Below are 57,671 nucleotides of genomic sequence, written 5' to 3' on the forward strand. Positions count from 1 at the left end.
GGCGAGGAGCAAGCAGATGGTAACATTTTATCCGGTGTACGAAATCCATTCTTGAAAGCAAGTGACTGGGGATGGGAAATTGACCCAACAGGTTTAAGAATTGCTTTAAACCAGTTGCATGATCGTTATCGTGTACCACTTTTTGTTGTTGAAAATGGTCTTGGAGCGAAAGACAAAGTAGAAGAAGATGGATCTATCCATGATGATTATCGAATGGATTATTTACGTGATCATATTATCGCCATGGGAGAAGCAGTTGAGGATGGCGTTGATTTAATGGGCTATACGGCTTGGGGTTGTATTGACTTAGTGAGTGCGTCAACAGGTGAAATGTCCAAGCGCTATGGTTTCATATATGTCGATAAACAAGATGACGGCAGCGGAACAATGGAGCGGAGCAGAAAGAAATCATTTTTCTGGTATCAAAATGTGATTCAAACAAATGGGAAAGAGTTATAAAAGGTGATTAGAAGAAGAGTGTATATCTCTTCTTCTTTTTTATTAAATAAGAAAGTTTAAAATTTGCGCAGATGTCTCGCTCCGATCACCCTTATGCTCTTGGCGAAAATATAAATTGTCAGCCTAAAAAAATAAGTACCAAAATATCAAAGCACAAAATCAAAATAGTACTTAAACGACGATTAAGAACCAAAACCAAAAAGAAAACCATCATATATGGTACTTAAATCCGGTTTAAGTACCAAAATGAAACTCAATATCTTAAATTTGGAACTAAGATTTGTGTGAAAATAGTTATTATATACTATTAACAGATGAAATTAACGAAAATTTAATCATTCGAAATGATGATTTGTAGTAGAATGGTTGTAAGATAAAAAAAGGCGGTGTACTGTGAATAAATTATTGTTACATTTAGAAGGAGCGGCTGTTTTTGCATTAAGTCTTTATGCTTATTTTCATTTTTCGTTTGGCTGGCTGATGTTAGTACTATTATTATTGGCGCCAGATCTTGCGATGCTTGGATATCTAATTAATAATAAGATCGGTTCCATTATTTATAACCTTTTTCATACGTATGTTTTTTCGCTTTGTGGTGTACTTATCGGATTCCTATTTAATGATTTGTTATTGGCGATCAGTTTAATCTGGACAGCACATATTGGGATGGATCGAATGGTAGGCTACGGATTAAAGTATGCCACCGGGTTTAAGGACACGCATTTTGATCGAATTAAATAGCAGATATTTCGTTATACCTGCGTTATAATAAAAATGAAAGCGTTTAAAAGGAAGGGTGATTAAAATGACAAAAGTAGTGATGACTTTCCCAGAAGGCAAATTCAAGGTATTAACAATGAGCTATGATGATGGGAAAGCGGCGGACAGACGTTTAGTAGATATCTTTAATCGTTATGGAATCAAAGGGTCTTTTCACTTGAATTCAGGCTTACTTGGAGAAGGGGAAAGGATACCACCAGAAAAAATAGCGTCATTATATCAGGGACATGAACTTTCAGCACATACGGTCACACATCCTACCATTGCACGTTCTCCGAAAGAGCAGCTAATAGAAGAAGTAATGGAGGACCGTAAAAAGCTAGAAGAACTGGCAGGTTACCCAGTAAGAGGTCTATCCTACCCGAATGGTTCTTATAATTCTTTAATCAAAGAAGTATTACCTTATTTAGGGATTGAATATGCAAGAACCGTAAATAGTACAGACAATTTTGGTATGCCAGATGATTTTATCGAATGGAATCCAACTTGTCATCATAATCGAAACCTCTTACAATTGGCAGAGAGATTTACTTCATTACATAAGAAGCAATACTTATATATGTTCTATGTATGGGGCCATAGTTATGAATTTGATCATGATAATAATTGGGACTTAATCGAACAATTTTCTGAATTTATTGGTGGTAGAGAAGATATCTGGTATGCAACCAATATCGAAATAGTTGATTATATTAAGGCGTTTAGGAGATTGCATTTTTCAGCAAATAGCCAGTTTGTCTATAATCCATCAGCAAAATCCGTTTGGCTAAATGTTGATGGGCAGATTGTGGAAGTACCAGGAGGTCAACAAGTGAGTCTGATAAAGGAAGAGACATGGAAATGATAAGAGACAATATAATTTCATAAATAGTATCCAGTAATAACAGGCTGACCATAGGTGAGATGACTACGGTCAGCCTTTGAAAAAGTTAAACATTTGATTTTTCCTGAATCGAACCGTCTTTTTTATGGATTATGGTAGAAGTACCTTTATTGGCGGCAATTTCTTTTGCTCTGTCAATGGCTTCCTGTTTATTATCGAAAATATAAGAAGCTTGTTTGGCGTCTTGTACTTTTACAGCCCAGCCATTTTCATGTGGAATGACGTGCTCACCTTTTTCCAATAACTCGGGTCTGCTGGATTGAGCATCTTCATCACGACTACGTAAGTCTTCGTCACTCATTTGATTTACTTGTTGAATCTCATTATCAGATGCATTCTTATACCACTCCTTAGCCTGTTCAGTAGCAATAGGAATAGCTTGTCCTTCCTTATAGCCTTCATCAATCATCGCATTGACAATATCTATGGCCTTTTTTCTTACGGGAGTTTCTAAATTTTTCAATGAACTAGGATAATCATTTATATCCCAAGGCATGATTTGACTCCTCTCCAATTATAAATTACATTATTTCTTTGCAAACTTTTGCGCATTGGAAACAAGCATCCGCACATGATTGACAATGATTATGATGATGTTTGTTACATTCCTCCCCACATGTTTGACAAATTTCTGCACAAACAGCAGCTAATTGCTTGATAAATGGTGAATTTCTTGTAATAGCTGCCTGTAAATAACTACAAATTTCAGCGCATTCACGGTCAAGACGAATGCATTCGGCCATCATGTCGACATTTTCTTCTTTTAAACACGCATTAAAACAATGATTACACTTCGTCATACAAATGTGTAAATGGTCTAATAGTTTTTGGTGCTTTTGATCAATCATGATTCTAGCCTCCGATCGTAGTATAGTTGCTTACATAATCTACGATTCCCATATTTAGGACAAGTAAACTTAGATGTTGTTGGTTTTCGTTTCAGAAACGGTATGCTATCATAATTCGTATCCATCATTGATGAACGGGAGGATGACATGAGAAGTAGTAAATTAATGAATATTATACTTATTTTTTGCTTTATTATAGCTGTGAGCTTTTCGATATATTTTTATATACAGTCTAAAGGCTTTCAATCCAAAATAATGGATGCGACCTCAAAAGAAACAGTACCGACTTATCATTTTGTTTTAATCGGAGAAGAAATGGATCATGATTACTGGCGGTTAGTTGGTGAAGGGGCAAAAGATATGGAGGAAAAATACGATGTGTTTGTTGAATATGAAGGACCAAGGCGATCCAATCCAGAAGAACAATTGAAGCTTCTCGACATTGCGATGAAATCCAAAGTGGACGGCATCATTGTTCAAGCATTGAATGATGAGTTTTTGCCAGTGATTAATCAAGCGGTTGAGCAAGATATCCCTGTTATAACCATTGATACTGATGCTCCTGATAGTAAGCGATCTGCCTATATCGGTACGGATAATTATGAAGCTGGTAAACTCGCTGGTAAAGCATTGGTAGAAGATACTGCGGGTAAAGCTACTATTGGAGTCATCACGGGTAGTTTTGACAATGCTCATCACCAATTACGTGTGGAAGGGTTTAGAGATATTGTCGAGCAAGAACCTGGAATTGAAATTGTATCGATTGAGGAGTCGAATATTACAAGAGTGATTGCGGAAGAAAAGGCGCATAATATGTTAAGTGATTATCCTGACATTACAGCTTTATATGGCACGAGTGCATTAGATGGTATTGGTATGGTTGCTGCTGCTGAATCATTAGGATTGGAAGAATCCCTATATATGATCGGCTTCGATACACTGCCAGCAAATATGGCACTGCTTGAACAGGAAAAAATGGATGTATTAATTGGGCAAAAACCATATGAAATGGGATATCGCAGTGTAGAGTTAATGCTGGATTTGGTGAATAATAAAAAAGTACAAGATGTTTACCATACCAATGCATCCGTGGTAAGAAAAGAGGATATAGGTGATTTTGATGATTAGGATTAGATCAAAACTACTTATATACTTCGTTGCTATCCTTGTATTAGTGATTATTTTATTTTTCATTCGTGAACAAAGTGCACAAAGAATTGTAGAATTACATGATGAACGTTCCGATCATTATTTTTTGTTAAACGAAATAACGAATAATACTGACCAGACCTATCAATCACTACAAATTTATGTTCATGAGCCAACAGATGAAAACCTCCAATACTATAAGGAGGACAAGCAACAATTAAACGAACTACAAGAGCAGTTCGTAATGGCTGCAGAAGATAGTATAGATAAGAAAAACTATGTCCATTTATTAACAAGCTTTCTGGAATTAACAGATCAAACTGCAGAAGGTGTAGCGCAAGATAACATTGAGCAATATTCCAATTATTTAAATGAAGCAGATAATAGTGCAACCTATATTCATGAGAAAACATTAGAGTTAATAAATTCAGAGCTTACTGTTTATCAGAATTTAATAGAACTAGAAGACCAACGGGTGCAATCTTCCAAAAATATGGGGACCGCTATATTTATTTCTGTGATAATACTAAGTATCTTGTTTGCCTTGTGGTTTTCTAACGGGATTACAAGGGCGATTGAACGTCTAACAGGTGCAGCAAAAGAAATATCGCAAGGGAATTATACCGTGGAAGATGTCGTTGTGCCACAAAAAGATGAACTAAAAATCTTAACGGAAACGTTTAATCAAATGAAGTGGAATATTGTTGAGGCGATTCGGGAAATGAAGGAAAAAGCTCGGATGGCTCAATTGTTAAAGGAAATGGAATTAAAAAGCTTACAAAATCAAATTAATCCCCATTTTCTATTTAACACGTTAAATACGATTTCCAAAACATCCTATATTGAGGGAGCAGAACGAACCAGTGATTTAATTTCTTCTGTTTCTGCACTGCTTCGTTATAATATCGGTAGTCTTGACAGGGAAACTTATTTGAGAGATGAAGTAGAGATTGTGAAGGAATATTTTTTCATTCAAAAAACGAGGTTCGGTGACCGGGTAACATTCCATCAAGATATTGAGGAGGATTGTTTGCAAACATCAATACCTTGTTTGACATTACAGCCTATCATTGAGAATGCCTTTATGCATGGTATTGAAGAAATGGCAGATGGTGCAGAAATTACACTTGCCATTTATCAAAAGGAAGAAAAAGTGTGGATCGAAATTAGCGATAACGGTGTGGGTATGGATCAGGAAACGATTGATCGCTTACTAACAGCGGATGAGAATAGTGAAACGAACAGAAAGGGACATTCCACTGGCATCGGCATGCGAAATGTAATAGACCGTTTGAAGTTATTTGATAGAGAAAGTGATGTATCCATTCAATCAGAGCTTGGTAAAGGAACGAAAGTCACCATTAAGTTACGAAAGGAGTGATAAAATGATAAAAGTTATGCTTGTAGATGATGAAGCGATTGAGCGCGAAGGAATCCGGATGATTCTCAGTAGAAATCGATCAAATGCTGAAATCGTAGCAGAAGCAAAAAATGGTAATGAAGCGGTTGAGCTTGCTACGCTTCATCATCCTGACATTATTTTTATGGATATTAAAATGCCGGAATTTGATGGGTTGGTTGCGATTGAGAAGATTCTTCAAACATTACCTGAAACAAAATGTGTGATGGTATCCGCATTTGATACTTTTCAATATGCTAAACGAGCAATGAAATTCGGAATTAAAGAATATCTGTTAAAGCCAAGCAAGATATCAGAGATACTGGAAGCTTATGATCGGATGGTTGCAGAACTATCTGAACAAAATGATGTAAACGAACGGTTAGAACAGGCGAATTCATTAGTCGAAATGGACTTTATTTTAACGCTGATGATGGATCATGTACATGAGTTTAATACAGAAGATTGGACAAAATGGCTGGATGTCGAGGATACGAAAGGATTTGCAGCTGTATTTTCTTTTCAGGCAGAGATACTAAGGCCAGACCGTGAACAAAAAGGTAATTGGTATCGCACACTCAAAGATGGATTATCAAGGCTTCCTTACCATGCTTTCGTGGGGCCACTGACTGGCTATCAAGTTCCGATTTTAGTTAAATATGAAGCATATACCCTTGATCAGTTTGCTAGAGATGCTATTCAAGATGTTCAGCGTGATTTACACGATTGCCAGCTCTATGTTGGAATAGGAGCAATTATCACTGATTTACAGGACTTTTCTCGTTCATACCAAGAAGCACTATATGCTTTGGAACAAGTACAATCCCACCCTGGCGCTAAATATCAAGTTTTTAATGAACAAATGGCTGAAAAAAGAAAGGAACGGATCCATTTTGAAGAAGAGAAAGAATTGCTTCATGCCATTAAAAAAGGAGATAGTCAGCAAGGGACGTATTTATTTGGCCGGTATTTTCAATCGATTCAACAACATGCTAATTATCAAGTACCAATCATTCAAAAAACGGTCGAAAACTTTTTTATTGTATTAACGAGAATGACAAAAGAGCTTGGTCTTGATCAGGATATCCAAATGGGCTTTGATCAGTTCGAAACAGCGACACAGATCAAGGAAGCTGCTAAAGCTCACTTGCAAAGCGTTATTAAACAGATACGAGATTGGCGTTCGACCGGAGTCCATGGTCTGTTGATGCAAGCAAAGGATTATATAGAATCACATTATCAAAGAAATATAACACTGGAGGAAGTAGCAGAGGAAGTAGGACTGAGCTCTTACTATTTGAGCAAGCTGTTTAAAGAACATTTCGAGATTACCTTTATTGAATATGTTACACAAACCAGACTGACAAAGGCAAAAGACTTATTATTAGATGATCGCATATCACTGAAAGAAATTGCTTTAACAATCGGATATAAAGACCCCAATTATTTCAGTCGAGTATTTAAAAAAGAGACAGGTCTAAGCCCGAGTGAATATCGCAAGCAGTATTCTTAACAGCGGGTAGAGGAGCGCTTTTTGTCTGAGAATATAATCTTGACAGGGTGGAGGTCAATTGGGCTCATTGGCGAATAAGCGAACATGTAAAGCTTTAGAAACCTATAAACACTAACCATGATTTCGATGTGTTTTCATCAAAATGACTCGTAAAAATTGAAACAAAAGCTAGAATGAAAACTTATCCTAATCATCAGAAGATTTAAACCTATTTTTTTGTTTTTTTACGATAACCTGAAGGAGTAGTCCCTATAAATTTTTTAAACGTGCGATAAAAATGTGGTGTACTATCAAATCCACTTAGCTCGGCAATATGAGCAACAGGATAGTCCGTTTTCCACAATAGCTCTTTAGCTTTATAGGTTCTTTTTTTGTTCAAATACACAGTAAGCCCAATGCCAGTTACTTCTTTGAAGACTCTACTGAAATGAGCTGAACTAACGTGTGCTTTCTCAGCTAATAGGCTTAGGGATATATTACCTTGAAGGTTATGGTCAATAAACGCGAATATTTCATTCATCCAAAAGCGGTTAAAGTTTTCTTCCCTAAATGCTTGATCTATTTGCTCTATACTTAAGCGAGATAAATAAAGTAATATTTGATGGGTAATTAAGATAGCGGCATGAATAGAGCCCATTTGTTTTTCGCGTAATTCCTTATCTATATCATTAAGAAACTTTTCAAAAGTCACTTGTTTCCTTTCTGAAAGAGATATTTTATAGTGTTTGTGCTTCTTAATTTTTTCAACTATAAATATATAGGAAAAATTTTCATCAATCGGTATGGTTTGAATTAATGCAGGACTAAAAAAAACGACAGATGAAGTAACTAAATCATCCTGATAGGGTACAGCATGATGAATAGTGTCGTTGGGAACCAAGAATACATCCCCTTGGTTCATATAATAAAGCGTGTTATTAATAAAAAAAGTACCTGTACCTTTGTGAACATAAATAATCTCATGAAAATCATGCATATGGGTTGGTAATTCATTTTGGGGTTCCTTACTGCCTTTATAAACAAAGGAAAAAGGAAATGAGGAATTAGCATTTTTTTTAATAGCCTTCATAAGTATCACCTATCTCTAATTTATCACGGTGCTAACCGTCTGTAAGATCTCCGTTGATCATATTCTCACTTTATATCAAAAAACAGTATAAATAAAGCAATAACCGCAATTTTTATTTCAATTTATTTTTGTTAATCTATATTTATACAGTATATTTATTTCATTCTGAACACTCATGGGAGGCATATATAATTGAAGGCTATTGTTTGTGAAGAACCTAGAGTATTTAAGCCAATTAATAAGGAGATTCCTCAACTTGAAAAGGGTAAAGCGCTTGTTAACTTAAAACGAATAGGAGTATGTGGAACAGATTTGCATGCGTTTACAGGAAATCAACCATTTTTTGAGTATCCCCGAATATTAGGACATGAGCTTGCAGGGGCTATCGAATCAGTAGGAAAAAATCCTTATGGCTTAGAGCAAGGTGATCAAGTATCCGTTATTCCTTATATGGAATGTGGTGAATGTATTGCCTGTAGAAAAGGATTAAAAAATTGTTGTACAAATATGCAAGTTATGGGGGTCCACTTTGATGGAGGGATGACAGAACAAATCTCTGTTCCATGTGATCATCTAATTAAAACAAATGCATTAACGTTGGATCAAAGTGCTATCTTAGAGCCATTAAGTATTGGAGCCCATGCGGTGAGACGATCTGATATGCAAAAAGGTGATTTTGCCCTTGTGATTGGTGCGGGTCCGATTGGATTAGGAGTTATGCAGGCTACTAAGCAAAAAGGTGCTAAAGTAATTGCAATGGATATGAACGAAGAACGATTAGCTTTTTCCGCACAGTGGGCCAATGTAGACTATTCTATAAATGTATTAAACGATCCTGTTGAGCAACTTATGAATATTACAAATGGTGATATGCCAAGCATTGTTTATGATGCAACTGGAAACAGTAAATCCATGATGGATGCTTTCCAATATCCAGCCAATGGAGGGAAATTAGTATATGTAGGGTTAGTTAAATCGGAGATCACTTTTTCTGATCCGCTATTCCATTCTAAGGAACTAACATTAATGGCGAGTAGAAATGCTACTAAAGAAGATTTTGATTTTGTGATAAATTCTATTGAAAATGGTTTCATTGATGAAAAGAGTTTTATCACGCACCGATCGACATTTGATGACCTCCCAAATGAATTCGAAAATTGGTTAAAACCAGAGAATGGTGTAGTGAAAGCGATGATTGAGATATAATTATAAATTAAGCATTTTGAAATCTATATTAATTTGAAAAAGTGGTAAGGTGGTGAAGAGGTGCGAATTGATGCACATCAGCATTATTGGAAGATAAGCAGGGAGGATTATGGTTGGATTACTCCAGATATTCCTACACTATATCGTGATTTTCTCGAAGAGGATTTAATTGAACACCTGAAAAAGTCAGGGATAGACAAAACAATTGTTGTTCAGGCTGCTCCGACTATTGAGGAAACTGAATTCATTCTCTCACTAAGTAACCATTCAGAATCGATAGTTGGTGTAGTAGGCTGGATTGATATTGATCACCCGTCATATAAAGAACAACTCGAGATTTTCAGAAGGCATCCAAAATTCGTTGGAATTCGCATTATGATTCAAGATATGTCCAATGAAAAGGTAATTCTAAGTGGAAAATTCTTGGAAGCATTCTCTTATTTTGAGGAGATAGATCTGCCGGTAGATCTTTTAGTTACTTCTAGTCAGCTTCCAACAGTATGTGAATTATTAAAACGTGTAAAGATAAGAGGAGTAATCGATCATATTGCTAAACCAGAAATTGAAAAGAGGAAGTTAGAACCCTGGAAAACACAAATGGCTGAAATCGCCAGTTATCAGAATATCTATTGTAAGCTATCTGGAATGGTTACCGAAGCAAATCATGATAACTGGATAACTAAGGATATGATTCCTTATGTACATCATATTGTAGAGGTGTTTGGGATTCATCGCATTATGTATGGTAGTGATTGGCCTGTTTGTTTATTAGCAGCTAGCTATGACCTGGTATACCGATCATTGAACGATGCTCTCCCTCAAGATGTTACCAAAGTAGATAAGGAATTGATTTTTGGCCAAAACACAATCGACTTTTACAAATTAAATATTTAAAAGAGGAGGAATAATTTTGAAATATAGAAAACTGGGGCAAACCGGATTAGATGTTTCAGTACTTAGCTATGGAGCATCATCATTAGGATCTGTTTTTAGGGAAATCAATGAAACGGAAGGAATTAAGACTGTACATGCAGCCATTGATCAAGGTATAAATTTAATGGACGTTTCACCGTACTATGGTTTAACAAAAGCAGAAACGGTTTTAGGTAAGGCATTGGCTAATATTCCTCGTGACAAATATATCCTTTCTACAAAAGCTGGTAGATTTGGTGCAGATGATTTTGATTTCTCTAAGAAAACAATAGCTAAAAGTTTAGATGAGAGTCTACAAAGGCTAGGGACAGATTATGTAGATATCTTATATTTACATGATATAGAGTTTGGTTCATATGACCAAGTAATAGAGGAAGGTATCCCTGCTTTAGAAGAACTAAAAAAGCAAGGGAAAATTCGCTTCTTGGGTGTATCTGGATTGCCACTTATTATTTTTGAGAAAGTACTTGAAAAAGTAGATTTAGACGTGATCCTTTCCTATTGTCATTATTCTCTAAATGATACATCTCTTCTATCCCAACTACCTTTATTAGAAGAAAAACAGGTAGGATTAGTAAATGCTTCACCATTGTCTATGGGCTTGTTAAATTCACGTGACGTTGCTAGCTGGCATCCAGCGGATAAGGAAACACAGGAGCTATGTTTGAAAGCAGCCGAGTATTGTGAAGCACATGGTTACGATCTTGCTAAATTAGCGATTCAGTATTCAACTAGGAATGAATCAATTCCCACTACATTAGTTAGCACAGCAAGTGTAAAAAACATAACAAAAAATATAAATTGGACGGATGAACCAATAGATAAGGATATTTTAGCGGGAGTTCTTGATATTCTCCAACCTATTCATAATAAGACCTGGCAAAGTGGTAATGCAGAGTGGAATGAAAGGTAATAGTTATTTTTATAGTTTTACATTTAACCTAGCGATGAGTGAAATCCAAAAGAATATATGGTTTAAAAGTGGGAATATGATACTCCATAATGCTTTTATCTTTGCAATACCTGTTTGGAAAGAAAAAATGCTAGAACCGCTCTAGTTACGGAATATCGTAATAGTCTTTTTACTACGTTTTTCATAAATGTTACTAAACCTCCACAGTTTAAATTGATCGAAAGAAGATGCAGTAAAAGCTATCAACATTAACTTGCTGACCCCACTAAAGAAAACGATTACATTGAGATCGAACATATTTATAATGATGACGATAAAAAGGGAACAAAGTGAAATTCTTTTTCAAGTTAATATGATCAGATAAAGATTTCATGTCACAAAAATACGTCTTAATTGTAAAATTCCAACGTTAAATTAAGAAAGGAGATGTATCATGAAAAATTTAAACAGACACCTTTGGTATAAACAACCAGCAAAGGAATGGAATGAAGCTTTACCAATAGGAAATGGCAGATTAGGTGGAATGGTTTTTGGTCGGGTTCATAAGGAACGAGTGCAATTAAATGAGGATTCAGTTTGGTACGGGGGGCCGAGAGATCGAAATAATCCAGATGCACTAGCGCACTTACCTCAAATTAGAAAGTTATTATCTGATGGAAGATTAAAAGAAGCGGAAGATTTAGCAGCGTTGGCCTTTACAGGTACTCCGGAAACACAACGCCATTATGAGCCGCTAGGTGATCTTTTAATAAATATGAATCACAATGAAACAGAGACATCTAATTATTCTAGAGAGTTAGATTTGGATAATGCTATTACGAAGGTGCAATATACTATAGGCGATGTCGCGTTTAACCGAGAGACATTTTCCAGCTATCCAGACCAGGTGATGGTGATCCGTCTAACTGCCTCTGAAGAGAACTCTATTTCATTTCGTACCTTGCTAGATCGAGGAAACGCAAGAAACTACGATGAACTCGAATCTATATCAAACAATTCAATAGTCATGCGAGGAGAAACGGGTGGAAAAGATGGTATAGTTTTTCGATGTGCAATAAAGGCAATACTTGACAAAGGTTCAGTCAAAACTCTTGGAAATCATTTAATCGTTGAAAAAGCAGATGCAGTAACATTGATTTTAGCAGCAGCTACATCATACCGTTATGATGACCCGGAGCGTCAATGTTTAAAAAGTGTTGAGCATGTATCAGGAAAGGCGTACCAAGAGTTACGACAGAATCATGTGGAAGATTATCAGAAATTATTTAATAGAGTAAATTTAAACTTAGGTCACGATAATGGAGATAATTCAGATTTGGCTACAGATCAACGTTTAGATTTAGTGAAAGAAGGTAAAGAGGATCTATCATTAATTAGCACGTATTTTCAGTTTGGGCGTTATTTACTCATTTCTTCTAGTCGACCTAATTCGTTACCAGCTACATTGCAGGGGATTTGGAACGAGAAAATGCTGCCACCTTGGGACAGTAAGTTTACTATCAATATCAATGCTCAGATGAATTATTGGCCAGCAGAGGTCTGTAATCTATCTGAATGCCATGATCCGTTATTTGAACATATTGAAAAAATAAAGAAAAATGGTAAAAAAACTGCGGAAAGTATGTACGGATGTCGAGGATTTACTGCGCATCATAATACTGATATATGGGGAGACAGCGCACCTCAAGACATTTATATGCCAGCAACTATTTGGCCAATGGGTGCCGCATGGTTATGTTTACACTTGTGGGAGCACTTTGAATTTACACGTAATGTGAAATTCTTGGGGAAATCATACGATACTTTAAAAGAAGCAGCTTTATTTTTTGTTGATTTTTTAATAGAAAATGAAGATGGACTGTTAATAACAACTCCTTCTGTATCACCTGAGAATACGTACATTTTACCAAATGGTGAAAAGGGAACATTATGTGAAGGCCCATCAATGGATAGCCAAATCATATTTGCTCTCTTTACAAGCTGTATTGATGCTAGTGAAATTTTAGACGTGGATCAAAAGTTTCGACAGCAATTGCTCGAATTAAGAGAGAAATTACCAAAACCAAAAATCGGAAAACATGGTCAAATTCAAGAATGGCTAGAAGATTATGATGAAGAAGAGCCAGGTCACCGACATATTTCACATTTGTTTGCGTTGTATCCTGGAAAACAAATATCACCAAGCACTACACCGAATCTAGTAAAAGCAGCAAAAGTAACACTAGAAAGAAGGCTACAATCTGGTGGAGGTCATACTGGATGGAGTCGTGCCTGGATTATTAATATGTGGGCCCGTTTAGAAGAGGGTGAACTAGCTTACCAGCATATTCTTGAATTGCTTAAGTCATCTACCTTACCAAACTTATTTGATAACCATCCTCCGTTTCAAATCGATGGAAATTTTGGTGGAACAGCAGGTATTGCAGAACTGTTGCTTCAAAGTCACACTGGTGAGTTACATATACTCCCAGCACTACCTAATGAATGGACGACTGGGCAAGTAAGTGGACTAAAAGCAAGAGGTGGATTCGAAGTGGACTTATCTTGGGATAAGGGTGAATTGAAAGAAGCAGTTATTCATTCATTAGAAGGAGAAAAATGTGTAGTCTTATTTAATAATGAAAGAACAGAGTTTGAAACGAAGGTTGGCAACACCTATCCGTTAGTATTTAACAAAGAGTAATATACTTTATGAGTAAAAAGGTTAAAGGTTATTAAAAAAATATGATAGAAAATGGGGAATTAAGATGCAAACACTGAAAGAACAAGCAGTAAATCCATATCTACCATCGTGGGAGTATATACCAGATGCAGAACCTTATGTTTTCAATGATAGAGTCTATATTTATGGATCACATGATCGTTTTAATGGGCATGCTTATTGTTTAAATGATTATGTGTGCTGGTCTGCACCTGTAAATGATTTAACAGACTGGCGTTATGAAGGTGTGATATACAATAAAAACGATGATCCATTAAATCATGCAATAAATATGTGTCTTTATGCACCAGATGTTACAGTAGGCCCCGACGGACGGTATTATTTGTATTATGTACTGGATAAAGTCTCCGTAGTATCTGTGGCAGTATGTGATGATCCTGCTGGAAAGTACGAATTTTATGGTTATGTTCAGGATAAAGATGGCGGTCGTTTAGGAGAAAGAGATGGGGACGAGCCGCAATTTGATCCTGGTGTTTTGACTGAAGGAGATAAAACGTATCTTTACACCGGTTTTTGTGCTATTGGTGATACATCAAGAAGTGGTACTATGGCGACGGTATTGGGACCAGATATGCTTACCATTATGGAAGAGACGGTAACAATTACACCAAGTGAACCATTTAGTAAAGGTAGTAGTTTTGAAGGTCATGAGTTTTTTGAGGCGCCTTCCATGAGGAAAATAGGAGATACTTATTATCTCATCTATTCTTCTATTGTCATGCATGAGCTGTGTTACGCTACTAGCAAACATCCGACAAAAGGTTTTGAATACGAAGGAGTTATTGTAAGTAATAACGACATGCATATTGATTCTTATAAACCTGCGAACAAGCCTATGTACTATGGAGGGAATAATCATGGCAGCATAATTGAAATTGAGAATAAGTGGTATATTTTTTATCATCGCCATACCAATGGTTCCAATTTCAGTCGTCAAGGATGTATCGAACCAATAGAAATTCTAGCAGATGGTACGATTCCTCAGGTAGAGATGACATCATGTGGTGCTAATGGCAAGCCGCTTATCGGACGTGGAGAGTATCCTGCATATCTAGCATGTAATCTTTTTTGTGATGACGAGGCAATGTATACAGGTGATCTCTGGATGGACACTCAATTCCCTAAACTTACACAGGATGGAAAAGATGAAGATGAAGAAATAGGGTATATTGCCAATATGACTGAGTCTGCAACAGCTGGCTTTAAATACTTTGACTGCCAAGGAATAACAAAAATAAAAATTAAGGTGAGAGGATATTGTAATGGTGCTTTTGAAGTAAAAACATCTTGGAACGGGCCAGCATTAGTCAAATTGCCAGTTAAGTTTACTAATGTATGGACAGAATATTCATCTGCTATCAAGATTCCCAATGGTATTCAAGCATTGTATATTTCATACTCAGGTAATGGTCGAGCAAATCTAGCTTCTTTTACGTTGGAATAAATAGCTAATTAAAATTGGTATCCTGCATATTTTCTCTGGGTACTTAACCTGAAATCTAAGAGTTTTTTTTATAACCCCAAAAAATAAATAATTATACCAAATCACGAAAGGTAGGTAAGCGTAGTGGAAGTAGTAAACTATATTCAACAGAAAGATCATTTGTTATTGGAAGGCAGAACGGGTTTAATGAAAATAATTCCCTACACGAAGTCTATCATTCGTATACGTTATACTCTAGAGAACCAATTTAGTGAAGAGGAAAGCTTTTTTGTAGAGCCAGATACCCAAAAAAACATGGAGTATTCTGTAGAGGAAAAAGAAAATACTATTATATTTTCTACAAGAAAGGTCCACATTCATATTAATAAAAATAACGCTGCCTTTACTTATAAAGACGCTTCTGGAAAACTTTTAACAAAGGAGCCGAAGCGGGGTGGCAAAACGCTGCTGCCAACCGAAGTCCTTAAACCTGTTTATGATGATAATACAGAGATAGAAAATTCGCAAAATGTAGATGGTGCTCGTGCTAAAGCTGTTCCGATAAAACATGTGGTAGATCGCATGGCTTATCAAACTAAACTTGAATTTGAATGGGCTAATGAGGAAGCGCTTTATGGTTTAGGTTCACACGAAGAAGGTGTTCTTAACTTAAGAGGGACCCATCAATATCTGTATCAACAAAATATGAAAGCAGTTGTACCTGTATTGGTTTCGACAAGAGGGTATGGGATTATCGTCGATAGTTATTCGACGATGAAGTTCCATGATGATATACATGGTTCCTATATTTGGACCGACGTGGATAGTGAAATGGACTATTATTTTGTTTATGGCCCTGAGTTTGATCAGGTTGTAAAAAGTTATCGTTATCTCACAGGAAAAGCACCACTTTTACCAAAATGGGCCTTTGGATATGTACAATCGAAAGAACGGTATAAATCGCAAGAAGAATTGATCTCGATCATCAAAGAATATCGCCAACGACAGATTCCTCTGGATTTAATTGTACTAGATTGGCGGTCTTGGACCGGAGAACTTTGGGGTCAAAAATCCTTTGACCCGGATAGATTCCCAAATCCAACCGAAATGATGGAGGAGATTCATAAGTTGAATGCTAAATTAATGGTATCAATTTGGCCGATTATGAGTAATGATGGACCAAACCATATAGAAATGAAACAAAAAGGTTATTTACTGGGAAATCAAGCGAACTATGATGCCTTTAATAAGGAGGCGCGTAACCTGTATTGGAAGCAAGCAAATGAAGGGATATTTTCACATGGTACAGATGCCTGGTGGTGTGATTGTACGGAACCCTTCGAAGCTGATTGGGTGGGAGAAATCAAACCGGAGCCGGAAGAGCGCCTTTTCATCAATACGCAAGAAGCAAAAAAATATTTAGACCCGGCTTATATTAATGCCTATTCGCTTCTCCATTCAAAAGGTCTCTATGAAAATCAACGACAGACTACGGAAAGTAAACGTGTGGTTAATTTAACGCGTTCATCATATGCTGGGCAACAAAAATACAGTGCCATTACTTGGTCTGGTGATATTGCTGCTAATTGGAAGACGTTACGCAACCAAATTGCAGATGGCTTAAACATGTGTGTTACTGGCATACCATATTGGACACTAGATATCGGTGCCTTCTTCGTATCAGATAGGGAGCAGTGGTTCTGGAATGGTGACTACCAAGAGGGGTGTGAGGATTTAGGCTATCGTGAGCTTTATGTTCGATGGTTACAATACGGGGTTTTTTTACCGATGTTTCGCTCTCATGGTGCAGATACGCCAAGAGAGGTATGGCGATTTGGTGAACCGGATACACCATTCTACGATACGTTGGTAAAATATATTAAGCTTAGATATCGTCTCATGCCTTATATTTATTCAGTTGCTGGTTGGGTCACGCACGAAGATTATACAATGATGCGTACATTAGCTTTTGATTTTAGAAATGACTCGAACACCTATGATATAAAAGATCAATATATGTTCGGTCCATCATTTCTTGTTAACCCTGTAACAGATCCGATGTATTATGAAAGTGGTTCTGTAGAATTGGAAGTGGTACCTAAAAAACGATCGGTCTATCTCCCGGCTGGTACTGATTGGTATAATTTTTGGACGAATCAACGCCTCCTTGGTGGACAAACCATTGAAGCAGATGCTGATCTTGAAACCATGCCACTATATGTTCGGGCTGGCGCTATTGTACCAATTGGTCCTACTATTCAGTATACATCTGAAGAAACAAACCTCCCTATAGAAATACATGTTTATAAAGGGAACAATGGGAGTTTTTTGTGGTACGACGATGAAGGAGATAGCTATAATTACGAAAAGGGAGCATATGCCACAATACCGATTCGTTGGGAGGAGCAAAACAATCTTCTAGTCATAGAAAATCGTCAAGGTACTTATCCTGGTATGAAAACGTCGATGGAATTAGTGCTGATTATTGTTAGTGGTGAGGGAGAGAATATCGATCAAAGGAAGATATGGTATACCGGAGAGCAGACAATCATTAATTTTTAATGTGAGAAAATAGAAATTTTATGTTAATAAATTCCAGTCATCTGCACATTTATAATAAATAAGATTAAGTTACACAACAGAAGTATGTTAGAAGTTCGGCAATACTTTGAATTTCTTTGAGGAGGTACCAATATGAAACGCATAGAATCCTCCAAAATCTTTAGGAGATTTTTAATTTCTTATCTTGTGATTTTAATAATTCCAATGGTGTCTGGCTTTATATCTTATCAGGTTTCTTTAGATACGGCTGAAAAATACTCAATTATTAATAGTCGACAGGTTCTAAATCAAAGTAAAAAAATACTAGAGCAAAGCATAGACGAGATTGACCGTTTTGTTCTGCAGTTGTCGTTAGACAGAGACCTGAATTTTTTGCTGAATAAAGATGCTTCTGAAAAAAAAAGGATTATATCTACTCTTAAACAATTGGATAATAAACTTTCCTCTTATGCTACAACCAATGAATTCTTAGGAGATTTATATATTTATCTGAAAAATTCCGACCTAATTGTAACACCAGGATCAGTGTATTATCGTCCTTATCATTTCTATGAAAATGATAACTATACGGATATGACGATGTCGGAATGGAAAGAAGCTATACTGAATAATGAGAGACAAATTATTCCTAGTAAACTCTATATGCAAGGTGAGACGTCTACAAATGTTATCACATATGTTCAGCCTTTACCAATGAGTAATTTATCAGATCATACAGGTTCAATTATTATACCGATAGAAAATCGATTGCTTAGTAATTTAATTGAAGGAGTAGAGCAACAATTTAATGGATGGGCATTTATTTTAGATGAAAACCATCAACTCATTACTGCAAATGGCATTGATAAGGAAAAAATTAATCCACTCAAAGAAAAAGTTATAAACAAAGAAGGTCCTATTTATTTGGAAAATAAGACAATGCTGATTACAGAGAAATCTGAGAAAAATGATTGGTTATATGTTGCGGGAATTCCACAAAAAGCATTAATTCAAGAAGCGGCTCCGATAAAGTATATTACCTGGACAGTTACTGGTATTACTTTTATTATAGGCTTGTTTATAGCACTATTTTTTGCTTATAGAAACAGTCGTCCGATAAACAATGTCATTAAAACATTAAAAGAATATGCGGATCCCGATGTTAAAAATGAATACGATTTTTTACATGGTAATATTTCGAAGTTAATTTCTACAAATACAGATTTACAAATGCAATTAACAGAGCAAAAACCAATCTTGAAGGATGCCTTTCTTAAACAGTTGTTGTCTGGAGAGATTACTGAAAGAAATAGTAATCTCCATGAATTTGCGAAACAAGCAGATGTAAATTTATCTTGTAATCATGGTTATGTTTCTATCCTTAAAGTAGAAGGTTATGAAGATATGTCAAGTAGTGAAATTTATCAAGAGTTAAATGCAATCCGCATAGTTATAAAGCAGGAATCAATGAAAATATTTGATAATTTTTATGTGGCCACTATTCAATCTGATAAGCTAGTGTATATATTTTTGGATCAAGAAGGCGATAAAGTCTTAAAAGAAGAGATCGAAAAAATGTTTACATCCTTACAAAATCTATTTCAGGAGGAGTATCGGGTATTATTAAAAATTGGTCTCGGACACCCGTTTCAATCATTATCAGATATTAGTCGATCTTATAATGAGGCAAAGCATGCGATAGATTTTGCTAGTTTTTCTAATGAAAAGCAAGGGATGTACTGGTATGATGCGGTGATGAAAGAAACAACAGTCTTCCATTATCCGTTAGAATATGAATTTCGATTTTTAAAAAATTTGAAAGAAGGAGAAACATTAGAGGCTGAACAGATTTTACATGAACTTTTAGAAGAGAATGTGGACAATAGAAATTTATCAGCTGATATGCACGAACAGCTTATCTCTGAGTTAAAAGGTACCTTTTTTAAAGCGTTGGATCAATATGCTTTTAGGAATGATAAAACCGCTGAAATTTTGCGCCAGAAAATAAGAGCTATATCTTTCGAGGAAGGCATGAAGGAAATTGAAGGACGGTTAATAGAAGTTCTACAGCTTTATTGTGAATTTGTTAATAAAAATCGTAGAGAATCAAACCATTCTATTGTGAATGCTATAAAAGACTATGTGCACGAGCATTTTTCTTGTACAGATTTAACGATTTATATGATTTCAGAGCACCTATCACGGCCAGAAAAGTATATTTCACAAATATTTAAAGAAGAAACCGGAGAATACTTGTATGAATATTTAGAAAAAATAAGAATGGAAGAAGCGATGACATTGCTAACTAATTCTTCGAAAACGATCAATGATATAGCAGAGCTAGTAGGTTACAATAGTGCCCATTCGTTTAGACGAGCTTTTAAACGAATTCACAATATGACACCCAATCAATTTAGAAAAACAAGTGAATAAATAGAAAGAAAAAGTATCTGTTCATACATATGAACAGATACTTTTTCTTTATTTCAAAATCAGCTAGGATAGAAGGTTGTTTAAGATGATCTCACTCGAAAAGTACTGTTTTGAGCGATGTTAGTAGCGTTTCGTAGTATGTACCCTCCATCTAAATATGTACTATTTAGTTAAAAAGTTTAATTCATCGGTATTGTACCCTTTAAATTCAGTTGTCTGTTTGCTGTATTTGAAAAACATGATAAATTTCTTGTAAGCGTTTCCTGTTTGAGAAGAATTTAAAGAAGGGGGTAAAACTGAAATGGATGAATCACTTGAACAATCAAAAGAAATAAAAAAAGTAACACAATGGCATCTCGCTAAAAGAAGTTTTCAGAGGCATTGGCAATTATATATTCTTATGATGTTGCCAGTACTGTATTTCATTATTTTTAAATATGTACCTATGTTGGGCGCAGTAATTGCATTTAAAGATTATAATGTGGTTCAAGGTATCATAGAAAGCCCATGGGTAGGTTGGAAGCATTTTGAGAATTTTTTTAACAACCCAGTTGCATGGGATCTGATAAAAAATACGTTGTTTCTAAGTCTTTATCAGTTAGCTGTAACGTTCCCGCTTCCAATATTGTTAGCATTAGCCCTGAATGAAATAAGAGATGGTATTTTTAAACGATTTGTACAAATGTTTACATATGCACCGTATTTTATTTCTACAGTCGTTATTGTCTCAATGATTATATTGATGCTATCACCAAGAACAGGAATAGTGAACAATTTAATGGAAGCTGTAGGACTTGATGCAGTTAATTTCCTAGGACAAACAGAAATGTTTCGATCAATATTTGTCTGGTCAGATGCTTGGCAAATCACTGGTTACTCAGCCATTATTTATTTGGCAGCGCTTGCTGGGGTGGATAAACAGCAATATGAGGCAGCTAAGATTGACGGAGCTTCTAGGTTACAAAAGATTTGGAATGTTGATATACCGGCAATTATGCCAACTATAGTAATCATTTTAATTTTAAGTGTAGGTAATTTAATGGCAATAGGGTTTGAAAAAGTATATTTATTACAAAATCCTTTAAATTTAGGAACTTCGGAGATTTTACAAACCTATGTTTATAAGATGGGGATTATCAATGCTGATTTTAGTTTTGCTACAGCTGTAGGATTTTTCAACTCAATCATCAATTTAATTTTATTGATTATAGTTAACGCAATAGCAAAGAAAGTATCAGGTAATGGATTATGGTAGAAAGGAGTAAAACGCTATGAGCAGTAAAAATGGGACAATAAAAGAATCCTATAATGACCGATTATTTTTAACGTTAATTTATATTTTTCTCAGTGTATTGATGATCGTAATACTTTATCCACTGGTTTATATTGTGAGCGCTTCAATTAGTAGTCCTGAAGCTGTAACCTCTGGGCAAGTCTGGTTATGGCCAGTCGATTTTTCACTTGAGGGATATATAGAAGTATTTAATAATTCAGATGTTATTAGAGGGTTTAGAAATTCAATACTTTATACGATTGGTTATACATTAATTGCGGTGTTCTTAACAGTAATTTTTGCCTATCCACTCTCTAGAAAAAACTTTTATGGTAAGACTTTCTTTATGATTTTTATTTTACTTACAATGCTTTTTTATGGTGGATTAATTCCAGAATATTTAGTTGTCCAGAAATTAGGAATGTTAGATACTCCTTGGGCAATTCTTATACCTAAGGCGATGGCTGTTTGGCAAATTATTATTGCAAGAACATTTTTCTATACTAGTATTCCTGAAGAGTTGGTGGAAGCAAGTGAAATGGATGGATGTAGTAGCATAAGATTCCTTTGGCACGTGGTTATACCGTTATCGAAGCCGATCATAGCAGTACTTGCTCTAATGTATGCTGTATTTCAATGGAACAGCTATTTCGATGCGATGATCTTTTTAAGAACAGAAGATTTATTTCCATTACAGTTAGAATTAAGAGAAATATTGATCACTCAATCTGAATCAGGCGCCAATCAAGACATTGCTGAACAACAAAAAAGACAACAGTTGGCAAATTTAATGCAGTACTCATTAATTGTTGTCTCAAGTATTCCTGTTTTGATTATTTATCCTTTCGCACAAAAGTACTTTGTTAAAGGGATGCTACTCGGCTCTGTTAAGGGATAATACGCACTTTAGTTATTAAAGGTGGTGATGAAAGAGTAGATTTTTAGTTATAATAATATTTTTTTACTATAAGGGAGGAAATTAGAATGAAATGGGAGAGTTTTCATACGTGGGTAATTATTGTATCACTAATGTTTGTTCTAGTTGCTTGTAATTCTGATGATGAAGCAAGTGAGGAAGAAAATTCTGACGGTGCGACAAACATGTCTGTTTTTATTGCTGAAAATGGTGAAATGGATTTAGAGACGAACTCATTTACCGAATTTGCAGAAAATAAATTTGACATCAATTTTGACTTTCAAAAAACTGGTTATGATTCTTCAGCTGCAAAGGAGAAAAGACAAATATCGTTAGCTAGTGGAGATTATCCAGAGGTTTTCTTTTTGGTTGATTGGGTGGATCGATTTGCACCAAGTGAAGTGTTGAAATATGGAAAACAAGGTGCTTTGATTCCTTTAAATGGTTTAATTGAAGAGCATGCACCAAATTTATCTAAAGTTCTAGAAGAACGTGATTCATTCAGAAAAATTGCAACTGCACCAGACGGAAATATTTATAGTATACCTGGATTAGAAGAATGTTTTCATTGTACTTGGCCAAATAAATTATGGTTAAATACTGATTGGCTAAATGAATTAGGATTAGAGGAACCTACAACACATAACGAACTAAAAGAAGTATTGACAGCATTTAAAGAACAAGATCCTAATGGGAATGGTGAACAGGACGAACTTCCACTAAGTGGTTCTGCGGCTTCGCCTAATCATTCCGTCATTCCTATATTAATGAATGGCTTTATATATGATGATGCACAAACTAGATTACTTGTAAATAATGGAGAAGTTAGTTTTGCTGCAAATACTCCAGAGTGGAAAGAAGGATTAGAATATATTCGTTCTTTATATGAGGATGGTCTGATTGATCCGGGAGCTTTCACACAAAATCGGGATGCTTTTATTCAGTTAGGTAATAATGCAGATGCTGTTATTTTAGGTGCGGCCGCATCTCAGCATCCATGGGAATTTATCGATAACGAGAATCATCCTGCCTTTGATGCAATTGAACCTTTACAAGGTCCAAAACATCAATATGCAACATATAATTATCCAGTTACTAATGGTGGTAGTTTTGCCATTACTAATAAAGCGAGTGAAGAGGTTCAGGTTAAAGCAATTGAACTATTAGATTATATGTTCACTATAGACGGCATGATCCGTGCTCACATCGGTGTAGAAGGAGAAGATTGGGTTGCTCCTGAAGAAGGGGATGTAGCAATAAATGAAAAGATTGAACCAAATGTGAAGTTGTTACACCCTGAAGAACCAACAAACAATAACTGGTCAGCGGCAGCTCAATATTTCCAACCAAGAGAGTTCCGTGATGGTCAAGTACAAGCAGAGGATATCTATACGGATGAAGGATTCGAAAGACGTCTTCAAGAAGCAACCTATTTATATGAAGGTAAAGAACCAGAAGAGAAATTTCCATTCTGGGCAGCATGGTATCCTGAAGAAGTTCAAGACGAATACTCAACTTTAGAAACAAATATTATGGATAATGTTGAGCAAAGCGCTGTCCAATTTATTACAGGAGAGCTAAGTTTAGAAAATGACTGGGATGACTATGTGGCAGGTTTAGAATCTCTCGGTATCGATAGATATGTTGAAATTAATCAAGAAGCATATGATAATTATTTAAATGAAGATTAATTATTAAAGAAGCTGGCATAGTTGTCAGCTTCTTCAGTTATAACAATTCAAAACTTAGATCATGATAAAACGAGTTATTAGGATAATGTTTAACAAAACTAAATACACCAGAAAATGGTTATTTAGAACTATCAGCCTAAATTTCACCCCATATAACAAAATAATCTAGCAAATGACAAAAAAGTGAAGATGATGACGCTCCCATGAAAGTGTATACATGATAAATTAAAGACATCTTAAAGTTATAACCTTTTATAACCGAATGAAAGCGGATCAAAAAGGGTTATATCTTAAATAAAAAGAAAACAATATCAATTTATCATAATGGGGGATTTATCATGAAAGAGAAACATTCACTTTGGTATGTTATTTTAATTGCATCTTCTGCCGGCATGGCTGGTCTTTTATACGGTTTTGATACCGCTGTTATTTCAGGTGCAATTGGATATTTGCAGGAAGTATATGATTTAAGTCCGGCAATGGAAGGTTGGGTAATCTCATGTGTCATGATTGGTGGTGTCACAGGGGTTGCATTATCCGGATTTTTAAGTGACCGTTGGGGTCGTAAGAAGTTGTTGATGGTATCTGCTATCTTTTTCATTATTTCAGCACTAGGTTCTGCTTTTGCGATTGATGTAACAACATTAGTATTAGCACGAATATTAGGTGGTCTTGGGATCGGTTTTGCATCCGCTTTATCTGTTACCTACATTAGTGAGTGTGCACCACCAGCAATTCGTGGACGTTTAGGCTCGTTATATCAGTTATTCACGATCTTCGGTATTTGTGCTACTTTTTATATTAATTATTTTGTAGCAAATAGTGGTAGCCATGAATGGGGATTAGAGGTTGGCTGGCGCTGGATGTTAGGTTATGGAACAATTCCGGGAATTATTTTCTTATTCCTTTTATTCTTTATTCCAGAGAGTCCAAGATATCTCATTCAAATAGGAAAAGACAAAGATGCATTTCATATTTTGAAACGAATTAACGGTGAAGAAGTTGCTAAGAAAGAAGCAAAAGAAATCAAAGATTCTATCGAAGTAGAACAGAGCAGTTCCGTGAAAGAACTTGTAAAGCCAGGCTTAAGAATGGCGATGGGTGTGGGGATTTTCCTTGCACTATTTAACCAGGTTATCGGTATGAACGCAGTAACTTACTATGGTCCGGATATTTTCCGTAGTGTAGGTTTTGAGAACAACACCGAATTTCTAGCAACAAGTATTATTGGAAGTGTACAAGTTGTCTTTACAATTTTAGCGATCTTTTTAATAGATAAGGTAGGCAGAAAGAGATTAATGGCAATTGGGTCCAGTTTAATGGCGACCTTTATGCTCTTGATCGGGAGTGTATTCTTTTTTGAACCGGCAAATGCAGGCGTATTATTGATTATTTTAATCGCAGGTTTCACAGCTTCCTTCTGTGTATCCATGGGTCCTATTCCGTGGATTATGATTCCGGAGATTTTCCCAAACCACTTACGTGCAAAAGCAGTAGGGATTGCAACAATCTTCTTATGGGGAGCTAACTGGGCAATTGGTCAATTCACGCCGGTACTCATCAGCAACATGGGTAGCTCGTTCACATTCTGGATGTTCGCTGTTATCAATGTTATCTGTTTCATTTTCGTTATGACAATCGTTCCAGAAACAAAGAACAAAACATTGGAAGAAATCGGTCAACTATGGAAATCAGACAAACAAGTGGAAAAAGAAGAAAAAGTACAAGAAGAATTGGTTTAATTACAAAGTGTCTGTGAAAAAAGCTGATCAGGGGTAAAATGTACCCTGGTCAGCTTTTTTAATTAAAATTGGTCTTGACTGGAAATCAAAAATTGTTATACTGTATATAATGATATGAACACTATAATGATTTGAGGTGAAATAATGGAATTAATTTGGGCGTATCTGCTTGTCTTTTTACTGGCGGCAATACCATTTGTTGAAGCTATTTACCTTACACCAATAGCGGTAGTGGCAGGTTTATCACCTATACCGACCTTTGTCTTAGCAGTATTGGGGAATCTTTTGACAGTCTATATTGTTATTCTATTTATTGATAAAATGAAACAATGGAGAAAGAAAAAGAACGAGGAATCAGGAAAATCAGAGAAAAGGCAAGCAAAGGCTGAACGAATTTGGAAAAAGTATGGATTACCAGGGTTAACCATCATCGGCCCATTCTTTATCGGTAGTCATCTAGTCGCATTTTTAAGTTTGATTTTTGGTGGTACAAAGAAAAAAGTAACACTATGGATGACGATAAGTATCGTTGGCTGGAGTTTGCTATTGACTATACTGGCAATCTTAGGATTTGAATTTATGGATGTGGAAAATCCATTTATCGAACAGTTCTTTACCAAACAATAATGAAAGGAGGAGAGTGATATGTGGAAAGAATCTTGGTGGCTAACGAAAAGAGAATTAAAGATGCAGATTCCTGGTATTATAATTACATTACTTGTAACGATTTTGATTGGAATATTAGTCGTCCCAACCATTAATGCATTTGTACTAAACATATTTGGAGATTCTGCATCATATGCAAATCGTATCATATTTGATAATCACACATTTAATATAGATAGTATCATAATAGATATTATTTTTTTGGGACTCACACCATCCTTTTCAACTTTGTTTATGTGGGGTCCTTATCTAAGTTTTCGCACAATTAAAGAGGACCCATTTGGTAAGAGATTAGCGGTTTATCGTTCATTACCGATTTCAACAAATGTACTGACAGCCAGTCGAATTCTAGTTATGCTATCTATATTTGTGCTATTGTCAGCTGCTTTCTATTTAACTATTATTCTAAGTGTACCAGCTGCATTCTTTGATTATTTCTCATTTAATTACTTTCTTTCCTTCATGTTGTTTTGGATCGGTTATGCGTTAGCGTTAGGTAGTGTAATTACGTATATTGAATCTGGTACAAATGGAAAAGTATTATTTATTTTTCTATTTATAATAACGTTATGCTTGATCATTGTCCTCCTGCTTGTCTATCAAATCTGGGAAGTAGGTGTCGTGGAAGCAACCATTTTGCTTATTTCAAAATCTCCGATTATTCCAGTGATAGCCTCGATTATTTGTAGTATATTGGGAGTTATTACAATGACGAAATTATTAAAAAAGCGACTCCTTGAGAGAGATTATCTGTAGATGGAAGGTGAGACTGAATGAAGCTACCAATCGTAGTCTCAGATGATAGTAAAGAACCAATTTATTATCAAATTGAACTACAAATCAAAACATTAATTGTCAGTGGTCAGCTGCAAGCAGGTACAGCACTGCCTTCTATTCGGGCTTTATCGCATGATCTATCTTGTAGTGTCATTACGACAAGAAGAGCATATCAAGATCTCGAGAATAACGGTTTTATTGAAACGGTGCAAGGAAAAGGAACCTTTATAAAGGCCTTAGAGTCGAATGCCCAGATGCAAATAAGGGAAGAAGTCGTATATTCAACCTTTAAAAAAGCGATAGAAGAAAGCAAGTTGATGGGGTACTCACTCAAACAGTTAAGAGAGATAAGCGATAAAGTGTTTGATGATCTAGCGAAAGGAGAGAATCAGGAATGAATCAGGTCGTTGAGATTCAATCACTCGAAAAGCGATATAAAAATTTTAAGTTGGGCCAACTCGATCTTGCAATAGAAGCAGGTACGGTTGTAGCTCTGTTAGGATCTAATGGATCAGGAAAAAGCACACTATTACAATTGCTTATCAAGTTAAGACAACCCGATAATGGCAACGTCAAACTATTTGGAATGAACATCAATGAACAAGAAGTTCAAGTTAAAGAACGTATTGGATATGTAGGTAGTGGCCTATATGAGGCTTTTAATAAATTCACCGTGGATGGGCTTAGTGAACTTGTTGGACATTGGTATACCAATTGGGATCAGGCATACTATGAGATGTTGATTAATAGATATGACATTAATCGGAAAGAGAAATTTGCTCATTGTTCGATGGGTACAAAGAAAAAGATAGAATTTGTTTTAGCAATGGCTCATCATCCTAAGCTTTTATTATTGGACGAACCGACAGCTAATGTAGATTTGATTTCTCAACAACGAATGCGAGAGGATTTATCGCAGTTTATGGAAGATGACCAACATACAATTCTAATGGCTACTCATCAGCAGGAGGAAGTCAAGCAATTATGCGATTATATCTGCTTGTTAGCTGATGGCCAAATCAAAGATATGTTTGAAAAAGATGAGGTGCAACAGCGCTGGGCTAGAGTATGGTTATCTCATTTGCCTAATCAATTAAAAGATGATGTAAGAGTGTGGCAAATAGAAGAAAGTCCAACGCAAATCGTAACTAATCAACTATTAGATATAGAAAAAGAATTGAAACAACAACATATAGAGATAACCCATGTAAAACGGTTAGAACTACACGAGATCATGGAATATATCTTACAATCGTAAAATCTCTTGAGAAATTCTCGGAGATTTTACTTGCCATAGAAAGTTAAAGCAGATACAATGTAACTATATTGTATAACAAGATACTAATTCTTGTTCTTTTTTTAATTAAGTAACTTGCATTACAAGGTAGGTGAGATTATGGCAGTAAGAAGTCAGTTACTAAAAGGGATATTAGAAGGATGCATTTTAGCTATTATTGCAAGTGAAACAGTCTATGGCTATGAGCTGGCAATGAAGTTACAAAATCAAGGATTGGATGTCAGTGAAGGCTCAATTTATCCGATATTACTACGGCTACAAAAAGAGAAGTTAATTCAAGGAGAAATGAAAAAATCACCAAGTGGACCGAATCGAAAATATTACACATTGACAGATGCAGGAAAAGAGTCTTTACTCACTTTCCGAGAGAATTGGGAAAATGTGAAGAAGCCAGTTGATCAGTTATTAAGAAGTAAGGAGGAATTATAAATGAAAAGCTTGATTGCGCAGAATAATGAGAAAAGAAAGCTATTGAATAAAGAAAATAAGAAAATTTATGAAGATATGCTGATGTATGTACGCTTGTCATATCAGAAGTCAGGGGCTGAAACGGAAGAAGTATTAATGGAATTACTGGATCATTTGTTAATATTACAGGGTGAAGGAAGGGATGCTTCTGAGTTATTCGGAGACGACCCCAAAAAATATGCCAATGAAATAGTTGGTGAGTTGCCACAAACGATTACAAAGAAGTTACTCATGCTATTTTTTATGGGGGTATGTTATTTTCTGGGTGTTGCAACGTTTATTAATGGTTTGATTAGTACGATTGTTTATTATGGATTTGGTCGATTAGAATCTTTTGAAACGTATTATATTGGAAGTTTATCAATAAATACGTTATTGTCACTTGTGATTGCCTTTCTGGTTGTTTATGGTTGTCTAAGGTATATCAGATGGTCTTGTTTTAAGAATGTATCTAAAACATTCGAGTTTTTGTTTGCTGGTTTATTTCTTGGAGCTCTGCCATTTGGTATTTTTCTGGGGTTGTTTTACTTTGTGCCATCTTTTGGCCCTGCAATAACATTAGAGGTTTATTGGTTAATGTTGGTCGGTGTTGGCTTTTTTATATTAGCGAGAGTTTTTCAAAAGAAAGCTTAAAGATAGAAAAACCCTAGAGATAATAGAATCTCTAGGGTTTTGTTAGTTTATTCATGGTGAACAAGGGGCCATAAGCCCGCTTATAAGTGAAATTCACTCTTTATTTACCTATAAATTGTTGTGTCCAATGATTTCCTTCTTCTACATATCCAACACCGATGTGTGTAAAGTCTTCATTTAAAATGTTCGCTCGGTGGCCTTCACTATTCATCCAGGCATTTACTACTTCCTCTGGAGATTTCTGACCCTTCGCAATATTTTCACCGGCAGTACGGTAATCGATACCTGATTGTTGGATCATATCAAAAGGAGAGCCGTATGTCGGGCTATTGTGGCTAAAGTACCCATTTGCGGCCATATCTTCTGATTTTTGTTTAGCTACTTTGCTTAATTCTGTATCGATTTCTAGTGCTGACAATCCTTGTTTTTGACGTTCCTGATTTGTTAAAGCAACGACTTGTTCTTCGAATTGGCTGATTTCAGAGCTTTGATTAGTCTCTTCAGTTTGTTCCTCTGTATTTTCTTGTGCATTATCTTCTTTAGAAGGTTCCTCTGGTTTTGCTTCTTCCTGTTCAGGAACTTCTACTTGCTCTGCATTCTCTTCTGATTCATTATTATTACTTTCTTGTTCTGATTTCTCTGGTTCTTCATTAGTTTGTTTCTCTTCAGGTTGTGATTCATCAGGTGTTTGTTCTTTCTCTGGTTGTTCTGTTTCTTTCTGCTCTGCCTGTTTCTCTATTTCAATCGATTTATCACCGATACATTTATCAATTAACTCTTGAATAGTAGATTCAGAGAAATTTTCTGTTTCTGTTAAACTATTACTTTGGACATGATACTGTGTAGATACGGTCGTATTTGCTGAAAATCCTGTTGTCATTACAAACGCTCCAATTAATAGCAGCGTCATTAATAGTTTCTTTATCATAAAGTAATCCACTCCTTGTGTTCTTTTTTTGTACGCACTCATCATAGCATGGAATTATTGTAATAATAGTGGATTATTTTACCAACTGAGTTACGAGGAATTCTAATCTTTTAATCAAGCATTTTTAAAAAAAGTAGAGTAGAAAAAATTGTCAATAATAGAAAAAAATAATCAAAATGTGCTCTTGACAAGTTTATAGGAGCCAAAAACTATGACATTTTGTTACTGATTTATTGCATATATGACAAACTTTGAAAAATTAAAAATGCGGTCAAAGGAATATGGAGTAGATTTTCAAAAGAAAGGGAAACTCCAAGTAAAATTCGTTTACATATCATACATATTTCTTGTATAATGAAAGTAGAATATGGAGTGAGTGTGAGGATAAATCCTCACACTCGTGTGGCTTTTAATCGGATCGTCGCTTGGCAGAGCGGTGATCCTTTTTCTTATGCCTTTTTAAGTTCATGATCGCAGTTGTTAAATTCAGACAAGCAACAACGATACTAACAGCTAATGCAATAATTGTTAGCGCCACTTCCATATATTCCACACCCCCTTTCTGTGGAGAGGGTTGTCTATAGTATACCACAAAGTCGAACACTTGTTCTAGTTATAACATAAAAAAATGGACTTTTCATCAAGAAAAGTCCATTTTACCTATAAATTGTTGATAAATAATCGAACGATATCAGTACCTGCAATAATTGTTCCCAATGTACTACCAAGGTTGGCGAAAACAACAATTAGTAGTATTCTGGTAACTTTATTGTGCCAAAAGCCTTTTACGGTATGAACATCATCCGATAAAGCTTCAAAGTCTGATACATGAGGTTTTTTAACTAAAGCTTGTACAATGCCAGCAAACCAACCAGCAGCTATTAATGGATTGAGTGAAGTGATCGGTGCTGCTATTAATGCAGTTATAATCGTTAAAGGATGACCTAATGCTAATACTACACCCAAAGCGGAAAAGCCGCCATTCCAAATTAGCCAGCTGCTTACTTGTTGCCAGCCTGCTACAGGATTAGACAAAAATGTATAAGCGATCAACGCTATAATAATTAACGGAATTGACCATCCAATAATTTTAGGTGCTTTCGATTTTGGAGGTAGTTTCGTTAATTTTTGGAGATCTTGTTCTTTTTGAATTTCTCTCGTAATTCCAGGAACATGAGCAGCGCCTAATACCGCCACTATTTTCTCACCTGGTGCTTTTTTAATTTTCTGTGCTAAATATTGATCTCGTTCATCAATTAATGGTTTTTTTAGGCGTGGGAAAGCTTTTGAAAATTCGCTTAATACACTGTCAATCGAGTCTTGTGTTTTCATTTTTTCGAGTTCTTCTTCTGAGATTGATTCTTTGGAGAAGACACCGCCTAATACTTGCATTAGTAGCAACATTTTCCCTTTGATACCAATACTTCGCCATATACGTGCAAATGTGATTTGAATATTTCGATCAGCTAACACCAATTCTGCACCTATTTCATCGGCGGATTCAATACCTTGAATCATCTCCTGGCCAGGATTAATACCGAATTGTTTTGCCATCCGTTTCTGAAAAGAGGATATAGCAAGATTCATTAATAATAAAGTTGCCTTTTTCTCCTTTATTACTTGAAATATATCCATATCACGCCAATTACTACCCTTGACTACCGATTCATATCGTTGTTTATCCAATTCTACACAAATGGAATCAGGCTGCTCCTGTTCAATTACTTGTTTAACCTGCTCTGCACTTTGCTTAGACACGTGAGCAGTTCCAATTAATATGTATTCTTTCCCGTCAAGTTCTATTCTTGTAATATTTTCATTTTGATCCGACATCCACGATTCCTACCTTTTATAAAATAACTACTAAATGACTATTACTAGTATAGCGGATTATGATCAAAAAAAATACTAACAGTGTTGATAATTTAGTAAAAGCTTTTTTTCTTCCTTATAATATATCTTTGAGTGTTTGTTCTATTGTCGGAAAACGAAAGGTGTAACCGGCGTCTAATAATTTTTCTGGTATTACCCATCGGCTTTTTAAAATTAATTCGGTTTCTGTCCGTAAAAACAGCGTACCTAATTCTAATAATGGAGCAGGTGCTGGTAAACCAACAGGACGGTTCAACTGCTCGCGTAATGCATTCATCAAATGATGGTTGGGAATTGGATTGGGGGAGGAGCAATTAAATACCCCTTCCATTTCTTTTTTTTCGTTTAAAAATAAAATGATTTGAAATAAATCTTCGACATGGATCCAGCTAAACATTTGCTGTCCATCACCTTGAACACCGCCTAAACCAAATTTTACTAGATTTTTATATGGTGTAATGACCCCGCCATCAGGACCTAATACAATGGCGATTCTTAAAGCTACCTGACGAGTTTTTGGTACAGTACATTGGAAAAAAGCACTCTCCCATTTTGTTGCGACATCCACAGAGAATCCTGTTCCGATTTCACCATCTGTTTCTGTCATCGGGCGATCATCAGCATGCCGATAGATCGTGGCAGTACTAGCATTCACCCATAGTTTTGGGGGGATTTCACAAGCTTTTACGGCATCTCCTAACAATTTCGTCGTACCAGTTCGAGATTGAAGTATTTCCTTCTTGTTTTGTTCATGATAACGACAATTAACGGATTTTCCTGCTAAATTAATTACCATTTCAGCATTTTCTAAGGCGTGAACCATCCTTTCATGATCATTCCACGTAATCGCTGGAGCTTTCCTTGCGATCACCATTACCTCATAACCAAGTGCTTCGAATTTTTGTTGGAAATAATTGCCGATAAATCCTGTGCCACCAGCAAGCACCACTTTTTTTGTCATCCAAATCCTCCTATTTACATATTTTCTCTATCATACCAAATAGATGGTCATTGTAAAATTTTTCTGTGAATTGTGCATATTTTTGTTATAATTAACAGTTAAATAGGAAGTTAAGTAAAGGGAAGTACGGAGTAAGATGATATGTATAAAATTATAAGTATTCTTCTTTTACATAAGCGTATTTAGGGATTAAACTATGAATAGAAGAAAAGGTGCCCATTAAAGGATTTTAAATTTTATAAACAAGAGTGAATAATTGAACATACTTTGGAATCAAGAGCAATAGAATTTGGAGGAGAACAACGATGACGTATGAGGACGATAGCTTGATGCTACACACTGACCTGTATCAAGTCAATATGGCGGAAACTTATTGGCGTGATGGGAAAGCAAACCAAAAAGCAGTATTCGAATTATATTTTCGCAAACTTCCTTTTGATAATGGCTATGCTGTTTTTGCCGGATTAGATCGTGTATTAGATTTTATTGATAATTTTGGTTTTACTGAAAGTGATTTAACCTACTTAAAAGAAATCGGTGGATATGAAGAGGATTTTCTCGATTATTTACGAAATATGAAGTTTACAGGTACGATTTGTTCGATGAAAGAGGGGGAAGTTGTTTTTGCCCATGAACCTTTGATGCGTATTGAAGCACCGTTGGCAGAGGCACAGTTGATTGAAACCCCATTGCTTAATATTGTGAATTACCAAACATTAATAGCAACCAAAGCTGCTCGAATTAAACATGTGGTTGGTGATAGTACCGTGATGGAATTTGGAACGAGACGTGCGCATGAGATGGATGCAGCGATTTGGGGAACAAGGGCAGCATATATCGGTGGTTTCTCTGCCACAAGTAATGTGCGTGCTGGAAAACTATTTGGAATACCGATCGCCGGAACTCATGCACATGCGATGGTCCAGGCTTATCGAGATGATTATACCGCATTCAAAAAATATGCCAGCACACATAAAAATTGTGTTTTTCTCGTTGATACGTATGATACATTACGATCTGGTATCCCGAATGCCATCCGTGTTGCAAAGGAATTTGGAGACACAATAAACTTTCAAGGTATTCGTTTAGATAGTGGTGATATGGCCTATTTATCGAAAAAAGCGAGAAAAATGTTAGATGATGCAGGTTTTCCTGATGCTCAAATTATTGCTTCCAATGATTTAGACGAATATACAATATTGAACCTACAGGCTCAGGGAGCACAAATTGATATTTATGGTATTGGTACAAAGCTTATTACTGCCTTCGATCAAGCAGCATTAGGTGGTGTGTATAAATTAGTAGCTATTGAGGAAGACGGGGACATGATTGATACGATAAAGATTTCCGCTAATCCTGAAAAAGTAACAACACCTGGGAGCAAAAAGGTTTATCGGATCATTAATAATGAAAATAGTCACTCAGAAGGGGACTATATTGCACTAGAGAATGAGGATCCTCAGGCAGAAGATCGTTTGAAGATGTTCCACCCGGTGCATACCTATATTAGTAAGTTTGTTACTAATTTTACAGCTGTAAACTTACATGAAGATGTGGTGGTAGACGGTAAAATTAATTACCAAAGTCCTCCTTTGGAAGAGATTCAGAATTATACAATCAGCAATTTGAATCTTTTATGGGAAGAGTATAAGCGAACGATGAAACCGGAAGAGTATCCGGTCGACTTAAGTGAAGCGTGCTGGGAGAATAAAATGAATTTAATCCGTGATATTAAAGCAAAAGTAAAGCAGAAGGTTGAATAATGGAAAGGGGATAAATGCATGCATTCATTACAAAAGGAAATTATGGAGACATTGAAGGTGCAACCTAAGATTGATCCACAAGAAGAATTTCGTCGTAGTGTAGATTTTGTTAAAGCCTATTTAACGACACATTCTTTTTTGAAAAGTGTTGTATTAGGGATCTCTGGTGGACAAGATTCAACGTTAGCAGGTTATATCAGTCAAACAGCGATTAATGAGTTGAATGAAGAACATGGTGAAGGAAAATATGAATTTATTGCAGTCCGTTTACCATACGGGGAGCAGGCAGATGAAGATGATTGTCTGGTTGCGCTTGATTTTATTAAGCCAAGCCGAACTATCCGAGTGAATATCAAGGCTGCAGTTGATGCCAGTGAAGCAGCGGTAGAGAAGGAAATCGGTGATATTAATGAATTTGTGAAAGGAAATACTAAAGCGCGTGAACGTATGAAGGTACAATATGATATTGCTGCTGCATGTAATGGTGTTGTTGTTGGTACCGATCATGCTGCAGAGGCGGTTACTGGTTTCTTCACGAAATACGGTGATGGAGCAGCAGATATTTTACCGTTATATCGCTTGAACAAGCGTCAGGGTAAATCAATTCTTAAAATGCTCGGTAGCCCGGAACGTCTTTATCAGAAAGCACCTACCGCAGATTTAGAAAGTGACCGTCCCCAATTACCAGATGAAGAAGCATTAGGTGTGACGTATGATGCAATTGATGACTATTTAGAAGGAAAACAGGTGTCAGATAAAGATGCAGAAACAATTGAACAATGGTTCATGAAAACTCGTCATAAGCGGGAAGAACCTGTTACTGTATTTGATGATTGGTGGAAAAGATGATGACAATAATGTCATCATCTTTTTTTTATGTTTTAAGTGGTATATGAAGCTACGTCCAGATTAGTGGATTTCCTTGTGGAATGATGAATAAAAAGTTTGAACGGAGTGAGTATAAGGAATACTAAGTTTATAGCCACAGGGACTGGGCGATTAGACATGTTTTTCAATTGATTTTTTTATTTGATTCTGTTATATTTATCTCGAATTCGAAATAAATTACTTCAATTATAGGAGATGATTATATGAACGGCTTAAAAGGTATGCATCACGTAACGGCAATTACCAGCAGTGCGGAGGAGAATTATAAATTTTTTACCTATGTACTAGGTATGAGGTTAGTAAAGAAAACTGTTAATCAGGACGACATTCAAACATATCACCTGTTCTTTGCAGATGATAAAGGTAGTCCAGGAACAGATATGACCTTCTTTGACTTTCCTGGTATCCCGAAAGGCTCTCATGGTACGAATGAGATTTATCGTACTGGCTTTCGTGTTCCATCAGATGCCGCTCTTGTATACTGGGTGAAACGATTTGATAAGTTAGAGGTAAAGCATGATGGTATTGCTGAACAATTCGGTAAAAAAGTGTTAAATTTTGTCGATTTTGATGACCAGCAATATCAATTAATTTCAGATGAAAATAATGAAGGAGTTGCTTCTGGTACCCCATGGCAGGATGGTCCAATTCCACTAGAATATGCGATCACCGGATTAGGTCCGATTTTTGTACGCATTCAGGACTATAAATATTTCAAACAAGTAATGGAAAAAGTGTTGCTGTTTACCGAACTTGATCAGGATGGTTCACATCACTTATTTGAAGTTGGTGAAGGTGGGAATGGTGCTCAAGTAATTGTGGAAGAAAATGCTGTTTTACCTATGGCACGCCAAGGTTATGGCACTGTACACCATGCTGCTTTCCGAATTGATGATCTCGAAACATTACACCAATGGGATGAGCATTATCGCAGCTTTGGTTTACAGACTTCTGGCTATGTCGATCGCTTTTTCTTTAAATCATTATATACAAGAGTAGCACCACAGATTTTATTTGAATTAGCTACCGACGGTCCAGGATTTATGGGAGATGAACCATACGAAACATTAGGCGAAAAACTATCTTTACCACCATTTTTAGAAAATAAACGAGAAGAAATAGAAGGAATGGTTCGCCATATTGATACTGTGAGAAGTTCGAAGCAGTTTGAGAAAGAATATGAGGATTAAATATATCTAACATGGATTAATAAGTCATCCCGAGTTCGGTTTTAACCGGGCTCTTTTTTTAGTACTTATCTTGGAAAATGAGTATGCGAATCCCGATTATATGTTTCGCATGCTTTTTAATGCGTGGAACTTGTTTATTTCACCTCGAATAGTCGTCCTTTTTTGTTTCTACTACAGATCAAGTTTTTTTCCTACCCGCCTTCTTTGTTTTTGCTATGTCTATTTTGTAAATATTCGTGTTTTATAAAAAATTAACCAAATTTTAACAGAATTCTAATACTGACATAACATTGGTTTGCTATATTTAATATCAATGGAAGGTAATCGTTGATACAGATTTTGTTTTGTGGAGTGACAGTACAAAATAGGAGGCTAACGATGTATAGAAAATGGTCATACTTGTTAATTGCGTTTATGTGTCTATTTGCTGTGTTTGTACCAACTGCTGATGCGGAAGGACCATCAGATCCTGCTCCAGAAATAGCTCCAAATGGTTCAACAAATGGTCTATCTGTCTTGTTTGATAACACACATGCTCAGACTGCAGGTGCAGCAGATTGGGTAATTGATGGAGCATTTTCTGATTTTGCTGAAGCAATTGCAGAAGAAGGATATTATGTCGAGGAATTGCGAAAAGAAGGCAGATTTACTTTAAGTGATTTATCGGATTACGATGTTTTTGTAATACCAGAAGCAAATATTCCTTTCACCGATCAAGAACAGCAAGCTATGGTAAATTATGTGGATCAAGGCGGGAGTATATTCTTCATTGCTGACCATTATAATGCAGATCGTAACAAAAACAGATGGGATTCTGCTGAGGCATTTAATGGATATAGACGTGGTGCATGGTCAGATCCGACTTTAGGAATGAGTCAAGAAGAAGCAGATTCTTTCTATATGCAAGATGTATCTAACTCGGATTGGTTAAGTGATCATTTTGGTATGCGCATACGTTACAATGCATTGGGTAATGTTAATTCAGATGTTATCGTTTCTCCTTCTCAGTCTTTTAATATTACTGATAATGTAGATACGATGACAATGCATGCAGGATCAACAATTGCTATTACTGATCCGGATAAAGCAAAAGGAATCGTATATATAGAAGAGACAAATAATGAATGGTCCCATGCTGTGGACCAAGGTGTATATAATGGTGGCGGAATAGAAGAAGGACCGTATGTAGCAATAGGTAAATATAATTCAGGAAAAGTAGCAGCTATAGGTGATTCTTCACCAGTTGAAGATATTACTCCAAAATATAAAAGGGAAGAAACAGGTGGTACGAAAAGGACATATGATGGATTCTACGACCAAGATAACCATATTTTACTAACTAATTTGATTAATTGGTTAGCTGACCAAGAAGATTATACATCATTTGATCAAGTTGAAGATCTTGATTTGGACGAGGAAACTTCTTTGTTAAGTATGGAAAACCCTGTAAACTCAACAGAGCCAGAACAAGAGCCATGGAGTGATCCGGCAAGTGGTTATAAATGGTGGGATCGTTCAACTTTTAAAGAGGATTCATATGGATATGAAGATGGCAATGAGCCTGATCCAAGTGACCCGGTAGAGGGCGTTACAGAAAACTTTGACAGCGGTAGTAAAGCAGCCTATGCAGCAGATAATGTCACATTAGCATCAGGTTCATGGCATTTTGATAATGCATTATTAGGAGCTTTGTCCTCAGATAAGAAAAACGGTTCACAATCTAGTCGTATTCGTTCTAATGGAACCATTTCGATGAATTTCGATGTGAACGGAGCAGATAGTGTGAGGGTAGTGCATGCTAACTTTGGCAGTGACATTGGAGCTAATTGGAGTTTAGAAAAGTCTACAAATGGAGGAACTACTTGGACATTTGTTGCTGGTTCTTTTACTAGCGGAAGTACACTGTCGTCAGAAACGATTCCAGTAAATGAAACAAATACGGTAAGATTCCGAATTGTTGTAGGAGGAACATCAGGAGAACGTATTAATATAGATGATTTTACAATTATAGAGGAAGAGTAAAACATGGGATAGCCGCTAGCCTTTATTGGGTTAGCAGCTATCATTCATTTTTAACAAAATTATATTATTTTTTACAAGAAATTCATACCATCTTAATACTTCTTCTGTAACATCGTATGTAGTTCTAAATATCTATATAAAGAAAGGAGACAATTATATTGAAAAAAATATGGATTTTATTAATGGTAGCATGCATTTCTCTTTTGGTAGCATGTGGTAACAATGAAGAAGAGGACACAACCAATGAAGCAGAAGCTAGTGAAACAGAGGATAATACAGAGCCTGAGAGCGAAGAAACAGAGGAAGAGGCAACACAATCTATCGATGAATTATCGATTGGTTTTGTACCTTCACGAGATCCAGAAGAAATTGTAACAGCTACAGAACCTTTGAAAGATTTATTGAAAGAAGAAATGGCGAATTTGGGTTATGACATAGGAGAAGTGAAGATTGATGTAGGTACCAATTATGAAGCAGTAGGTGAAACACTTTCTGCAGGTACAACAGATATTGGTTTTATTCCTGGCGGTACATATGTACTGTATGATGATGGTGCAGAAGTTGTTTTGACAGCAACTCGTGCAGGCTTGAATAATGACTCGGATGAAGCAAGTGACTGGAATGAAAATAAACCGACAGAACCGAGTGATGAACAGGTAACTTACTATCGTGCATTAATGATTGCCGGTCCTTCTGAAAAAGGACAGGAATTAGCAGAGAAAGTAAATAATGGAGAAGAATTAACAGCAGAAGATGTTGAAAGTGCTAACTGGGCAGTGATGTCATCATCATCTCCAGCGGGTTATATCTATCCATCATTATGGTTAAAAGATAACTTTGATCTTACGATTGCAGACTTACCAAATAAAGCAAAAGTAGATTCATATGGTAGTGCTTTTGCGAGAATGGCTGCAGAACAAATTGATGTCATGGTAACATATGCTGATGCCAGAAGGGATAATGAAGAGGCATGGCAATCAGAGTCTGAGAGAGAAGGAACTATCTGGGATGAAACAAATGTTATTGGAGTAACTCCTGGTATTTACAACGACACAATTAGTGTAAGTAAAAACTCTGAAAAAATGGATGATGACTTAAAATCTGCTATTCAACAAGCATTTATGAATATTGCGGATACAGAAGAAGGAAAAGAAGTAATTTCTATTTACAATCATGAAGGCTACCAAGAAGCAACAGATGCAGACTATGATAAAGAACGTGAAGCACAAGAAATGGTGCAGTCATTAGATTAAATGTTCTACCTTTTTTAAATAATATTGAAGGTGAAATGAGGACATCATTCTTTGGTGTCCTCATTTTTTCACAAGGAAGGCGATAGAAATGATTGAATTTACGAATGTTGATAAAGTATATCCAAATAAAGTGAAGGCACTAGAAAATATTAATCTGAAGATTGAAAACGGAGAATTTGTGGCAGTCATCGGTTTATCTGGTGCAGGTAAGTCTACACTTATTCGATGTATTAATAGAATGCATGATATTACGAAAGGTTCTCTTATAGTAGATGGCACCAATGTTGGGAGATTAAAAGGAAAAGAAATTCGAAATTTCCGAAAGAAGATTGGTATGATCTTTCAATCCTTTAATTTAATCACACGTACTACTGTAATCAAAAATGTATTAGTTTCTTTTGTACCAGAGCTACCGTTTTGGCGAAAAATAACAGGAATCTTTAGTAAAGACCATAAATTAAAAGCATTGACTGCCTTAGATCAGGTTGGGATTTTAGAAAAGGCATATAATCGTGTTGACCAGTTATCAGGGGGACAGCAGCAACGTGTGGCATTAGCAAGAACATTAGCACAAAATCCCGATATTCTTCTTGCTGATGAACCAATTGCATCATTAGATCCGGTTACATCTAAACAAGTAATGGATGATTTCAGGCGAATCAATCAAGAGATGGACATGACCGTGCTCTTAAATATTCACCATGTAGAAGTGGCACTGGAGTATGCGGATCGAATTATCGGTGTAAGGGGAGGGCAAGTTGTCTACGATGGTCCTGCTAATGAGGCAACAGATGAAGTATTAGACTATATTTACAAAGGTAATGTCGATGAAGTGAAACAAGAACTTCATGAGGAAGGTGCCTATGTTTGATAAAATTTTCCCACCAAAACAAATTGTATTACCAAATGGTAAGACTGTTTCGGAAAAAAGATCACGCACACCTTTGATTTTGGTTTTGGTTCTCGTCGCAGTCTATTTATCGATAAGGTTTACTAACTTTGAGTTTATGGTATTAGCGACAAGTGGTCATGAATTTTTCGTTATTATAAATGAAATGATTCCTCCTAAGTGGGAATACCTTCCACATTTATGGCAGCCTTTATTGGACACCATTATGATGTCGATCCTTGGTTCTGTATTAGGTTCACTTGTTGCTGTACCTGTTGCTTACCTAGCAGCATCTAATATTATAAAAAGCAAGATAGTCGTAATGGTTGCACGACTATTCTTAAGTATATTAAGAACGATGCCTACTTTAGTCTCTGCTTTAATTGCAACTTTCATTTTTGGTTTAGGGACATTAGCTGGTACGATTGCTATTTTTCTATTTACGCTAGCATATGTAGGAAAGTTATTGTATGAGCAAATTGAGAATGCTAGTATGGGCGCTTTTGAGGCAATGGAATCGATCGGAATTACGAGAATTCAAGCATTTCGTTATGCGATTTTCCCTCAAGTATTACCTAACTACTTATCTACTTCCTTGTTTTGTTTTGAAGGAAATGTACGTTATGCGGCAATTTTAGGTTATGTAGGCGCTGGTGGAATCGGTTTACTCTTGGATGAGGGATTAGGCTGGCGTGATTATACAAGTGTTGGAATGATATTACTCATGCTAGCTATTACGGTGTTTTTGATCGAGACAGTAAGTGAATATTTCAGGAAAAAGTTGATATGAAAGGCTTGAATTAAGATGGATGCTATCGAAAAACAGTTATATGCAAAACCAAGAAACAACAATTATATTTATATTATTTCCGTTGTTATACTAGGTTTAATGATTTGGTCGTTATTTGTTATTGATTTTGGAAGTATGGAGGAAAGTGGTTGGACAATTGCTAAAAGTATTCTTTCAGGGATTGTCACACCGGATTTCGACTTCTTGTTGGATTTCACCACACAAGGTGTCATGTATTTATTAGTGGAAACGATAGCGATAGCTTTTTTAGGAACAATTTTTGGTGCAATCTTAGCCATTCCGCTTGCCTTTTTATCTGCATCAAATGTGGTTCCAAAGCCTGTAGCATTTATAACAAGGTTATTGTTAATTTTTATTCGTACAATCCCTTCATTGGTTTATGGTTTAATGTTTGTGCGGGTAGCAGGTCAAGGACCCTTTACTGGTGTATTGACGGTTGCGTTAATTTCAATAGGTATGCTTGCTAAGCTTTTTGTCGATGCAATAGAAGACTTGGATACGAGTATCTTTGAATCTATGACATCGATTGGTTGTACCACTTTTGAGAAAATCAGGTTTGGTATTGTACCACAGCTTACGGCAATGTTTTTATCAATTGGAATTTATCGATTTGATATGAATCTTCGTGAGGCATCTATTCTTGGGCTTGTTGGTGCCGGCGGTATTGGTGCACCGTTAATCTTTGCAATGAATGCTTACCGATGGAACGAAGTTGGTTCAATATTAATAGGGCTTGTAGTATTAATTTTTATCGTGGAAATTTGGTCTAATCATATGCGGAATAAATTAGTTCGTGGATGAAAAAGTTTGTGAAAAACAAAAAGATTAGGGGATTTTTGTATATTTAGCTTAAAATTCTGTGTGGTGTCATTCAACCACTGTTTACAAATAATTGAATCATGGTAAAATGATCTCATATTTAAAGCGATGAAGAGAAGAGTAAATGTGCTTAAGCCTAACAGAGAACTCCGTTAGCTGAGAAGGAGGATGTAGAAGCACATTGAAACAACCCTTGGAGCTGTATGTGGGATATCGTTTTTAGGATGATTGATAATGTACCGGTTTCCTCCCGTTATAGAGATAGAGTATATCTTGCAAAACATTTTGCAGGCGTACTTGAAAAGGTTTTTGTGGCGACACAAAAATTAACTGAGGTGGCACAGCGAACTTCTAAATTCAAGGAGTCCCGCCCTCAAGTCAAAAGACATGGGGGTGGGACTCTTTTTGTGTTTCTTGAAAATTTAAATTTAGGAGTTGTTATAAATTGAAAATGGCTAGGTGGAGATATCCATTATTACTTCTGTCGGGTATTGGTGTATCGAATTTAGGAGCATGGATATACTTAATTGCGCTCAACTTGATTGTTTTAGATATGACTGGATCACCATTTGCAGTATCTATTCTTTATATCCTGATACCGATTGCCACTTTGTGTACAAATGTTTGGTCGGGAAGTTTTATTGATAGATTAAACAAACGTCATTTAATGATATGCTTAGATCTAATTAGAGCAGTATTAATATTTTTATTTCCATATATGGATTCACTTATTTTAATTTATGTATTAGTTTTTATCGTCAATATTGCAAATTCCATATTTGAACCAGCATCTATGGTCTATATGACAAAACTTATTCCCAAGAAGGACCGTCAAAGGTTTAATGCATTGAGAAATTTCATCCATTCAAGTGGTTTTATACTCGGACCTTCAATAGCGGGAATTCTTTTTGTTATTGGGTCTCCATATTCAGCTATTCAATTAAATGCACTAGCTTTATTTATTTCAGCCATAATTATCCTCTTCCTACCTAATTTGGAAATTAGAGAGGGAAATGGGATGTCGGTAAAAGTTAATATTAGAATAATTAGAGATGATTGGAGAAAGATTTTCACTTTTAGTAAATCAAACAGGCATATTACATTGGTTTATGTTCTTTTTAGTGGAATTACTATATTTATGACGTCGTTAGATTCATTAGAAGCTGCATTTGCAACAGAAGTTCTTTCTTTAACTGAAAGTGTTTATGGATTTCTTGTTAGTATTGCTGGGTTAGGGATTATAACAGGATCACTAACAAATGCTATATTTACCAACAGGCTGAAAATAAATTGGCTTATTGGTTTTGGTGCAATTTTTACACCGCTTGGGTATGTAATTTTTGCATTCTCACAGAATTTCATTTGGGCATCTATAGGTTTTTTTACGTTAACATTTGCCTTATCATTTGCAAATACAGGCTTTTTAACTTTTTATCAAAACAATGTGCCAGTCAATATCATGGGGAGGTTTTCGAGTATTCTAGGCATGGTAGAGGCTTTGCTAATCATTATAGTTACAGTAACAGTTGGAATATTTGCAGAATTGCTAGAGATTCGTCCCATTTATTTAATAGGCTCTTTTGCTTTTTTGATCTTAGGGTTTATCATTAATGTAGTCATTTTCGATAAATCAAAAAAAGCCTACTATGACCAAGATAAGTTTGCAATCGATGACTACTCAAGATATGATAAAAGAAAAATGGAGTGCGATTATGAAGAAAATGGAGCAAGCGGCACAACTGATAGCACAAAATAACTCTCTTTTTTGTTGCCCTATCTGTCATGGCGAGGTACGGGTGGAAAAAACTTCTGTTATTTGCACCTCACAGCATCAATTTGATTTAGCGAAAAAGGGCTATATCAACTTTTATACAAAATCATCGCCAAAGGACTATGATAAACAACTGTTCGAAGCAAGATATCAGGTTATTCAAAGTGGCATGTATGATGACGTACATCAAAAAATTGCGGAAATAATCGATAAATTAGATTATCCTGTTGCAAATATCTTAGATCTGGGCTGTGGAGAAGGTTCCCATCTCCAAAAAATCACCCAACAATTGAACCGTTCTTCGACTGGAATTGGTATGGATATTGCCAAGGATGGGATATTAACAGCAGCTAAATACCATCAAGGGCTGATCTGGACAGTTGCCGATTTAGCACAAAGTCCATTTCAGTCTGAAAAATTTGATATCTTATTAAATATTTTATCTCCTGCAAATTATCAGGAATTTAAGAGACTGTTACATACAGATGGACACTTAATTAAAGTAGTACCGAGGAGCAATTATTTACAAGAGATCAGGGAACAGGTTATGGAAGAGAAACAGCAGTCCTATACCAACGCTGAAGTGCTGGAGCATTTCAAGCAACATTTTGACAATCTAGAAATTCATACAATCCAATATCAATGGAAAGTACCGGAGGATGTCCTCAAAGATCTATGGTTTATGACCCCCTTAACTTGGAGAAAGGAAATGGAACAACCAATAGAGAGGATTACAATTGACCTTGATATTATCATAGCTCAAAAATAAAGTTACACAAATCAGTGTAACTTTCTTAATGGGTAAAATTATACATCTTGGTTAGGCTGACTAGCTCTTACACCTAAAAGCAAATGCCCCCTTGCACTATCCTTTGTATAAAATTGTTATTGAAGAATAGATTTAATTCCTTTACAATTTTAGTAAAATCGATATAGGGAAAAAGATCATGTATGTTATTTTCTTAACCAAGATGGATATGTCCTCTGCTTTATATTGAAAGGGGTTACAAAATGAAAAAGTTATTGTTTGTTTATATAGTCTTAATTGGATTGTTTGTTTTATATGTATATCAATACCAAACGAGTGAAACGACGAATAACGAATGGTCTGAACATGAGTTGAGAGGTACGATTGATGAAACATATGTAATGGTAACATTTCAGACCGGTATTGATTATTGGAAGAGGCCACTAAAAGGCTTCGAGGATGCAGCCGAGGCTCTGAATATATCTGTAGCATATCGAGGAGCAACACAATATGATGTGAATGAAGAAATTACCGTCTTAGAACAAGTTATTGCAAAAAATCCTTCAGGAATTGCGATTTCGACTATGGATCCTGAAGCATTAAACCCTGTCATTAATAAAGCGGTAGAATCCGGAATTCCGGTTGTGATGTTTGATGCTGATGCACCTGATAGTAAAGCATATGCTTTTTTAGGGACGAATAATCACTATGCAGGTGTTACAGCCGCACATAAAATGGCGGAATTATTAAATGAATCTGGTGAAGTGGGGGTAGTGACACATCCGAATCAACTAAACCATCAAGAACGGACACAAGGCTTTCGAGAAACCATTGAGACTGAGTACCCTGATATGACAGTGGTAGATGTAAAAGATGGTCGAGGGGATCAGATGATTTCCAAGGAAGTTTCTGAAGATTTAATGAGAGAAAATCCGGATATGAAAGGTATTTTTGCATCAGAGGCTAATGGTGGCGTTGGCGTAGGTAAAGCAGTATTAGACCAACAGAAAAAGGGTGACCTACATATTATTAGCTTTGATACAGATAAAGGAACACTTGATATGATTGATGAAGGGGTTATTTCAGCAACACTAGCACAGGGAACCTGGGAAATGGGATATTGGTCATTACAGTTCCTCTTTCATCTTCAGCATAATTTAGCAGGTGATTTAGAAGGAGAAACGGATCTGCCACGGTATGTTGATACAGGGATTACAGTTGTCACAAAAGACAATGTTAGTGAGTACTACCCTGTTGATTAAAGAATGGATGGATGCTTTGTGAAGCGCTGGACACAAATTAATAATATGCCAATTCGCTATAAATTAATTTCACACTTTTTATTGATTAGCATTTTGCCGATTTTCTGTTTAGCATTGTTAATCAGTTGGACGGTTGAGCGTGTGATGGAAGAACAAGTCAATGAAAATACCCTGCAACTTATTGATAAAGTGAATGAATCGTTTGAATTCTATATCAGTAATCTACAAAGCAATACCTATATGATTGCGAATAATGAGAGTGTTAAGCAATTTCTAGGTGGAAATCAAAGTGATCCTACTACTTTATCCGATAATAAATATGACATACAACGGTATTTACGTAATTTTACAACTGTATCACCAGAGGTGGCAGGAATAATGGTAGTGAACGATACAGGTGATTATGTAAGTAATGAATTATATGCTCCATCTATCATGGATTTAACCAAAGCGTCCTGGTATCAAGAGGCTGTTGAAAATAATGGTATTTTCACCATTATTGGACGGCCTGATGGAAGAAGGTTGAATTCTATAGTAGATTATACGAACGATGATGTAGTAACTGTTGTAAGAGCAGTGATAGATCCTTTTACTAAGCAAGTTCACGGTGTTGTATTAATAGACTTGAAACTAAGAGTCATCGCCGAAGCGGTAAAAGATGTGACATTAGGAAAAAGTGGATATTTAATGGTGGTTGATGATAACGGTCAAAATATCTATCAGCCTAACCAACCGATTGTAAGTCACATACCCTTTTCATGGATTAGTGAACAACAATCAGGTGATTTCTCTAAAATGATCAAAGGAGAAAAAATTCAATTTATTTATCAACGATCTCCTTTTGCCAATTGGGTTACGGTTGGTGTTTTCCCTACAGAGGAAACTATCTTTGGTTTGCGTGAAATTAATTTTTACTTAGTGATGTTTATTTTTATCATTATGTTCTTTGGTATTCCGGTATCTTACTTTCTATCTCATTCAATCTCGAAACCAATTGTGCAATTAGTATCTTTTATGAAGAAGGCAGAAGACGGGGATTTTAAGGTGAGATACAAGGAAAAACGGTTTGATGAGATTGGATTATTAGGTAGAAGTTTTAATACGATGTTAACGAAGCTTAATGATTTAATGCACCTGACAGAAAGACAGGAGAGACAAAAAAGAGATGCAGAGTTTCGTAGTTTACAAGCGAATATTAATCCACATTTTCTGTATAATACATTGGACACGATTCAATGGATGGCAAGAAAACAAAAGGCAGATGATGTGGCAGAGGTAGTAGAATCGCTGGCAAAGCTATTTCGTATTGGATTGAGTAAGGGGCGTGATGTCATTTCATTATCTGAGGAAATCGATCATATAGAAAGCTATTTAAAAATACAAAAGACAAGATACCGTGAAAAGCTCAATTATGAAATTAAAGTGGATGAGTCTATTAATCATCAAGCAATATTAAAATTTATACTGCAACCAATTATCGAAAATGCAATCTATCACGGAATTAAGGAGCGACGTGGAGCAGGATATATAGTTATTGAAGCCAAACCGTTGGATCAAAATCTACTTATTCAGGTCAGTGACGACGGAAAAGGAATGTCTCAACAACAATTGAGCGACATGAGAGAAGTTTTGGCTGAATCCATAGTTCGAACTGAAAATCCGGAGGAAACTAGGAATAAAAAAGGTTACGGCATGCTGAATGTTCAGGCAAGAATTCAATTAACACATGGCTTGAATTATGGTCTGACCATTGATAGTCAAGAAGATGTTGGAACAACGGTTACGATCTTATTACCAAGTATGAATGAAAGTGATGAGGAAAGGGAGCAGTGATGATGATGGAATATTGGAAGGTGTTAATTGCAGATGATGAATTTATTATACGTGATGGAATAAAATCTTCCGTTAATTGGGGCGATTTTAATATGGAAGTTGTAGCAGAAGCTGAAGATGGCGAAGAAGCTGTAGAACAAGCTATTCAACATAAAATTGATGTGTTATTAATTGATTTAAATATGCCGATCATGAATGGTATTACAGCAATGAAGAAAATTAAGGATCAATTACAAGATTGCCGTATGGTAGTGATATCGGGATATGACGATTTTCAATATGCTCAAGAAGCAATCCGCTTACAAGTAGCGGATTATTTATTGAAGCCGGTAAACCCAATTCAGCTAGTTGATATCTTGGAAGAGGTAAAATGGCAATTAGATCAAAAAAAGCAAGAAGAAAGCTATCTGCAACAAGCTTCTACACAAGTAAAAAAGAATTATAAACAGTTAAGAAATCGCTTTTTTCTAGATTGGATGGCGGAAAGCTTAGAGGCAGAAGAGGTAAAAGACCAATTGCAATTTTTAGAACTTCCTCAAACTGCCCCTAAATCGTTGATTGTTATGAAATGGCTAGATGGCGAAGTGGAGCATTATTTTTTTAGTGAACAGGAGCGAAAGCAACAATTAGAAGCCATTCAACAGTTACTGAAAAAGGAGATGAAAAAGTATGTACACGCCATATTTTTAGAAGATACTCATTGGATTTCCATTCTTATTTGGGAACAAGCTCCAGCAGATTTAGCGTTAAATTTAGAAGAGTTTATAGAAGAGGAACTAGCACAACATATCTATGTTAAACAAGTAGAAGTGGAATTTTCAGGAATTACTTCTAAATATTCTGAAGCTAAGCAAGAATTAAATCAATATTTGCAATTTTCCCCACTGGTTAAACAATCGATCCAATATATTCGCAAAAACTATCGCGATTCACACTTAACATTAGAGAGTGTTGCGGCATCCCTCCACGTTTCAACCGTTTACCTTAGTAAAATGATTAAACAAGATCTAGGGGTATCTTACGTGAAATTACTAACGCAAATGCGTTTGCAAACAGCAAAAGATTTACTGAGAACAACTGATCTTAACATCCGTGAAATTGCTGAACAAGTAGGCTATGATTCACAACATTATTTCAGTACAGCATTTAGAAAATCCGTTGGTATGACGCCTAAACAGTATAAAAATCAATTGTAACGGGGGTAATGGCTGATATATTGTAGTAGAAATTTTTTCATCTTGTGTTAACATAATTCAAAATATAGTTATATTTTACCAGTAAATTCATGAAATGAGTGACGTCGTGTCGTGTGAATACTTTTCAAACAAAGGCCTCGAGGTTAAAGTCATTTACAAGCAATATTAAACACAGTGTGGTCTATTTTGCCTGGTTGTGAATTATGAACTATGTCTTTTTGATTAGATGAAAACGAATTGATTGACCTATTCCATTTATAGCCAACTATGTTTAAATAGTAAATGGTGAACTTTTCCTATATATGTCTAAATTTGTTTTTATTCAAGATGTATTGCAATATTCCAACATATTGATAGGGGGGGAGAAGTGATTTTTGAAACCTGATTTTTATGGTTTCTAATAATTACTTAATCAATAAATACATAAAAGCGAGGAGATTACAGAATGAAAAAAATACTACTAATTGCAATTTTATTTACCATGTCTGTTGTCATTATGGCATGTAGCTCTGATGAAGCAGATTCAGTTGAAGAAAATGTTGAAAGTGATGGTGAAACAGAAGAGCAGTCTGACGGAGATGAAAATACGTTATATGACGAAAGTAATTTGTTAAGTCTTGGTCAGAGTGGTTCTATTGAGGCGACAAATAGTTCTTATGAAGTGACAGTTGAATCTTTTGAAGTACTCAATGATATTGTAGGTCAACAATCATCAGAAGAGGTATATATTCTATTAGATTATCAAATCACCAACACTGGTGAAGAAGCTATTCAAGGATTAGCGGTAACTGAGGGAAACCTCTTTAATGCAGCAGGTGCAAAAGGGCTTTCCGTAACTAGTTATGATTTTATTAGTATACCTGATACAGAAATTAAACCGGGCGAATCAGCCGCTGCACAAATATTATTTGAACAAGAAGAATCAGATGAATATTATGATTTTATTTATAATTTTGGTTCAAGTGATGGTGAGCTAGTGTGGAGGTTAAATGCTGATGAAGCAGCGAACGAATTTGATGGACAATTAACGCAAGAAGACATCGAAACATTAAAAGGTGGAGAGATGTCAGAATTCGCTCAAAATATAGAAGTGTTAGAAGTAGAGAAGGTCACACATAATGGGGAAGAAATAGAGTTTCCAACAGATCAAGAAATTATGATCGAATCTGAAGGAGAAGTTTATATCGATTCGGATTTTATTACCACAGTGGCTGACTATGAGTTAACTTATGATGAGGAAAATCAATATGTTGAAGTAATTGAAGGGAAAGCAGATTTTCAATTTGAACCGCAATTTGATGAAAATGATGGAGGAATCATTGAGGTTAATGAATTTTACTTTGATGAAAATGATGAATATATTAGTCGCTCCGATTATAAAGCAGAATCACAAGAATTATATAACTTGATTGAATATAAAAATCATGTATATCTTTCTTATGCAATAACAAATGATTTCCTTAAAGAGACAGTTAACTATAACCAAAGTGAAAGTACAGTCGAAATAGGGGAAAATTCTAAAAGTAAACAAGTATCAGAAATTTTACATGATTCTGGAGGACCGAAAGCTAAAGAAAATGTTACTATTCAAGGAGAAAAATATGATGGCGCCATAGATTTTGATGATGTTGGAAGTTTTACGGAATATGTTTGGTTAAATGGGGAACATAAATATTCGCATTTTAATGGTAGCATATATTATAAAACAGATAGTAACTTAACCCTTACAGTTTCCTTTGTCAAAAACGATAATAATCAGACTGTCATAAAAGAGTTTGAATTAGAACCAGGTGAGATGAAAGATGTAGACATTGATTTTAGTGGAGAGCATTTCATGGGTGTTTTTTCTAAACAAGCAATTGGTAATAACACCGGTGGCCAACTGTTAGTTATCGGTGAAGTCAAATAGGTGTTAAACTGTTCAGAAGTTAATGAATATCAAGTGGAAGTAAAAGAAGAATAAATTTGTAGGCTTGTAGAAGAGTAGTACTTCTACAAGTCTTTTTTTGTGATTGGCTATGTAGGATGAAGATGAGCGTGATGATCCGTGTACATGAATTGCCTTACGTTATAGAAGACTTGTCGATTAAAGCAAAGGCTTAGTTATATCTCCATCGACTAATATCAGTAATGTGAGACCTGGCCTTCACATTAATTTTTTATAAAAATTGTTTAAAAATATGTAAAGGCTTACAATTTAGTTTGTGATACATTTATAACCGTGCAAGAAAAAACATTAATTAAAAGGGGTTACAATTATGAAGAAATTTAGTTTCTTAGCAATTCTCTTTACTCTTATTTTATTTTTAGCGGCCTGTGGAAGTGATGACACTTCAGGTGGAAGTTCAGATGATGGTGGAGAGTCTGCAGATGGTGAACTAATCGGTGTAGCCATGCCGACGAAATCCTCTCAGCGTTGGGTTGATGATGGAGATAATATGGTAGAGCAACTAGAAGCACTAGGTTTTGAGACGGATTTACAATATGCAGAAGATGATGTAGATAAGCAAATCGAGCAAATTGAAAATATGATCGTAAAAGGGGCAAAAGCACTTGTAATTGCATCGATTGATGGTACAGCTCTTACTGATGTGTTGAGCAAAGCAAATGAACAAGGTATTGAAGTTGTCTCTTATGACCGACTAATTATGGAATCTCCTCATGTTTCATACTATGCAACATTTGATAACTTCCAAGTAGGTGTATTACAAGCATCTTACATTGAAGAAGCGCTTGATTTAGCAAACGCAGAAGGGCCGTTCAATATTGAATTATTTGGTGGTTCCCCAGATGATAACAATGCATACTTCTTCTGGGATGGTGCAATGAGTGTATTACAACCTTACCTTGATGAAGGAAAGTTGGTCATACAAAGTGAACAAACAGAATTTGAACAAGCAGCAACCATGCGTTGGGATGGTAACACAGCGAAATCACGAATGGAAAATATCCTAAGTAGTTCTTATTCAAGTGAGGAAACAGTAGACGCAGTACTATCTCCATATGATGGCATCAGTCGTGGTGTTATCCAAGCACTTAAAGGTGTAGGTTACGGTTCTGATGACCTGCCATTACCAGTTATTTCTGGTCAAGATGCAGAGTTAGCTTCTATTAAATCAATCATTGCTGGGGAGCAGACACAAACTGTATTTAAAGACACTCGTGATTTAGCTGCAGTAGCTGTTGATATGACAGAAGCCATTCTAAATGGTGAAGAAGCAGAAGTTAATGATACAGAAACGTATGATAATAACGAAAAAGTTGTTCCGACATATCTAGTAGAACCTGTTTCTGTAGATATCGATAATTACCAGGAAGTTGTAATGGATAGCGGCTACTATTCTGAAGATGAGTTAGAATAAGCCAGCTGATAATAAAGAAATGAATTAGTGGTGGTAGAGGTCACCACTAATTCATGGTTATAAAAGAGTTATTGAAGGTGGTGAAGTAATGTCTGATTATATTCTAGAAATGCGTAAAATTACCAAGACATTCCCCGGTGTAAAAGCGTTAGACGATGTTAATTTAAAAGTGAAACGGGGAGAAATCCATGCTTTAGTCGGAGAGAACGGGGCAGGAAAATCGACATTAATGAAAGTTTTAAGTGGTGTTTATCCGCATGGAAATTATGATGGATCTATTTATTTTGAAGGGCAGGAAAGTCAATTTAAAAATATTAAGCAAAGTGAGAATTTAGGGATAGTTATTATCCACCAGGAATTAGCGTTAAGTCCTTATCTTTCTATTGCTGAAAATATATTTTTAGGTAATGAACGTCATTCTAACAAAATTATGAAGTGGCAGGATACGTTCTCAGAGTCTAAGAAATTGTTAGAACGTGTCGGACTAAAAGACTCACCAGAAACAGCTGTAATGGATATTGGTGTAGGGAAACAACAGCTGGTGGAGATTGCTAAAGCTTTATCGAAAAACGTCAAGCTGTTAATCCTGGACGAGCCAACAGCAGCGCTTAACGAAACAGACAGTGAGAACTTACTTAAACTACTATTAGAATTAAAACAACAAGGAGTATCCTCGATATTAATCTCCCATAAATTAAATGAAGTATCCTATGTATCTGATTCCATTACAGTGCTTCGGGATGGGAAAACAATCGAAACGTTACATGCGAAGGAAGTAGAAATATCTGAAGAAAGAATCATCCAAGGCATGGTAGGAAGAGAGTTAACAAGCAGGTTCCCTAATCGTCATCCGAACATCGGTGAGACTATTTTTGAAGTGAGGAACTGGAATGTTTACCATCCGCAGCAAGATCGTAAAATCATCGATAATGTCAGTTTTCGTGTTAAAAAAGGTGAAATTGTAGGTATTGCCGGATTAATGGGAGCTGGCCGAACGGAGTTAGCAATGAGTATTTTTGGTAAATCATATGGTAAGAAGATTAGTGGCGAGTTGTATAAGGATGGGAAAAAGATTGATGCCAATACAGTAAGTAAAGCGATCGAAAAAGGCATTGCATATGTTTCCGAGGATCGTAAGACGTATGGCTTAAATTTAATTGATGATATAAAACGTAATATTACGTTATCTAATTTAAAGAAAATCTCCAAATCTAGTGTGCTTGATGAAAATAAAGAAGTAATCGAATCACAATACTTAAGAGAACAGTTAAACATCAAGACACCAACACTTGAACAACTGGCAGGTAATTTGAGTGGGGGTAACCAGCAAAAAGTAGTTCTAAGTAAATGGATCTTTACAGAACCCGATATTCTAATTTTGGATGAACCAACACGAGGTATTGATGTTGGGGCAAAATTTGAAATCTATACACAGATTAATGAGTTAGCCCAGCAAGGATTAGCAGTTATAGTTATTTCTTCTGAATTGCCAGAAATATTGGGGTTATCAGACAGGATCTATGTAATGAATGAAGGGCGTTTGACGGGTGAATTGAATAAAGGTGAAGCAGATCAAGAGAGTGTCATGCGCTATATGACTGGAGCAGGGGGGACTCGCGATGCAAACGATAATGAATTTATTTAAAAATAATATTAGAGAATATGGAATGGTTATTGCACTTGTATTGATCACTGGACTATTTTGGATTTTAACAGACGGGATTAACTTTAAGCCCCTAAACTTGACCAACCTGATTTTACAAAATGGCTTTATTCTTGTATTAGCTGTTGGGATGGTACTAGTTATTATTACCGGGAACATTGACTTGTCGGTAGGTTCAGTTGTGGCATTTATTGGGGCCATCGCTGGTGTGCTTATTATTAATATGAATGTTCCTATTTGGTTAGCGGTTATTACAGCAATAATAGCAGGTGCTTTAATTGGTGTATGGCAAGGTTTTTGGATCTCTTATATTGGAATACCATCATTTATTGTAACCTTGGCCGGAATGCTTATTTTCAGAGGTCTAACGTTATGGTTATTAGATGGGCAATCTTTAGCCCCATTTCCTGACTCATTTCAAAGTCTAAGTAGCGGATTTATTCCTGACCTATTTGGTGGAGCAAATGTCCATATTTTTACGATAGTGTTATCTGTTATGTTGTCACTAGTATTGGTCTATTTAGAAATTAATAAAAGAAGAACACAACTGCATTACAATTTTGAAGTAGCGCCGTTGTGGCTTACTATTGTAAAATTGGCGTTATTATTACTTGCGATTAATTGGTTTGCCTATCAATTAGCACAAAACAAAGGGATCCCAACTGTACTTATCATTGTGCTCGCTCTTATTGTAATCTACACCTTCATTATGAAGAACACAGTAATGGGACGTCATATTTATGCAACAGGTGGAAACAAGAAAGCAGCCGATTTATCTGGGATAAAAACTAAGCGAGTTGTATTCTGGGTATTTGTTAACAATGGTGTGCTTGCTGCTTTAGCCGGTTTAATGTTTGCTGCTCGATTAAATTCAGCAACCCCCGCAGCAGGTGATATGCTAGAGCTAGACGCGATTGCTGCTGTATTTATTGGTGGTGCGTCCATGGCCGGTGGTGTTGGTACTGTTATCGGTGCGATTGTTGGTGGACTTGTAATGGGGGTAATGAACAACGGTATGTCACTAATTGGAATCGGTATCGACTGGCAGCAATTTATTAAAGGTTTAGTATTATTAATTGCAGTAGGTTTTGATGTGTACAATAAAAATAAAAATTAATGGATGAAAAGATGCTCGCTTAAAAAAGGGAGCATCTTTTCTTATTTGCCACGGTGCTAATTGTTCATAAAACCTCACTGATTGAAAGAGTATCCAATATGAAAATGTAAGCTTTTTATATACAATTTGCTTAAAAATGTAATTTATTTATTGATAAAATGAAGACACTCCATTAGTCAAAACAATTGATTAATGGAGTGTTTTTTCTTTGAAAACGAAGAAGTCCAAATAGGAGTACCTAATATGCTATTTTTTTAGAACAAACAAAAGCAACACAACCTAAACAAATTATAGATTATGCCTCTAAATAAGAATTGAATATTAATTATGGAAATGGCTAATTGTTTATATTGCAAGGTTCACGATATGATTTTATTGAAAGAGAAGAAAGGGGGGAGTGCATGGATGGTCATATAAAAAATGAACAAGTAATGGCGGAGAAAAATGGATTTTGGGATCGGTTTAATCAAAATAGTTTCATTAAAAATGTACGAAAACATTGGATGTTATATCTAATGATCTTACCAGGTATTATCTATTACATTATTTTTAAGTATATTCCACTTATGGGTAGTGTAATAGCCTTTCAGGATTTTCAAATTTTCAAAGGATTATTCGCAAGTCCTTGGGTCGGTCTTGAAAATTTTAAACATTTGCTGCATTATCAAGACTTTCATGAGGTATTGAGAAATACTGCATTAATTGCATTGTATCAATTGGTTTTTCAATTCCCTGCACCTATTATTTTAGCTTTATTATTTAATGAAATTAGAATATTAATTGTAAAGAAAACGGTCCAAAGCTTATTCTATCTACCGCACTTCTTGTCATGGGTTGTAGTTGGCGGTATCGTATTTGAATTATTAGCAAGTCAAGGGATCGTAAACGCAATTAGAGAAATGCTGGGATTTGAGCCTATACTGTTTATGCAAGAAGAAGCCTATTTTAGAACGATTGTTGTTATTTCAGGGGTTTGGAAAGAAATTGGATGGGGCACGATTATTTATTTAGCTGCTATAACGGCGATCAACCCAAGTCTTTATGAAGCAGCAGTGATAGATGGTGCCAATCGATTCAAACAAACGATCTATATTACACTCCCTTTACTGTTACCAACTATATCTGTATTATTCTTATTAAATATTGGTAACTTTTTGGAGCTAGGCTTTGATCAAATCTTTAACTTGCTAACTCCTATGACATACTCTGTTGGAGATATTATTGAAACCTATGTGTATCGAGCGGGGGTACTCCAGGGACAATATAGCTTAACTACAGCTATTGGTCTGTTCCAGTCTGTCATCGGTTTTGCTCTATTATGGATATTCAATAGGCTTGCAAGAAAATCAGAACAGGGGTTGTGGTAAATGAAACAATCTATTGGAGAAAGATTATTTCAAATATTTAACTATACATTATTATTTTTATTAGCAGCGACAATGATTGCTCCATTATTGCAATTACTGGCAGTTTCGTTTAGTTCTCCGATTGCTGCTGATTCCAAAGAAGTATTTTTAATACCTGTCGAATTTACATTGGACACTTGGAAACATATTCTCCAAAATGAAGTTTTATGGAGAGCCTTTGGT

At 35.8% G+C, this 57,671-nt stretch carries 50 protein-coding genes (2 of these 50 cut by a window edge); 43 read left to right on the forward strand and 7 right to left on the reverse strand.

The window, feature by feature from the left end:
- The 3 genes from BM121_RS11040 to BM121_RS11050 form a co-directional block, all read left to right on the forward strand.
- Positions 1-459, forward strand: partial view of a glycoside hydrolase family 1 protein gene (locus BM121_RS11040; RefSeq protein WP_175495406.1) — the end only. It extends 984 nt beyond the left edge of the window; only the last 459 of its 1,443 coding nucleotides appear in the window; the start codon falls outside the window, past its left edge; its stop codon occupies positions 457-459.
- 393 nt (positions 460-852) lie between these two features.
- The gene (locus tag BM121_RS11045) at positions 853-1,200 is read left to right on the forward strand and encodes a DUF4260 domain-containing protein (protein WP_091483697.1); all 348 of its coding nucleotides are present in this window, start codon (positions 853-855) and stop codon (positions 1,198-1,200) included.
- Between the two features lie 64 nt (positions 1,201-1,264).
- Complete coding sequence (locus tag BM121_RS11050; protein ID WP_091483698.1) at positions 1,265-2,083, forward strand: polysaccharide deacetylase family protein; 819 nt, start codon at positions 1,265-1,267, stop codon at positions 2,081-2,083.
- An 85-nt stretch (positions 2,084-2,168) separates the two neighbouring features.
- Here the strand turns inward: BM121_RS11050 and BM121_RS11055 are convergent, their stop codons facing one another.
- Together BM121_RS11055 and BM121_RS11060 are read right to left on the reverse strand one after the other, a co-directional pair.
- Complete coding sequence (locus tag BM121_RS11055; RefSeq protein ID WP_091483699.1) at positions 2,169-2,618, reverse strand: DUF2188 domain-containing protein; 450 nt, start codon at positions 2,616-2,618, stop codon at positions 2,169-2,171.
- A 25-nt stretch (positions 2,619-2,643) separates the two neighbouring features.
- Entirely contained in the window at positions 2,644-2,970 is a 327-nt protein-coding gene (locus tag BM121_RS11060; RefSeq protein ID WP_091483700.1) for a four-helix bundle copper-binding protein, read from the reverse strand.
- Positions 2,971-3,117: 147 nt separating this feature from the next.
- On the opposite strand from BM121_RS11060, the gene BM121_RS11065 reads away from it, so the two are divergent.
- Genes BM121_RS11065 through BM121_RS11075 form a run of 3 tightly spaced genes read left to right on the forward strand, consistent with a single transcriptional unit; the run spans position 3,118 to position 7,031 of the window.
- Positions 3,118-4,098, forward strand: coding sequence for a sugar-binding protein (locus tag BM121_RS11065; RefSeq protein WP_091483701.1), 981 nt, complete (start codon positions 3,118-3,120; stop codon positions 4,096-4,098).
- Entirely contained in the window at positions 4,091-5,500 is a 1,410-nt protein-coding gene (locus BM121_RS11070) for a sensor histidine kinase (protein ID WP_091483702.1), read from the forward strand. Before BM121_RS11065 ends, BM121_RS11070 begins: the two co-directional genes overlap by 8 nt.
- Positions 5,501-5,504: 4 nt before the next feature.
- Positions 5,505-7,031 carry a response regulator transcription factor gene (locus tag BM121_RS11075; protein ID WP_091483703.1) on the forward strand — a complete coding sequence of 509 codons (1,527 nt, stop codon included), beginning with the start codon at positions 5,505-5,507 and terminating at the stop codon, positions 7,029-7,031.
- A gap of 208 nt (positions 7,032-7,239) precedes the next feature.
- Here the strand turns inward: BM121_RS11075 and BM121_RS11080 are convergent, their stop codons facing one another.
- Positions 7,240-8,100, reverse strand: a complete 861-nt coding sequence (locus tag BM121_RS11080) for a helix-turn-helix domain-containing protein (protein ID WP_091483704.1) — start codon at positions 8,098-8,100, stop codon at positions 7,240-7,242.
- Between the two features lie 192 nt (positions 8,101-8,292).
- Here BM121_RS11080 and BM121_RS11085 point away from each other — a divergent pair, with 192 nt between their 5' ends.
- The 17 genes from BM121_RS11085 to BM121_RS11165 all read left to right on the forward strand — a co-directional run bounded on the left by BM121_RS11085 (position 8,293) and on the right by BM121_RS11165 (position 29,734).
- Positions 8,293-9,306: a zinc-binding alcohol dehydrogenase family protein gene (locus tag BM121_RS11085; RefSeq protein WP_091483705.1), complete on the forward strand. Its 1,014-nt coding sequence runs from the start codon at positions 8,293-8,295 to the stop codon at positions 9,304-9,306.
- 60 nt (positions 9,307-9,366) lie between these two features.
- On the forward strand, positions 9,367-10,200 hold the full coding sequence (locus BM121_RS11090; RefSeq protein ID WP_091483706.1) for an amidohydrolase family protein: 834 nt from the start codon (positions 9,367-9,369) through the stop codon (positions 10,198-10,200).
- 16 nt (positions 10,201-10,216) lie between these two features.
- Positions 10,217-11,152, forward strand: a complete 936-nt coding sequence (locus tag BM121_RS11095) for an aldo/keto reductase (RefSeq protein WP_091483707.1) — start codon at positions 10,217-10,219, stop codon at positions 11,150-11,152.
- Between the two features lie 433 nt (positions 11,153-11,585).
- Complete coding sequence (locus tag BM121_RS11100; protein WP_091483708.1) at positions 11,586-13,835, forward strand: glycoside hydrolase family 95 protein; 2,250 nt, start codon at positions 11,586-11,588, stop codon at positions 13,833-13,835.
- Positions 13,836-13,899: 64 nt separating this feature from the next.
- Complete coding sequence (locus BM121_RS11105) at positions 13,900-15,318, forward strand: family 43 glycosylhydrolase (RefSeq protein WP_217649313.1); 1,419 nt, start codon at positions 13,900-13,902, stop codon at positions 15,316-15,318.
- 123 nt (positions 15,319-15,441) lie between these two features.
- Positions 15,442-17,859, forward strand: coding sequence for a glycoside hydrolase family 31 protein (locus BM121_RS11110; RefSeq protein WP_245780786.1), 2,418 nt, complete (start codon positions 15,442-15,444; stop codon positions 17,857-17,859).
- 132 nt (positions 17,860-17,991) lie between these two features.
- Positions 17,992-20,271: a helix-turn-helix domain-containing protein gene (locus BM121_RS11115; protein ID WP_091483709.1), complete on the forward strand. Its 2,280-nt coding sequence runs from the start codon at positions 17,992-17,994 to the stop codon at positions 20,269-20,271.
- Between the two features lie 301 nt (positions 20,272-20,572).
- Positions 20,573-21,526 carry an ABC transporter permease gene (locus BM121_RS11120; RefSeq protein WP_091483710.1) on the forward strand — a complete coding sequence of 318 codons (954 nt, stop codon included), beginning with the start codon at positions 20,573-20,575 and terminating at the stop codon, positions 21,524-21,526.
- A gap of 16 nt (positions 21,527-21,542) precedes the next feature.
- Complete coding sequence (locus tag BM121_RS11125) at positions 21,543-22,442, forward strand: carbohydrate ABC transporter permease (RefSeq protein ID WP_091483711.1); 900 nt, start codon at positions 21,543-21,545, stop codon at positions 22,440-22,442.
- An 86-nt stretch (positions 22,443-22,528) separates the two neighbouring features.
- Positions 22,529-24,151, forward strand: a complete 1,623-nt coding sequence (locus BM121_RS11130; protein ID WP_091483712.1) for an extracellular solute-binding protein — start codon at positions 22,529-22,531, stop codon at positions 24,149-24,151.
- Between the two features lie 338 nt (positions 24,152-24,489).
- Positions 24,490-25,893 (forward strand): sugar porter family MFS transporter, encoded by a 1,404-nt coding sequence (locus BM121_RS11135; RefSeq protein ID WP_091483713.1) that lies wholly within the window; start codon positions 24,490-24,492, stop codon positions 25,891-25,893.
- 144 nt (positions 25,894-26,037) lie between these two features.
- Positions 26,038-26,520 carry a small multi-drug export protein gene (locus BM121_RS11140; protein WP_091483714.1) on the forward strand — a complete coding sequence of 161 codons (483 nt, stop codon included), beginning with the start codon at positions 26,038-26,040 and terminating at the stop codon, positions 26,518-26,520.
- A gap of 18 nt (positions 26,521-26,538) precedes the next feature.
- Positions 26,539-27,315, forward strand: a complete 777-nt coding sequence (locus BM121_RS11145; RefSeq protein WP_091483715.1) for a hypothetical protein — start codon at positions 26,539-26,541, stop codon at positions 27,313-27,315.
- A 17-nt stretch (positions 27,316-27,332) separates the two neighbouring features.
- Entirely contained in the window at positions 27,333-27,734 is a 402-nt protein-coding gene (locus BM121_RS11150) for a GntR family transcriptional regulator (protein ID WP_091483716.1), read from the forward strand.
- Positions 27,731-28,594, forward strand: coding sequence for an ATP-binding cassette domain-containing protein (locus tag BM121_RS11155; protein ID WP_091483717.1), 864 nt, complete (start codon positions 27,731-27,733; stop codon positions 28,592-28,594). The genes BM121_RS11150 and BM121_RS11155 overlap by 4 nt, the downstream gene beginning before the upstream one ends.
- 138 nt (positions 28,595-28,732) lie before the next feature.
- Positions 28,733-29,062 carry a PadR family transcriptional regulator gene (locus BM121_RS11160; RefSeq protein WP_091483718.1) on the forward strand — a complete coding sequence of 110 codons (330 nt, stop codon included), beginning with the start codon at positions 28,733-28,735 and terminating at the stop codon, positions 29,060-29,062.
- The gene (locus BM121_RS11165) at positions 29,063-29,734 is read left to right on the forward strand and encodes a DUF1129 family protein (RefSeq protein WP_091483719.1); all 672 of its coding nucleotides are present in this window, start codon (positions 29,063-29,065) and stop codon (positions 29,732-29,734) included. It abuts the gene before it with no gap.
- Between the two features lie 100 nt (positions 29,735-29,834).
- Here the strand turns inward: BM121_RS11165 and BM121_RS11170 are convergent, their stop codons facing one another.
- The 4 genes from BM121_RS11170 to BM121_RS11180 form a co-directional block, all read right to left on the reverse strand.
- Positions 29,835-30,662: a CAP domain-containing protein gene (locus BM121_RS11170; protein WP_091483720.1), complete on the reverse strand. Its 828-nt coding sequence runs from the start codon at positions 30,660-30,662 to the stop codon at positions 29,835-29,837.
- A gap of 409 nt (positions 30,663-31,071) precedes the next feature.
- Complete coding sequence (locus tag BM121_RS22540) at positions 31,072-31,206, reverse strand: hypothetical protein (RefSeq protein ID WP_281244818.1); 135 nt, start codon at positions 31,204-31,206, stop codon at positions 31,072-31,074.
- A gap of 116 nt (positions 31,207-31,322) precedes the next feature.
- The gene (locus tag BM121_RS11175; protein ID WP_091483721.1) at positions 31,323-32,495 is read right to left on the reverse strand and encodes a TraB/GumN family protein; all 1,173 of its coding nucleotides are present in this window, start codon (positions 32,493-32,495) and stop codon (positions 31,323-31,325) included.
- 115 nt (positions 32,496-32,610) lie between these two features.
- A complete protein-coding gene (locus BM121_RS11180; RefSeq protein WP_091483722.1) occupies positions 32,611-33,495 on the reverse strand; it encodes a TIGR01777 family oxidoreductase in 885 nt (294 codons plus the stop codon).
- 305 nt (positions 33,496-33,800) lie between these two features.
- On the opposite strand from BM121_RS11180, the gene BM121_RS11185 reads away from it, so the two are divergent.
- The 20 genes from BM121_RS11185 to BM121_RS11280 all read left to right on the forward strand — a co-directional run.
- Positions 33,801-35,258: a nicotinate phosphoribosyltransferase gene (locus BM121_RS11185; RefSeq protein ID WP_091483723.1), complete on the forward strand. Its 1,458-nt coding sequence runs from the start codon at positions 33,801-33,803 to the stop codon at positions 35,256-35,258.
- An 18-nt stretch (positions 35,259-35,276) separates the two neighbouring features.
- Complete coding sequence (gene nadE, locus BM121_RS11190; RefSeq protein WP_091483724.1) at positions 35,277-36,107, forward strand: ammonia-dependent NAD(+) synthetase; 831 nt, start codon at positions 35,277-35,279, stop codon at positions 36,105-36,107.
- Between the two features lie 242 nt (positions 36,108-36,349).
- Entirely contained in the window at positions 36,350-37,336 is a 987-nt protein-coding gene (locus tag BM121_RS11195) for a ring-cleaving dioxygenase (protein WP_091483725.1), read from the forward strand.
- Positions 37,337-37,714: 378 nt separating this feature from the next.
- The gene (locus tag BM121_RS11200) at positions 37,715-39,358 is read left to right on the forward strand and encodes a motility-associated ABC transporter substrate-binding family protein (RefSeq protein ID WP_091483726.1); all 1,644 of its coding nucleotides are present in this window, start codon (positions 37,715-37,717) and stop codon (positions 39,356-39,358) included.
- 158 nt (positions 39,359-39,516) lie between these two features.
- Entirely contained in the window at positions 39,517-40,611 is a 1,095-nt protein-coding gene (locus tag BM121_RS11205; protein ID WP_245780787.1) for a phosphate/phosphite/phosphonate ABC transporter substrate-binding protein, read from the forward strand.
- 88 nt (positions 40,612-40,699) lie between these two features.
- Positions 40,700-41,482, forward strand: a complete 783-nt coding sequence (gene phnC, locus BM121_RS11210; RefSeq protein ID WP_091483727.1) for a phosphonate ABC transporter ATP-binding protein — start codon at positions 40,700-40,702, stop codon at positions 41,480-41,482.
- Complete coding sequence (phnE, locus tag BM121_RS11215) at positions 41,475-42,290, forward strand: phosphonate ABC transporter, permease protein PhnE (RefSeq protein ID WP_091483728.1); 816 nt, start codon at positions 41,475-41,477, stop codon at positions 42,288-42,290. The genes phnC and phnE (BM121_RS11215) overlap by 8 nt, the downstream gene beginning before the upstream one ends.
- 15 nt (positions 42,291-42,305) lie before the next feature.
- Positions 42,306-43,112, forward strand: a complete 807-nt coding sequence (phnE, locus tag BM121_RS11220; protein WP_091483729.1) for a phosphonate ABC transporter, permease protein PhnE — start codon at positions 42,306-42,308, stop codon at positions 43,110-43,112.
- A 242-nt stretch (positions 43,113-43,354) separates the two neighbouring features.
- Positions 43,355-43,579, forward strand: coding sequence for a hypothetical protein (locus tag BM121_RS11225; RefSeq protein WP_139220265.1), 225 nt, complete (start codon positions 43,355-43,357; stop codon positions 43,577-43,579).
- A 2-nt stretch (positions 43,580-43,581) separates the two neighbouring features.
- On the forward strand, positions 43,582-44,886 hold the full coding sequence (locus BM121_RS11230; RefSeq protein ID WP_091483833.1) for an MFS transporter: 1,305 nt from the start codon (positions 43,582-43,584) through the stop codon (positions 44,884-44,886).
- The gene (locus tag BM121_RS11235; RefSeq protein WP_175495407.1) at positions 44,843-45,670 is read left to right on the forward strand and encodes a putative RNA methyltransferase; all 828 of its coding nucleotides are present in this window, start codon (positions 44,843-44,845) and stop codon (positions 45,668-45,670) included. The genes BM121_RS11230 and BM121_RS11235 overlap by 44 nt, the downstream gene beginning before the upstream one ends.
- Positions 45,671-45,912: 242 nt before the next feature.
- The gene (locus BM121_RS11240; protein WP_091483732.1) at positions 45,913-46,911 is read left to right on the forward strand and encodes a substrate-binding domain-containing protein; all 999 of its coding nucleotides are present in this window, start codon (positions 45,913-45,915) and stop codon (positions 46,909-46,911) included.
- An 18-nt stretch (positions 46,912-46,929) separates the two neighbouring features.
- The gene (locus BM121_RS11245) at positions 46,930-48,744 is read left to right on the forward strand and encodes a cache domain-containing sensor histidine kinase (RefSeq protein ID WP_091483733.1); all 1,815 of its coding nucleotides are present in this window, start codon (positions 46,930-46,932) and stop codon (positions 48,742-48,744) included.
- Positions 48,745-48,746: 2 nt separating this feature from the next.
- Positions 48,747-49,940: a response regulator gene (locus BM121_RS11250; RefSeq protein ID WP_245780788.1), complete on the forward strand. Its 1,194-nt coding sequence runs from the start codon at positions 48,747-48,749 to the stop codon at positions 49,938-49,940.
- A 445-nt stretch (positions 49,941-50,385) separates the two neighbouring features.
- On the forward strand, positions 50,386-51,849 hold the full coding sequence (locus tag BM121_RS11255; RefSeq protein WP_091483735.1) for a hypothetical protein: 1,464 nt from the start codon (positions 50,386-50,388) through the stop codon (positions 51,847-51,849).
- A gap of 349 nt (positions 51,850-52,198) precedes the next feature.
- Positions 52,199-53,302, forward strand: coding sequence for a multiple monosaccharide ABC transporter substrate-binding protein (chvE, locus tag BM121_RS11260; RefSeq protein WP_091483736.1), 1,104 nt, complete (start codon positions 52,199-52,201; stop codon positions 53,300-53,302).
- An 88-nt stretch (positions 53,303-53,390) separates the two neighbouring features.
- Positions 53,391-54,947, forward strand: a complete 1,557-nt coding sequence (gene mmsA, locus BM121_RS11265; protein WP_091483737.1) for a multiple monosaccharide ABC transporter ATP-binding protein — start codon at positions 53,391-53,393, stop codon at positions 54,945-54,947.
- A complete protein-coding gene (gene mmsB, locus BM121_RS11270) occupies positions 54,922-56,082 on the forward strand; it encodes a multiple monosaccharide ABC transporter permease (protein ID WP_091483738.1) in 1,161 nt (386 codons plus the stop codon). Before mmsA ends, mmsB begins: the two co-directional genes overlap by 26 nt.
- Positions 56,083-56,513: 431 nt before the next feature.
- Positions 56,514-57,449 (forward strand): ABC transporter permease, encoded by a 936-nt coding sequence (locus tag BM121_RS11275; protein WP_091483834.1) that lies wholly within the window; start codon positions 56,514-56,516, stop codon positions 57,447-57,449.
- Positions 57,450-57,671, forward strand: partial view of a carbohydrate ABC transporter permease gene (locus tag BM121_RS11280; protein WP_091483739.1) — the 5' end (the start) only. Its footprint extends 648 nt past the window's final position; 222 of the gene's 870 nt are visible here — the first part of the coding sequence; it begins with the start codon at positions 57,450-57,452; its stop codon lies beyond the right edge, outside the window.

Origin of the sequence: Gracilibacillus orientalis, from assembly GCF_900114645.1 — a bacterium.
Taxonomy (GTDB): domain Bacteria; phylum Bacillota; class Bacilli; order Bacillales; family Amphibacillaceae; genus Gracilibacillus; species Gracilibacillus orientalis.

Bases quoted from the DNA above. Each gene is read 5' to 3' on its own strand.
- BM121_RS11050 (WP_091483698.1), top strand. From the start codon at position 1,265: ATGACAAAAGTAGTGATGACTTTCCCAGAAGGCAAATTCAAGGTATTA.
- BM121_RS11055 (WP_091483699.1), bottom strand. From the start codon at position 2,618: ATGCCTTGGGATATAAATGATTATCCTAGTTCATTGAAAAATTTAGAA.
- BM121_RS11060 (WP_091483700.1), bottom strand. From the start codon at position 2,970: ATGATTGATCAAAAGCACCAAAAACTATTAGACCATTTACACATTTGT.
- BM121_RS11065 (WP_091483701.1), top strand. From the start codon at position 3,118: ATGAGAAGTAGTAAATTAATGAATATTATACTTATTTTTTGCTTTATT.
- BM121_RS11070 (WP_091483702.1), top strand. From the start codon at position 4,091: ATGATTAGGATTAGATCAAAACTACTTATATACTTCGTTGCTATCCTT.
- BM121_RS11075 (WP_091483703.1), top strand. From the start codon at position 5,505: ATGATAAAAGTTATGCTTGTAGATGATGAAGCGATTGAGCGCGAAGGA.
- BM121_RS11080 (WP_091483704.1), bottom strand. From the start codon at position 8,100: ATGAAGGCTATTAAAAAAAATGCTAATTCCTCATTTCCTTTTTCCTTT.
- BM121_RS11100 (WP_091483708.1), top strand. From the start codon at position 11,586: ATGAAAAATTTAAACAGACACCTTTGGTATAAACAACCAGCAAAGGAA.
- BM121_RS11105 (WP_217649313.1), top strand. From the start codon at position 13,900: ATGCAAACACTGAAAGAACAAGCAGTAAATCCATATCTACCATCGTGG.
- BM121_RS11115 (WP_091483709.1), top strand. From the start codon at position 17,992: ATGAAACGCATAGAATCCTCCAAAATCTTTAGGAGATTTTTAATTTCT.
- BM121_RS11120 (WP_091483710.1), top strand. From the start codon at position 20,573: ATGGATGAATCACTTGAACAATCAAAAGAAATAAAAAAAGTAACACAA.
- BM121_RS11125 (WP_091483711.1), top strand. From the start codon at position 21,543: ATGAGCAGTAAAAATGGGACAATAAAAGAATCCTATAATGACCGATTA.
- BM121_RS11130 (WP_091483712.1), top strand. From the start codon at position 22,529: ATGAAATGGGAGAGTTTTCATACGTGGGTAATTATTGTATCACTAATG.
- BM121_RS11135 (WP_091483713.1), top strand. From the start codon at position 24,490: ATGAAAGAGAAACATTCACTTTGGTATGTTATTTTAATTGCATCTTCT.
- BM121_RS11140 (WP_091483714.1), top strand. From the start codon at position 26,038: ATGGAATTAATTTGGGCGTATCTGCTTGTCTTTTTACTGGCGGCAATA.
- BM121_RS11145 (WP_091483715.1), top strand. From the start codon at position 26,539: ATGTGGAAAGAATCTTGGTGGCTAACGAAAAGAGAATTAAAGATGCAG.
- BM121_RS11150 (WP_091483716.1), top strand. From the start codon at position 27,333: ATGAAGCTACCAATCGTAGTCTCAGATGATAGTAAAGAACCAATTTAT.
- BM121_RS11155 (WP_091483717.1), top strand. From the start codon at position 27,731: ATGAATCAGGTCGTTGAGATTCAATCACTCGAAAAGCGATATAAAAAT.
- BM121_RS11160 (WP_091483718.1), top strand. From the start codon at position 28,733: ATGGCAGTAAGAAGTCAGTTACTAAAAGGGATATTAGAAGGATGCATT.
- BM121_RS11165 (WP_091483719.1), top strand. From the start codon at position 29,063: ATGAAAAGCTTGATTGCGCAGAATAATGAGAAAAGAAAGCTATTGAAT.
- BM121_RS11170 (WP_091483720.1), bottom strand. From the start codon at position 30,662: ATGATAAAGAAACTATTAATGACGCTGCTATTAATTGGAGCGTTTGTA.
- BM121_RS22540 (WP_281244818.1), bottom strand. From the start codon at position 31,206: ATGGAAGTGGCGCTAACAATTATTGCATTAGCTGTTAGTATCGTTGTT.
- BM121_RS11175 (WP_091483721.1), bottom strand. From the start codon at position 32,495: ATGTCGGATCAAAATGAAAATATTACAAGAATAGAACTTGACGGGAAA.
- BM121_RS11180 (WP_091483722.1), bottom strand. From the start codon at position 33,495: ATGACAAAAAAAGTGGTGCTTGCTGGTGGCACAGGATTTATCGGCAAT.
- BM121_RS11185 (WP_091483723.1), top strand. From the start codon at position 33,801: ATGACGTATGAGGACGATAGCTTGATGCTACACACTGACCTGTATCAA.
- nadE (WP_091483724.1), top strand. From the start codon at position 35,277: ATGCATTCATTACAAAAGGAAATTATGGAGACATTGAAGGTGCAACCT.
- BM121_RS11195 (WP_091483725.1), top strand. From the start codon at position 36,350: ATGAACGGCTTAAAAGGTATGCATCACGTAACGGCAATTACCAGCAGT.
- BM121_RS11200 (WP_091483726.1), top strand. From the start codon at position 37,715: ATGTATAGAAAATGGTCATACTTGTTAATTGCGTTTATGTGTCTATTT.
- phnC (WP_091483727.1), top strand. From the start codon at position 40,700: ATGATTGAATTTACGAATGTTGATAAAGTATATCCAAATAAAGTGAAG.
- phnE (WP_091483728.1), top strand. From the start codon at position 41,475: ATGTTTGATAAAATTTTCCCACCAAAACAAATTGTATTACCAAATGGT.
- phnE (WP_091483729.1), top strand. From the start codon at position 42,306: ATGGATGCTATCGAAAAACAGTTATATGCAAAACCAAGAAACAACAAT.
- BM121_RS11225 (WP_139220265.1), top strand. From the start codon at position 43,355: ATGATTGATAATGTACCGGTTTCCTCCCGTTATAGAGATAGAGTATAT.
- BM121_RS11230 (WP_091483833.1), top strand. From the start codon at position 43,582: ATGGCTAGGTGGAGATATCCATTATTACTTCTGTCGGGTATTGGTGTA.
- BM121_RS11235 (WP_175495407.1), top strand. From the start codon at position 44,843: ATGAAGAAAATGGAGCAAGCGGCACAACTGATAGCACAAAATAACTCT.
- BM121_RS11240 (WP_091483732.1), top strand. From the start codon at position 45,913: ATGAAAAAGTTATTGTTTGTTTATATAGTCTTAATTGGATTGTTTGTT.
- BM121_RS11250 (WP_245780788.1), top strand. From the start codon at position 48,747: ATGATGGAATATTGGAAGGTGTTAATTGCAGATGATGAATTTATTATA.
- BM121_RS11255 (WP_091483735.1), top strand. From the start codon at position 50,386: ATGAAAAAAATACTACTAATTGCAATTTTATTTACCATGTCTGTTGTC.
- chvE (WP_091483736.1), top strand. From the start codon at position 52,199: ATGAAGAAATTTAGTTTCTTAGCAATTCTCTTTACTCTTATTTTATTT.
- mmsA (WP_091483737.1), top strand. From the start codon at position 53,391: ATGTCTGATTATATTCTAGAAATGCGTAAAATTACCAAGACATTCCCC.
- mmsB (WP_091483738.1), top strand. From the start codon at position 54,922: ATGCAAACGATAATGAATTTATTTAAAAATAATATTAGAGAATATGGA.
- BM121_RS11275 (WP_091483834.1), top strand. From the start codon at position 56,514: ATGGCGGAGAAAAATGGATTTTGGGATCGGTTTAATCAAAATAGTTTC.